At 65.6% G+C, this 56,160-nt stretch carries 55 protein-coding genes, 1 tRNA gene and 1 pseudogene (2 of these 57 only partly in view); 26 read left to right on the forward strand and 31 right to left on the reverse strand.

Going from position 1 to position 56,160, the window contains the following annotated elements:
* Together CFB43_RS20875 and CFB43_RS20880 are read right to left on the reverse strand one after the other, a co-directional pair.
* Positions 1-108, reverse strand: partial view of an amidohydrolase family protein gene (locus CFB43_RS20875; protein ID WP_059239348.1) — the 5' portion only. Its footprint begins 798 nt before the window's first position; only the first 108 of its 906 coding nucleotides appear in the window; the start codon lies at positions 106-108; its stop codon lies off the left edge, out of view.
* 35 nt (positions 109-143) lie between these two features.
* Positions 144-1,046, reverse strand: coding sequence for an amidohydrolase family protein (locus tag CFB43_RS20880; RefSeq protein WP_011354246.1), 903 nt, complete (start codon positions 1,044-1,046; stop codon positions 144-146).
* A 243-nt stretch (positions 1,047-1,289) separates the two neighbouring features.
* On the opposite strand from CFB43_RS20880, the gene CFB43_RS20885 reads away from it, so the two are divergent.
* On the forward strand, positions 1,290-2,180 hold the full coding sequence (locus CFB43_RS20885; protein ID WP_089441835.1) for a LysR substrate-binding domain-containing protein: 891 nt from the start codon (positions 1,290-1,292) through the stop codon (positions 2,178-2,180).
* Positions 2,181-2,189: 9 nt separating this feature from the next.
* On the opposite strand, the gene CFB43_RS20890 is transcribed toward CFB43_RS20885, so the two are convergent.
* Positions 2,190-3,083 carry a LysR substrate-binding domain-containing protein gene (locus CFB43_RS20890; RefSeq protein WP_089441836.1) on the reverse strand — a complete coding sequence of 298 codons (894 nt, stop codon included), beginning with the start codon at positions 3,081-3,083 and terminating at the stop codon, positions 2,190-2,192.
* Between the two features lie 128 nt (positions 3,084-3,211).
* Here CFB43_RS20890 and CFB43_RS20895 point away from each other — a divergent pair, with 128 nt between their 5' ends.
* The 10 genes from CFB43_RS20895 (at position 3,212) to CFB43_RS20935 (ending at position 17,763) form a co-directional block, all read left to right on the forward strand.
* Positions 3,212-3,706: a (2Fe-2S)-binding protein gene (locus CFB43_RS20895; RefSeq protein ID WP_089496396.1), complete on the forward strand. Its 495-nt coding sequence runs from the start codon at positions 3,212-3,214 to the stop codon at positions 3,704-3,706.
* A gap of 1 nt (position 3,707) precedes the next feature.
* Complete coding sequence (locus CFB43_RS20900) at positions 3,708-5,954, forward strand: xanthine dehydrogenase family protein molybdopterin-binding subunit (RefSeq protein ID WP_089496397.1); 2,247 nt, start codon at positions 3,708-3,710, stop codon at positions 5,952-5,954.
* A gap of 280 nt (positions 5,955-6,234) precedes the next feature.
* Positions 6,235-6,942, forward strand: a complete 708-nt coding sequence (locus tag CFB43_RS20905; RefSeq protein WP_089496398.1) for a YfiR family protein — start codon at positions 6,235-6,237, stop codon at positions 6,940-6,942.
* Positions 6,939-8,207 (forward strand): diguanylate cyclase domain-containing protein, encoded by a 1,269-nt coding sequence (locus CFB43_RS20910; protein ID WP_089496399.1) that lies wholly within the window; start codon positions 6,939-6,941, stop codon positions 8,205-8,207. The genes CFB43_RS20905 and CFB43_RS20910 overlap by 4 nt, the downstream gene beginning before the upstream one ends.
* 85 nt (positions 8,208-8,292) lie before the next feature.
* Positions 8,293-8,805: an OmpA family protein gene (locus CFB43_RS20915; protein ID WP_089498090.1), complete on the forward strand. Its 513-nt coding sequence runs from the start codon at positions 8,293-8,295 to the stop codon at positions 8,803-8,805.
* A gap of 405 nt (positions 8,806-9,210) precedes the next feature.
* Entirely contained in the window at positions 9,211-11,331 is a 2,121-nt protein-coding gene (locus tag CFB43_RS20920) for a type VI secretion system Vgr family protein (protein ID WP_089496400.1), read from the forward strand.
* A gap of 21 nt (positions 11,332-11,352) precedes the next feature.
* Entirely contained in the window at positions 11,353-11,775 is a 423-nt protein-coding gene (locus tag CFB43_RS20925; RefSeq protein ID WP_089458709.1) for a DcrB-related protein, read from the forward strand.
* Positions 11,776-11,782: 7 nt separating this feature from the next.
* Entirely contained in the window at positions 11,783-16,270 is a 4,488-nt protein-coding gene (locus CFB43_RS20930; protein WP_144023083.1) for a DUF6531 domain-containing protein, read from the forward strand.
* A gap of 6 nt (positions 16,271-16,276) precedes the next feature.
* A complete protein-coding gene (locus CFB43_RS37860) occupies positions 16,277-17,074 on the forward strand; it encodes a hypothetical protein (protein WP_144023084.1) in 798 nt (265 codons plus the stop codon).
* Positions 17,075-17,322: 248 nt separating this feature from the next.
* Positions 17,323-17,763 carry a hypothetical protein gene (locus CFB43_RS20935; protein WP_256990099.1) on the forward strand — a complete coding sequence of 147 codons (441 nt, stop codon included), beginning with the start codon at positions 17,323-17,325 and terminating at the stop codon, positions 17,761-17,763.
* 469 nt (positions 17,764-18,232) lie between these two features.
* Here CFB43_RS20935 and CFB43_RS20945 read toward each other — a convergent pair whose 3' ends face one another.
* Complete coding sequence (locus tag CFB43_RS20945) at positions 18,233-18,856, reverse strand: hypothetical protein (RefSeq protein ID WP_089496402.1); 624 nt, start codon at positions 18,854-18,856, stop codon at positions 18,233-18,235.
* Positions 18,857-19,670: 814 nt separating this feature from the next.
* On the opposite strand from CFB43_RS20945, the gene CFB43_RS20950 reads away from it, so the two are divergent.
* The 5 genes from CFB43_RS20950 (at position 19,671) to CFB43_RS20970 (ending at position 24,649) form a co-directional block, all read left to right on the forward strand.
* The gene (locus CFB43_RS20950; RefSeq protein WP_089426904.1) at positions 19,671-20,786 is read left to right on the forward strand and encodes a branched-chain amino acid ABC transporter substrate-binding protein; all 1,116 of its coding nucleotides are present in this window, start codon (positions 19,671-19,673) and stop codon (positions 20,784-20,786) included.
* 182 nt (positions 20,787-20,968) lie between these two features.
* Positions 20,969-21,895, forward strand: a complete 927-nt coding sequence (livH, locus tag CFB43_RS20955; protein ID WP_041493199.1) for a high-affinity branched-chain amino acid ABC transporter permease LivH — start codon at positions 20,969-20,971, stop codon at positions 21,893-21,895.
* A gap of 11 nt (positions 21,896-21,906) precedes the next feature.
* Positions 21,907-23,178 (forward strand): high-affinity branched-chain amino acid ABC transporter permease LivM, encoded by a 1,272-nt coding sequence (locus CFB43_RS20960; protein ID WP_089448184.1) that lies wholly within the window; start codon positions 21,907-21,909, stop codon positions 23,176-23,178.
* On the forward strand, positions 23,175-23,948 hold the full coding sequence (gene livG, locus CFB43_RS20965; protein WP_089496403.1) for a high-affinity branched-chain amino acid ABC transporter ATP-binding protein LivG: 774 nt from the start codon (positions 23,175-23,177) through the stop codon (positions 23,946-23,948). The genes CFB43_RS20960 and livG overlap by 4 nt, the downstream gene beginning before the upstream one ends.
* On the forward strand, positions 23,948-24,649 hold the full coding sequence (locus CFB43_RS20970; protein ID WP_039366289.1) for an ABC transporter ATP-binding protein: 702 nt from the start codon (positions 23,948-23,950) through the stop codon (positions 24,647-24,649). The genes livG and CFB43_RS20970 overlap by 1 nt, the downstream gene beginning before the upstream one ends.
* 82 nt (positions 24,650-24,731) lie before the next feature.
* Here CFB43_RS20970 and CFB43_RS20975 read toward each other — a convergent pair.
* The 4 genes and pseudogenes from CFB43_RS20975 to CFB43_RS20990 form a co-directional block, all read right to left on the reverse strand.
* Positions 24,732-24,929: pseudogene (locus CFB43_RS20975) on the reverse strand (LysR family transcriptional regulator); the annotation flags it as partial.
* Positions 24,930-24,935: 6 nt separating this feature from the next.
* On the reverse strand, positions 24,936-25,343 hold the full coding sequence (locus CFB43_RS20980) for a DUF2000 family protein (protein WP_089475386.1): 408 nt from the start codon (positions 25,341-25,343) through the stop codon (positions 24,936-24,938).
* A gap of 44 nt (positions 25,344-25,387) precedes the next feature.
* Positions 25,388-26,245, reverse strand: a complete 858-nt coding sequence (locus CFB43_RS20985) for an AraC family transcriptional regulator (protein ID WP_089496404.1) — start codon at positions 26,243-26,245, stop codon at positions 25,388-25,390.
* A 73-nt stretch (positions 26,246-26,318) separates the two neighbouring features.
* The gene (locus tag CFB43_RS20990) at positions 26,319-27,233 is read right to left on the reverse strand and encodes an AraC family transcriptional regulator (protein WP_089496405.1); all 915 of its coding nucleotides are present in this window, start codon (positions 27,231-27,233) and stop codon (positions 26,319-26,321) included.
* Positions 27,234-27,338: 105 nt separating this feature from the next.
* On the opposite strand from CFB43_RS20990, the gene CFB43_RS20995 reads away from it, so the two are divergent.
* Positions 27,339-28,088, forward strand: coding sequence for an SDR family oxidoreductase (locus tag CFB43_RS20995; RefSeq protein ID WP_089496406.1), 750 nt, complete (start codon positions 27,339-27,341; stop codon positions 28,086-28,088).
* Between the two features lie 33 nt (positions 28,089-28,121).
* Here the strand turns inward: CFB43_RS20995 and CFB43_RS21000 are convergent, their stop codons facing one another.
* On the reverse strand, positions 28,122-29,423 hold the full coding sequence (locus CFB43_RS21000; RefSeq protein ID WP_089496407.1) for an aspartate aminotransferase family protein: 1,302 nt from the start codon (positions 29,421-29,423) through the stop codon (positions 28,122-28,124).
* A 76-nt stretch (positions 29,424-29,499) separates the two neighbouring features.
* Here CFB43_RS21000 and CFB43_RS21005 point away from each other — a divergent pair, with 76 nt between their 5' ends.
* A complete protein-coding gene (locus tag CFB43_RS21005; protein WP_179254877.1) occupies positions 29,500-30,384 on the forward strand; it encodes a LysR family transcriptional regulator in 885 nt (294 codons plus the stop codon).
* On the opposite strand, the gene CFB43_RS38885 is transcribed toward CFB43_RS21005, so the two are convergent.
* Positions 30,365-30,487 carry a hypothetical protein gene (locus CFB43_RS38885; protein WP_256990162.1) on the reverse strand — a complete coding sequence of 41 codons (123 nt, stop codon included), beginning with the start codon at positions 30,485-30,487 and terminating at the stop codon, positions 30,365-30,367. The two genes, CFB43_RS21005 and CFB43_RS38885, sit on opposite strands and share 20 nt — an antisense overlap.
* A gap of 11 nt (positions 30,488-30,498) precedes the next feature.
* Entirely contained in the window at positions 30,499-30,717 is a 219-nt protein-coding gene (locus tag CFB43_RS38455) for a hypothetical protein (protein WP_179254862.1), read from the reverse strand.
* A 205-nt stretch (positions 30,718-30,922) separates the two neighbouring features.
* Between CFB43_RS38455 and CFB43_RS21015 the strand changes: the two genes are divergently transcribed.
* On the forward strand, positions 30,923-31,963 hold the full coding sequence (locus CFB43_RS21015) for a T6SS immunity protein Tli4 family protein (protein ID WP_179254878.1): 1,041 nt from the start codon (positions 30,923-30,925) through the stop codon (positions 31,961-31,963).
* A gap of 150 nt (positions 31,964-32,113) precedes the next feature.
* Here CFB43_RS21015 and CFB43_RS21020 read toward each other — a convergent pair.
* A tRNA-Leu gene (locus tag CFB43_RS21020) sits at positions 32,114-32,198 on the reverse strand.
* A 141-nt stretch (positions 32,199-32,339) separates the two neighbouring features.
* On the opposite strand from CFB43_RS21020, the gene CFB43_RS21025 reads away from it, so the two are divergent.
* Positions 32,340-33,665, forward strand: a complete 1,326-nt coding sequence (locus CFB43_RS21025) for a leucine-rich repeat-containing protein kinase family protein (RefSeq protein ID WP_089496410.1) — start codon at positions 32,340-32,342, stop codon at positions 33,663-33,665.
* A 15-nt stretch (positions 33,666-33,680) separates the two neighbouring features.
* Here the strand turns inward: CFB43_RS21025 and CFB43_RS21030 are convergent, their stop codons facing one another.
* The 8 genes from CFB43_RS21030 to CFB43_RS21065 all read right to left on the reverse strand — a co-directional run bounded on the left by CFB43_RS21030 (position 33,681) and on the right by CFB43_RS21065 (position 39,122).
* Entirely contained in the window at positions 33,681-34,310 is a 630-nt protein-coding gene (locus CFB43_RS21030) for a LysE family translocator (protein WP_089496411.1), read from the reverse strand.
* A gap of 99 nt (positions 34,311-34,409) precedes the next feature.
* Complete coding sequence (locus CFB43_RS38460; RefSeq protein ID WP_166895179.1) at positions 34,410-34,583, reverse strand: hypothetical protein; 174 nt, start codon at positions 34,581-34,583, stop codon at positions 34,410-34,412.
* Between the two features lie 31 nt (positions 34,584-34,614).
* Positions 34,615-35,061 carry a copper chaperone PCu(A)C gene (locus tag CFB43_RS21035; RefSeq protein ID WP_089496412.1) on the reverse strand — a complete coding sequence of 149 codons (447 nt, stop codon included), beginning with the start codon at positions 35,059-35,061 and terminating at the stop codon, positions 34,615-34,617.
* A gap of 80 nt (positions 35,062-35,141) precedes the next feature.
* Positions 35,142-35,507, reverse strand: coding sequence for a copper resistance CopC family protein (locus tag CFB43_RS21040; protein ID WP_089496413.1), 366 nt, complete (start codon positions 35,505-35,507; stop codon positions 35,142-35,144).
* A gap of 302 nt (positions 35,508-35,809) precedes the next feature.
* Positions 35,810-36,187 (reverse strand): DUF2946 domain-containing protein, encoded by a 378-nt coding sequence (locus tag CFB43_RS21050; RefSeq protein ID WP_089496415.1) that lies wholly within the window; start codon positions 36,185-36,187, stop codon positions 35,810-35,812.
* A gap of 92 nt (positions 36,188-36,279) precedes the next feature.
* A complete protein-coding gene (locus CFB43_RS21055; RefSeq protein ID WP_089496416.1) occupies positions 36,280-36,774 on the reverse strand; it encodes an SRPBCC family protein in 495 nt (164 codons plus the stop codon).
* Between the two features lie 56 nt (positions 36,775-36,830).
* On the reverse strand, positions 36,831-37,133 hold the full coding sequence (locus CFB43_RS21060) for a 2Fe-2S iron-sulfur cluster-binding protein (RefSeq protein ID WP_089496417.1): 303 nt from the start codon (positions 37,131-37,133) through the stop codon (positions 36,831-36,833).
* A gap of 87 nt (positions 37,134-37,220) precedes the next feature.
* Positions 37,221-39,122, reverse strand: a complete 1,902-nt coding sequence (locus CFB43_RS21065; RefSeq protein ID WP_089496418.1) for a sigma-54-dependent Fis family transcriptional regulator — start codon at positions 39,120-39,122, stop codon at positions 37,221-37,223.
* A gap of 385 nt (positions 39,123-39,507) precedes the next feature.
* Here CFB43_RS21065 and CFB43_RS38890 point away from each other — a divergent pair, with 385 nt between their 5' ends.
* The gene (locus tag CFB43_RS38890; protein WP_256946735.1) at positions 39,508-39,783 is read left to right on the forward strand and encodes a DUF2964 domain-containing protein; all 276 of its coding nucleotides are present in this window, start codon (positions 39,508-39,510) and stop codon (positions 39,781-39,783) included.
* 239 nt (positions 39,784-40,022) lie between these two features.
* Entirely contained in the window at positions 40,023-40,313 is a 291-nt protein-coding gene (locus CFB43_RS21075; protein WP_039366385.1) for a DUF1488 domain-containing protein, read from the forward strand.
* Positions 40,314-40,558: 245 nt separating this feature from the next.
* On the opposite strand, the gene CFB43_RS21085 is transcribed toward CFB43_RS21075, so the two are convergent.
* The gene (locus CFB43_RS21085; RefSeq protein WP_089462214.1) at positions 40,559-41,860 is read right to left on the reverse strand and encodes an NCS2 family permease; all 1,302 of its coding nucleotides are present in this window, start codon (positions 41,858-41,860) and stop codon (positions 40,559-40,561) included.
* Positions 41,861-42,000: 140 nt separating this feature from the next.
* On the opposite strand from CFB43_RS21085, the gene CFB43_RS38895 reads away from it, so the two are divergent.
* Both CFB43_RS38895 and CFB43_RS21100 read left to right on the forward strand, forming a co-directional pair.
* A complete protein-coding gene (locus tag CFB43_RS38895) occupies positions 42,001-42,141 on the forward strand; it encodes a hypothetical protein (protein WP_226272308.1) in 141 nt (46 codons plus the stop codon).
* 507 nt (positions 42,142-42,648) lie between these two features.
* Positions 42,649-42,927, forward strand: a complete 279-nt coding sequence (locus tag CFB43_RS21100; RefSeq protein ID WP_011354312.1) for a hypothetical protein — start codon at positions 42,649-42,651, stop codon at positions 42,925-42,927.
* 125 nt (positions 42,928-43,052) lie between these two features.
* Here the strand turns inward: CFB43_RS21100 and CFB43_RS21105 are convergent, their stop codons facing one another.
* From CFB43_RS21105 to CFB43_RS21125, 6 genes are all read right to left on the reverse strand, one after another.
* A complete protein-coding gene (locus CFB43_RS21105; protein ID WP_179254879.1) occupies positions 43,053-43,631 on the reverse strand; it encodes a DsbC family protein in 579 nt (192 codons plus the stop codon).
* A gap of 165 nt (positions 43,632-43,796) precedes the next feature.
* Positions 43,797-43,955: a hypothetical protein gene (locus CFB43_RS38465; RefSeq protein WP_179250180.1), complete on the reverse strand. Its 159-nt coding sequence runs from the start codon at positions 43,953-43,955 to the stop codon at positions 43,797-43,799.
* Between the two features lie 453 nt (positions 43,956-44,408).
* Complete coding sequence (locus tag CFB43_RS21110; protein WP_089496420.1) at positions 44,409-44,696, reverse strand: hypothetical protein; 288 nt, start codon at positions 44,694-44,696, stop codon at positions 44,409-44,411.
* Positions 44,697-44,774: 78 nt separating this feature from the next.
* Positions 44,775-45,680: a metal-dependent hydrolase gene (locus CFB43_RS21115; protein WP_089496421.1), complete on the reverse strand. Its 906-nt coding sequence runs from the start codon at positions 45,678-45,680 to the stop codon at positions 44,775-44,777.
* Positions 45,681-45,710: 30 nt separating this feature from the next.
* Positions 45,711-47,498 (reverse strand): SDR family oxidoreductase, encoded by a 1,788-nt coding sequence (locus CFB43_RS21120; RefSeq protein WP_089496422.1) that lies wholly within the window; start codon positions 47,496-47,498, stop codon positions 45,711-45,713.
* A 45-nt stretch (positions 47,499-47,543) separates the two neighbouring features.
* Complete coding sequence (locus CFB43_RS21125; protein WP_089496423.1) at positions 47,544-48,443, reverse strand: M24 family metallopeptidase; 900 nt, start codon at positions 48,441-48,443, stop codon at positions 47,544-47,546.
* Between the two features lie 506 nt (positions 48,444-48,949).
* Between CFB43_RS21125 and CFB43_RS21130 the strand changes: the two genes are divergently transcribed.
* The gene (locus CFB43_RS21130; protein ID WP_089441870.1) at positions 48,950-50,227 is read left to right on the forward strand and encodes a haloacid dehalogenase-like hydrolase; all 1,278 of its coding nucleotides are present in this window, start codon (positions 48,950-48,952) and stop codon (positions 50,225-50,227) included.
* 435 nt (positions 50,228-50,662) lie between these two features.
* On the opposite strand, the gene CFB43_RS21135 is transcribed toward CFB43_RS21130, so the two are convergent.
* The 4 genes from CFB43_RS21135 to CFB43_RS21150 form a co-directional block, all read right to left on the reverse strand.
* On the reverse strand, positions 50,663-51,604 hold the full coding sequence (locus CFB43_RS21135) for an Abi family protein (RefSeq protein ID WP_089496424.1): 942 nt from the start codon (positions 51,602-51,604) through the stop codon (positions 50,663-50,665).
* Positions 51,605-51,761: 157 nt separating this feature from the next.
* Complete coding sequence (locus tag CFB43_RS21140; protein WP_039366413.1) at positions 51,762-52,535, reverse strand: slipin family protein; 774 nt, start codon at positions 52,533-52,535, stop codon at positions 51,762-51,764.
* The gene (locus CFB43_RS21145; protein WP_089496425.1) at positions 52,532-54,109 is read right to left on the reverse strand and encodes an NfeD family protein; all 1,578 of its coding nucleotides are present in this window, start codon (positions 54,107-54,109) and stop codon (positions 52,532-52,534) included. Before CFB43_RS21145 ends, CFB43_RS21140 begins: the two co-directional genes overlap by 4 nt.
* Positions 54,110-54,230: 121 nt before the next feature.
* Positions 54,231-55,265 carry an AraC family transcriptional regulator gene (locus CFB43_RS21150; RefSeq protein WP_089496426.1) on the reverse strand — a complete coding sequence of 345 codons (1,035 nt, stop codon included), beginning with the start codon at positions 55,263-55,265 and terminating at the stop codon, positions 54,231-54,233.
* A gap of 137 nt (positions 55,266-55,402) precedes the next feature.
* Here CFB43_RS21150 and CFB43_RS21155 point away from each other — a divergent pair, with 137 nt between their 5' ends.
* On the forward strand, positions 55,403-56,160 hold the 5' portion of the coding sequence (locus tag CFB43_RS21155) for an acyl-CoA dehydrogenase family protein (RefSeq protein ID WP_089429048.1). Its footprint extends 376 nt past the window's final position; the window shows 758 of its 1,134 coding nt (coding positions 1-758); its start codon is at positions 55,403-55,405; the stop codon falls past the right edge of the window.

The following is a 56,160-nucleotide window of genomic DNA, read 5'->3' on the forward strand; positions in this document are numbered from 1 at the left end:
CGGGCCGTCCATCATCTTCAGCAGGCGTTCGCCGGTGAACGGTTCGCCGGTGTGGCGCCACGCCTCGTCGACGAGGTTGGTCGGGTGCAGGTGCGTATCGATGATCATGTAATGCTCCGGAATCGGGAGAGAGGGGGCGAGCGTCAGGCGGCGAGCAGCGCTTTCGCTTCGTCGACGGTGCGCGGCGCGGGCGTCGGTTCGAGGCCGATCATTCGCGCGGTGTTGTTGCCGAGGTAATCCTCGAGCGTGTCCTCGTCGAGATTCATCCCTTGCGGTGGATCGAAGCACAGCACTTCAAGCAGCCGCAGCCACATGCCCGGTTCGTTCGGCGGCGTGTCGGAGCCGAACAGGATCTTGTGCTTCGGCAGCACCTTCGCGAATTCGACGATCCGCGACTGCAGGCACCAGCCCGATTCGCAATACACGTTCGGCAGGTCCATCGCGAGCTGGAACGGCTCGAAACAGTAGACGCCGCCCGTCTGCACCCCGAAGTGCGCCATGATGAAATTGACCGTCGGGAATTCCTTGATCATCGGCACCCACTCGGTCGGGATGCTGTACGGGCCGTCGCCGGTGTGCAGCTTCACGAGCACGCCGAGTTCCGCGCATTTCTTCAGCGCGGGGCGCAGCCAGTCGAGTGCGCGATCGGGCCGGTACGCATGCATGTTGGCCTGGAACTGCACCATCTTGAAGCCGAGCTTGCGCACGTAATGATCGATCGCGTTCACGCCGTTCTCCACGCCGCAGCGCGGGTTGTAGACGAAGCAGCCGATGAAGCGGTCGGGGTGCTTGCGCACCATCTCGACCGTATACGCCATGTACGCGTCGATCGATTCGGTGCCCGACTTCTCGCCGTCGGTATACGTATAGATGGTGTTGCCTTGCGGCGGCTGGATGAACGCCTTGTCGACGCGGCGCGGCTTGCCGTTGATGAGGAACGGGCCGTTCATCGTCTCGATCAGGCGCTCGCCGGTGAACGGCGGGCCGTCGTGACGCCATGCGAGGTCGACGAGATTCGTCGGGTAACAGCTGGTGTCGATGATCATCTACTCGATCTCCTTGAGAGGAACCGGAAAGGCCGGTTGCCGTATCGCGGGCAGGCACGTCGATGAAGCGACCTGTCGGTCGGATTCATGCGGCCCTTTGCAAGGCGCATTATTTTTTTGCGCCTTCCCCTCGCCGGCATCGAGTGACACACTGCGACGTGCACTGCTGCTTGGGACCGAGTGTCACCAGCCGAATGTGCTCTGTACAATATTTTTTACTGACGCTCTTGATACGTTTGCGATATGGACATGCGTGTGTTGCGTTACTTCGCGGTGCTGGCCGACGAACTGCATTTCGGGCGCGCGGCCGCGCGGCTCCATATCTCGCAGCCGCCGTTGAGCCAGCAGATCCGGCTGCTCGAGGAGCAGCTCGGCACCGCGCTGTTCGTGCGCTCGCAGCATCGCGTCGAATTGACCGAGGCAGGGAAAACACTGAAGGAGCAGGTGCCGCTGATCGTCGCGCAGTTCGATCGCGCGATTGATCTCACGCGTTGCGCGGGGCGCGGTGAAGTTGGGCGGCTTGCGGTCGGCATCATCAGCTCGGCGATGGTCGTGCCGATTCCGCGTGCGTTGCGCGTGTTCGCCGAACGCCATCCGCACGTGCACTGGTCGCTGCACGAGATGACGCCGGCCGCGCAGATCGACGCGCTGAAGGAGAAGCGGCTCGACGTGTGCTTCTTCCGGCTGTTCCAGGACGACCCGTCGATCCGCAGCGAGATCGTGGTGCGCGAAACGGCCGTGGCCGTGCTGCCGTCCGGCCATCCGCTCGCGTCGCGCGACGCGATCGCGCTCGGCGAGCTGGCCGGCGAGCAGTTCGTGTCATTCGGCTTGCGGCATTCGCAACTGGCGCGCTTCCTGCAGCAGAGCTGTGTCGACGCGCGCTTCACGCCGCGGATCGCGCACGAGGTCGTCGAGGTGCACACGCTGCTGTCGCTGGTGCGTGAAGGGCTGGGCGTCGCGCTGCTGCCTGCGTCGTCGCGGCAGATCTCGACGGGTGGCGTCGCGTTCGTGCCGCTGCTGCCGCCGGCGCTCGAGGTGTCGCTGCAGGCGCGCTACCGCGCGGACGATACGTCCGCGGTGCTCGGCGCGTTTCTCGACACCGTGCGCGAGGTTGCGGCGGAGTTCAGCGCGTAGCGGCGCGTATCAGCGCGCGAGCGATTGCGCGACGAGCGCGCCGATCGCGTCGATCAGCGGCTTCACGCGCGCATGGCGTTCGCGCGGCCAGATCGCATGCAGGTTGTAGTGCGTCGGAATCGCGATCGTGCAGAGTTCGACGAGCCGGCCGTCGCGGCGCGCATCGGCGGCGAGCAGCCCGCGCACCAGCCCGGCGCCGAGCCCGGACGCGAGCGTCGCGACGAGCCCCGCCGCGTTGTCGAACACGGCGATCGTGTCCGGTTCGACCGGTTCGAGCCCCGCCGCCTCGAGCCACGGAATCCACGACCGCTTCGTATAGCCGAGCAGCGGCAGTTCCAATACCTGTTCGGGCGTGAGCGGCGCGGTCAGCCCGTAACGTTCGAGCAGCGCGGGCGCGGCCATCGCGGTCAGCCGGTCGGGGCAGACCAGCGCGCTGTCCACGCCTTCCCATTCCCCGTAGCCATAGCGCAGCGCGACATCGACATGGTCGAATGCATCGCGATCATGGCGCGGCGCCGACAGCACCGTCAGCGTCGTGCCGTCGAGCGTGCGCATCAATGCTGGCAGCCGCGCGGGCAGCCAGCCCTGCATCAACTCGGGATCGACGTCGAGCCGGAGTGACGGCCCGGTCGTGCGCCCCTTCACCGACGACAGCGCGCGATCGATCTGCTCGAGCCCGTCCGACAACTGGTTCGCGAACAGCGTGCCGGCATCGGTCAGCATCACGCGGCCGCCGGCGCGGGCGAACAGCGGCTGGCCGATGAATTCCTCGAGCGAGCGAATCTGCTGGCTGATCGCACTGTGCGTGAGCGCCAGCTGGCGTGCCGCGCTGGAAAAGCTGCCGACCCGCGCGGCGTGCAGAAACGCCTGCATCGACTGGATCGAAGGGTATCGCTTGAGCATCTGTTAGTCCGACTGACAGGGATTCGACGAAATGATCGCTGGCGTAGCCGTGCATCGCGTTTCGATAATGCTCCGGAACCGCGCGATGGGCGCGGGCCGACCTAGGAATGCGAATCAGGAGACCGCGCATGATCGACATCGTCGTGAACGATACACGCCATTCGCTCGAGAATGTACCGGGGGATATGCCGTTGCTGTGGGTGCTGCGCGACCGGCTCAAGCTCACCGGCACGAAGTTCGGCTGCGGCAAGGGCCTGTGCGGCGCGTGCACCGTGCATCTCGACGGGCAGGCCGCGCGCGCATGCCTGATTCCGGCCGTCGCCGCGCACGGGCGGCACGTGACGACGATCGAGGGGTTGTCGCCGGACGGGCGGCATCCGCTGCAACTCGCGTGGGTCGCCGAGGACGTGCCGCAATGCGGCTATTGCCAGCCGGGGCAGCTGATGCAGGCGGCCGCGCTGTTGAAGGGCGGCCAGCCGGTGGACGACGACACGATCGTGCAGGCGATGTCGGGCAACCTCTGCCGCTGCGGCACGTATGCGCGCATTCACCGCGCGATCAAGCGTGCGGCGTCCGGCGATCCGTCGCTGACGGCCGCGGCCGAACCCGCGAAGGAGGCGTGACATGCGCGACGATCACGCACCGGATGCACCGCATGGCGACGGCACGCCGCGCCGGCGTTTTCTCAAGCAGGGTTCGGCGCTGCTGGCCGCCGGCATTGCGATCGGCTTCCGGATGCCCGACGCGGCGGCCGCAGGCAAGCACGCGAGCGGCGATCCGCATCCGGCCGCCGGCGAATTCGAACCGAACGCGTGGGTGCGCGTGCTGCCCGACGACACGATCAAGCTCGTCGTGCACAAGCACGATTCGGGCACCGGCACGCGCACCGCGCTCGCGGCGGTGGTGGCCGAGGAGCTCGACGTCGATCCGTTCCGGGTCGACGTGATCACGCCGGAAGATCCGTTCTTCGCCGACTACCTGCATCCGCTGTGGAAAGTGTTCTCGACCGGCGGCAGCACGAGTGTCGCGATGGAGTACGACCGGCTGCGTCGAGCGGGCGCGACCGCGCGTGCGATGCTCGTCGAAGCGGCGGCGCATCAATGGGGCGTGCCCGCTCCTACGTGTACGACGGCAGACGGCGCGGTGCTGCATGCGTCGAGCGGCCGCCGCGCGACGTACGGCTCGCTCGCGCAGGCGGCCGCGCAATTGCCGGGGCCGAAGCAGGTCGCGCTGAAAGAGCCTGCGCAGTTCCGCTATATCGGCAAGCTGCGCAAGAAGCGCGGCGCCGCGCAGAAGGCCGACGGCTCGTTTCCGTACGGCATCGACGTGTCGCTGCCGGGGATGCTGGTCGCGGTCGTCACGCGTGCGCCGGTGATCGACGGCCGCGTGCGCAGCGTCGATGCAAAGGCCGCGCTCGCGATTCCCGGCGTGCGCGACGTGCTGCAGATTCCGCCGCGCCCCGACGTGCTCGGCGGCAACCAGGCCGGCGTCGCGGTGCTCGCGGACGACTACTGGTCCGCGCATCAAGGGCAGGCCGCGCTGACGATCGAATGGGAGGACAGCCTGTTCGAAACCTTCGACAGCAGTACGCTCGCCGCACGCCAGACCGCGTGGCTCGACGATCCGGCCGCGCGCGTCGTGCCGACGATCGCCGACGGCGACCCGGCGAAGGCCCATGCGGCCGGCGCGCGCACGATCGAGGCGTCGTATGCGATGCCGCACAAGGCCGCGAATCCGCTGGAGCCGATCAACCTCACCGTGTGGGCCCGCAATGGCGGCATCGAATACTGGGGCGGGCTGCAGGTGCCGTCGACCGCAATGGAAGCGGCGGAGGTGATCGGCGGCATTCCTTCGCATCGGGTGACGCTGCATGAGCTCGTGTCGGGCGGCAGCTTCGGCGCGCGCGAATCGAAGTACTGGCTGTTCGAGGCGACGTGGCTCGCGGTGAAGACCGGCAAGCCCGTGAAGCTGATGAACAGCCGCGAGGACGAGATGCGTGCGCTGTTCTATCACGCGGCAAGCTACCACCGTGCGCGCGCGGTGCTCGATGCGCAGGGCAATCTCGCGTCGCTGTGGCTGCGCGCCGTGATGCCCGCATCGCCGCAGCAGTGGGAGCCCGGCTATCTCGAGCGCACCGACCGGATGGATTTCAGCACGACCGAGGCGATCACGAAATGGGAGTTCGCGTATGCGGCGCCGCATCGCGACATCGGCTGGATCCGGATGGAGACGGGCGTGCCGACCGGCTGGTTCCGCGCGGTGAGCTACATCCCGAACGTGTTCGCGGTCGAATCGATGATGGACGAGGCCGCGCACGCGGCGAAGCGCGACCCGGTCGAGTTCCGGCTCGCGCATATGCGCGACCGGCCGCGTCATGCGGCCGTGCTGCGTGAAGCGGCGCAACGAGCGGGGTGGGGCCAGCCGCTGCCGGACGGTGTCGCACTCGGCATCGCGACGAACCAGGCGTACGACAGCTATGTCGCGGTGGTCGCGCGGGTCGTGCGCAAGGACGGCGCGGTGCGCGTGGAGAAGCTGACGTGCGTCGCCGATTGCGGGATCGCGGTGTCGCCGGCCGGCGTCGACGAGCAACTGTACGGCGGCCTGATGTGGGGGCTCGGCCATGCGACGTCCGATCGCATCGATTTCCGGCACGGCCGCGTGCAGCAGTCGAACTTCGATACGTATCGCGTGATGCGGATGAGCGACATGCCCGATACCGACATTCACATCGTGCAGGGCGATCCGGCGAAGCCGGGGGGTGTCGGCGAGCTGTCGAGCCCGGCGGTGACGCCGGCGATCGCGAACGCGGTATTCCGGCTGACGGGGAAGCGGTTGCGGGAGACGCCTTTCGATTTGTCGGTGGTGGCGTAGCGTGACCGTACGTATGAAGTTTGCCCTGCATCGGCCGCCAATCCGCTGATCAATTCGCCGACGTCGCACCCGATCGACGTCGGCGAACGCGTTCGCCCGCATCGTCGCGCGCAAGCGCCGATTCCGCATACGTTCCCCCGCTTCTCGCGGGTGTTTCCCACTGGTTGGTGATGCGAATTTTTACCTAAGATGAAGCCATCATGCGCGTAATTCGGTGCCTGCACGCGCATGGAGGGAGGCGGGAGGCAGCGCCGGAGCGACGCCAGCGGATGTTGCCATCATGGATGCGAAAGTGTGCGCGTCGGCTGCCAGTCTCGCGACTGCAGCGACGCCAGCGGACGCGGCGGCAATCGCCGCGCGAACGGTGCCCGGCTGCTCGGGTCGAACCGCTCCGCTGCGCCACGCGCTGGTCGCAATCGTTTGCGTTCTGGGGGCCGCACAGGCCGTGCTTGCCGGGGCTTCCGCCGAGGCGCCCGATCCGGCCGACACGGTGCGCATCGTGGCGGCTGCAAGCCCCACGGATCCCGCCAATCCGGCTGATGCGACACACGACACGGCCGTGCGTCAGGTCGTGCTGGGCATCGTCAGTTTCACCCGCTGGCCGACGACACCCGTGCGCCTGCATCTGTGCGTCACGGGCCGGCCCGACTATGCGCGCGGCCTGACCGACACGCTGCAGGCCGGCTCGACGCTGCTTGACGTGCAGCGTGTGCGTTTCGACGATCCCGCGCTCGGCATGGCCTGCGACATCGTCTATCTCGGCAACCTGGGCGCGGATGAGCGGGCGCGCGTGAGGGCGGCGGTAGCCGGCCATCCGGTGCTGACGATTTCGGAACACGATCCGTCCTGCACGGCGGGCGGCATGTTCTGTCTCAACGTCGACGGCGAACGCGTGTCGTTCGACATCAATCTCGACGCGGTCGCACGCAGCGGCGTGCGCGTGCATCCGAACGTGCTCAATCTCGCACGGCGGCCGGGGGCGCCATGACACGACCCATCCCACCGGTCTCGCTGTCGCGCGTGCCGCGCCCGACGCTGCAAAGCGTGCTGCGTCGCGCGCACCTGCGCCTCGCGTTCGTCGCCGTCACGATGGCGGCCGTGTCGTTGATCGTGGTGGCCGTGATTGCATTGCGTGCGTATGCCGGCAACAACCTGAACCTGCTGGCGCGCTCGCTCGGTTATACGGTGGAGGCCGCGCTCGTGTTCGGCGACCGCGTCGCGGCGGCCGAGGCGATCGGGATGATCGCCGGCGACGAGGATGTCGCGCAGGTGGTGGTCACGGATAGCCAGGGCCAACCGTTCGCAACGTGGCAGTTGCCTGCCGGCAGCGGGATCGCGCGGCTCGAGCGCGTCGTCGCCGACCTCGCGTTGCCGGGGCCCGTGACCGCGCCGGTGGTGCACGACGGCATCGTCGTCGGTCACGTCGTCGTGCGCGGCCGTGGCCATCAGTTCTTCGGATTCCTGCTCGGCGGCGTGGGCGGCATTCTCGGGTGCCTGGCCGTCAGCGTGATCGGTGCGTATATCAGCTCGCAGCGCCTGCTGCGCAGCATCGTTTCGCCGTTGCGCGCGCTGGCGGGCGTCGCCCACGCGGTGCGGCGCGAACGTGCGTTCGCGCAGCGCGTCGAGCCCGCATCGATTGCCGAACTCAACCAGCTCGGCGACGACTTCAATGCGCTGCTCGACGAATTCGAAGACTGGCAGAACACGCTGCGCGACGAGAACGCGTCGCTCGAACACAAGGCGACGCACGATGCGCTCACGGGGCTGCCCAACCGCGTGCAGTTCGAGTCGCGTCTCGCACTCGCCCTCGGCGAAGCCGGGGTGACGGGGCAGCGGGTCGCGATCCTGTATCTCGATTGCGACCGCTTCAAGGAAATCAACGACTGCCTCGGCCACGAAGCCGGCGACGCGGTGCTGATCGGCATCGCGTCACGCCTGCGCACGCAGGTGCGCGAGGCCGATCTGGTCGCGCGCCTGGGCGGCGACGAATTCGCGGTCATGCTGCCGGCCGTGCGCGAAGCGGGTAGCGTATGTCGTATTGCTGACGAAATCCTGTCCGGCATGGCGCCGTCGATCGAGCTGTCCGACGGCCGCGTGGTGGCCACCATGATGAGTGCCGGTGTTGCGCTGTATCCCGATCACGCGTCGGATGCGAGCGGCTTGCTGCGGGCGGCGGATGCTGCGATGTACCGCGCCAAGCGCGCCCGGCCAGGCTCGTGGCAACTGGCGGAAGGAGTCGCGGGGGCGGCTTGAGGTTCATCGTTTCACGCTGCGGGCGAGGCCGCGGCAGTGGGTGGAAAGCGCGCTCGCGACGCGGGTGCAATCGAAGGGGTCAATGATGAACAACACGTTTCCGGTTGGGCTTGGGCGCATGTGCGTCGGCAGCGCGCTGCTCTGGTGCATGCTGCTGGGAGGCTGCAAGACGCCACCGCCGCTTCATCGTGGATTGACGCAGACGCAGGTCACCGCGCTCAAGTCGGCCGGCTTCCAGGAAACCCAGCAGGGTTTCGAGTTCGGCTCGACCGGGCCGATCCTGTTCGATTTCGATCGCTACAACCTCAAGCCCGATGTGCGGCGGATCGTCGAACGGATCGGTCGCACGCTCCGCTCGGCCGGGATCAACGGGGTACGGGTCTATGGATATTCGGACCAGGAAGGCGTGGACGAGTATGACTTCGAGTTGTCCAGGCGGCGGGCCGAGGTCGTCGCGCTTGAACTGATCGACGTGGGGCTCGATGCGAAGCGCATCGCGGTCGTCGGGAAAGGGAAGAGCGATCCGGTCGGGGACAACAAGACGCCGGGAGGAAGGGCGCAGAACCGGCGGGCGGCGATCGTGGTGTCGCCGCGGTGACCGGGGCGGTTTCCGCGCACGGCGAGAAAGGCATTTGAAGGCTACGGAAGGCATGCGATCGGATGCGACGACCGGCAGCGTGTAGCGGCACGGCAGCGCCTGCCAGCGCGCGTTTCCTTCCCGAGCGCTCGCACTATTTCATCGTGACTGGGGCGATGCTTCGCCCCGTACGGATCTGTCACACGTTTCATGCAGATTGTGTCCCGTTCCGCGCGTGCTGGCGCGGTGATTCGGCATGGGCGCCGCGTCCGGGCGGCCCGGCCGCCGGCCTGTTTCCGGGCTATCGGGGGCCCGAACGGAAACGTTTGCAGGTGTCTTTCACGCGTGGGGATTTTGTCCTACATTATCGGGGCTTCGGGCCGGTCAGCCGGCACCAGGAACCTGAGAACACAAGAAGGAACAAGCATGAGTTTCGCTCCGAACGGGGGTATTCCCACTGGAATGGGCGGTAGTGCGCTCGGCTCGTTGAGCGCGCTCGGCGGTCTCGCCGGCCCGGTTGCGTCGAGTGTCGCCGGCAGCCTTGGGCCGCTCGCGGGCCTGGCCGGGCACGTCGACACCGTCCAGCGCGCGATGCAGCTCGCGCAGACCGGCTTCTCGCTGATGGACAAGACGCCCGGCGCGGTCGCCGAGGCGATCAACGGCGCCGCCAACCCCGCGCGCCTGACCCAGCTCAACCGCTACGTGACGCTCGATACGCCGCTCGGCCCGGACGTGCTGCTGGTCAGCGCCGCCGTCGTCGACGAGCACGTGAACCGGTTGCCGGAGATCCACCTCGACCTGCTGTCGCATCGCCACGACCTGCGCCCCGAGGATCTGATCGGCCAGCAGGTCAAGATCCGGTTCGACCAGCAGGCGCGCCTGTCGACGCTCGAACGCGTCGTCGCATCGGGCGCCGCCGACAACGATCGTTACTTCGACGGCTACGTCGCGTCGTTCGACCGCGCCGGCAACCCCGGCAACGTCACGCAATATCACCTGACGGCGGTGCCGTGGTTCTGGTTCCTGACGCGCTCCACCGACTGCCGGATCTTCCAGAACAAGACCGCGCAGGACATCCTCACCGAGATTTTCCAGGAGCACGGCTTCTCCGACTTCGTGTTCGATATCCGGACGAGCCAGAAGCCGCTCGAGTACGTCGTGATGTACCAGGAGAGCTACTACAACTTCTGCGCGCGGCTGATGGAGCAGGAGGGGCTGGTCTGGACGCACCGCTACGAGAAGGACAAGCACATCCTGGTGATCGGCGATTCGAACCTGCTGTTCCGCCCGATCGACGGGCTCGCGACGGTGCCGTTCGCGGCCACCGAGGCGAGCGAGGACAGCGGCATCGACCAACTGCACGAAGGCCGGCGCTTCGGCGTGGGCAAGGTCACGTTCCGCGACTTCAACCACCAGAATCCGTCGTCGCCGCTGATGCTGGTGGAGGCCGGGCCGCAGAACCTCAAGCACGCGCGGCTCGACGCGACCGAGCGGTTCGAGCACCAGTCGCTGTACGACCACGGCGACGACGGCAACCGCTACGCGCGTTTCGCGATGGAGGCCGAGGAGGCGCAGGCTCATCGCTATACCGGCGGCGGCTACGCGTGGCGCATGACCACGGCGGGCGCCGTCACCGTGGCGAATCACCCGGTGCTCGAGAACAACCAGGAATACGTGATCCTGCACGTGCGTCACGAGGCGGTGAACGACTACACGCAGCACAGCGCGAAGCTGCCGTACCGCAACAGCTTCGCGCTGCTGCCGAAGAAGGTGCCGTACCGGGCGCCGCGCGGCACGCCGAAGCCGGTGATTCACGGCACGCAGTCGGCGATCGTCGTCGGTCCGAAGGGCGAGGAAATCTACACCAACGGCAGCGCCGTGAAGGTGCACTTCCCGTGGGACCGGCGCGGCAAGAAGGATGGCTCCGATTCGATGTGGATACGCGTGTCGCAGCCGTGGGCAGGCGACGGTTGGGGCGCGGCCGCGATTCCGCGGATCAAGCAGGAAGTGCTGGTCGCGTTCAACCAGGGGGACCCGGATAACCCGGTGATCGTCGGTCGCGTGTTCAATGGCGAGCAGGGCAACCCGTATCACGGGGCGGCCGGCCAGACGATGGGGATCAAGAGCCAGACGCACAAGGGGCAGGGGTCGAACGAACTCTTGATGAGCGACGTGAACGGTGCGCAGATGCTCTACATGCACGCGCAGAAGGACATGCATACCGTCGTCGAGGACGCGCAGTGGACACAGGTTCTCAAAGGCGACCGGACTGTCGAGGTGGGGAAGGGCAACCATACGACGGCCGTCGCGGTTGGCAACCTGTCAGACGTTGTCGTGCAGGGCAATACGCTGCATAAGACTCCGCAGGGTGTGCATACAATCGAAGCCAAGGAACTCTGGATCAAGATCGGTGGCGAGGGCGGCACGCGGATCCACATGACGGCTGGCTCGATCGACATCTACAAGGGCGATTCGGTGATTCACCTCGATGACAGCAACATCAATATCCAGGCGTCCCGAACCGACATCAATCCGAAGAACGGCTAACAATAATCAGGATCACAAAGCATGTACCAGATGCAGGAAGGCACGTTGGCGCTGCCCGTGGAGTGGCAGGACAAGACGATGAACGTATTCGTGTCGGCGGCGGCCGGCACGGAGGGCGTGAGTTTCGTGATCACGCGCGAGCGGCTGCCATGGGGAATGAAGTTTGCCGAGTATGTGACAAGCGAAATCCGGAAGGTGGCGAAGCAGGTGCCGGATTATTCCGAGGTCGCAAATGAAGACGCTACGGTGTCCGGGCGCGCCGCGCACGTGCACGAGTTTACGTGGACGAACAATCAGGCGCTGATTCACCAGCGGCTGACGATGGTGGAGTACGGACCGGTCGTCCTGATGCTGACCTTCACTGCTCCCGGTACGTTGAGCGACACCCAGCGCGAACAAATCCGGGCAGTGATTCAGAGCCTTCAGCTGCGCGATCCGATCTGAGGCCGCAATGTCGGACACGCCAAATTTCAACGAGCCGAGCGGCAGCGCACAGGAGCGTCTCGACCGGATCGCCAAGCTGGAGGACGGTGACGCCGCCAAAGCGGCCGAGCAACCGTTTTACGAGAACCTCAACTACGGGATGCTCGGTGCCGACGCGGGCCTGACCACGCTTGAGGGGACGGCAGCCGGGTTGAGTGCGGCGGGTACGGCGTTGGCGGGTGGCGCAACCGGCGGAGCGGCTTTAGGTGCGGGGGCGGTCGCGGCCGGTACGGTGATGCTGCCGCTGGCGATTGCTGTCGGTGGAGCGTGGGCGCTCGACAAAGTCGGTGTGACGGGATGGCTCTCGAAGGAATTCACGCAGGTCGGTGACGCACTGGGCCTCACGATCGGCCGTGGCGATCCGCATCCCGCGTGTATCGGCGATCGGATCGCGCACTCGTCAGGATTTATGGGGATCCTCGCCGGCATTGCCGTAGGGGTCGCGATTGGTGTGGCGGTGGCGGCGACCGTGGCGACAGGCGGACTCGCCGGGGCATTGATCGTCGGCGCGTGCATGGCGGGCGGCCTGACGCTGGGCGGTGCGCTTGCGTCGGCCAGCCAAAGCATGGGCAGCAACTGTGGCGAGATCGTTACCGGCTCGGGCAACGTGTATTTTGAAGGTAAAAAGGTGGCGCGCGTCACGGACCTGGTGAGTTGCGAGCATCATTCCGGCGTGCCGCAGCCACTCGTTGACGGCAGCAAAACCGTGTTCGTCAACGGCCTGCCGCTGGTGCGGATCGGCCACGAAACGCACTGTAGCGGCAAAGTCAATTCGGGGCGTAACAGCATCTGGATCGACAAGACGACCGGACACTACGGCCCGAAGAACCCGGAGTTGTCCGCGACTCAGGAATTCCTGGCGGGTTTGCTCGGGGGGATAGTCGGCGGCGGTGTCGGAAAATTCGCCGGCAAGGGGTTGCGCGATAGATTCAGGCCCGAGCCCACCCGATCCGCCGAACAGAGCGGCGTCAAGGACGAGAATCGACCGAAGTGCAAGGATCCGGTTGATCCGGTATCCGGAGAAATGCTGGAGATTCGTACCGATCTTGCCATTCCCGGAATCTTGCCCCTTGAGTTCAAACGACGCTATCGGACTCGATCGGACGACCATGGATTGCTCGGTCACCGCTGGTCGGATAACTGGTCGCAGCAATTGACGTTCGCCGACGGTCGCTTCGTGCGATTTCACGACGGTGCAGGTCTTGTGATCGGCTTTGACGCGCCGGATATGGCGCTCAACGGCATCAATCTGCGCGAGCCACGTTATCGGCTGGTCGGCAGCCGGCTCGAGCCGCGTATCTTCGATCGCGATACGCGGCAACTGCGTATTTTCTCGCCTCTCGTCTACGGCAGTTCTTCTCGCCTCGAGCGGATCGAGGACCTCGACGGTAACGCGATCGTTCTTTCTTACGACTCTACTGGCCGTTTGAGCGGCATGGCTCATAGCGATGGCTATCGGCTCGAGGTGACCTATCACGGGTACGACCGTCGCCTGCAAAGGATCGTTCTTCACGATGCGGACGGGGATTCCCGAACACTCGTGGACTACGACTACCAGAACGGCATGCTCACCCATGTGGCGAGCTTCCAGTTTGGGCAGTTCCATTACGCGTACGACGAACACGGATGGATGACCCAATGGCGAGATACCGATCAGACCGATGTCCGATATCGGTACGACACGGCGGGCCGTGTTGTCGAGACCGGTACACGGCAGGGCTATCACACGGGGCGGTTCATTTACGAAACCGGTCGCACACGCGTGAGTGATGTCGATGGCGAATGGATCTACGACTATAACGATGACGGTCTTGTAACGGCCGAAACCGATCCGCTTGGCCATTGCGTGCGCTCGGAATGGGAACTCGGTCGTTTGATGGCACGGATCGATCAACTGGGGCGCAAGACGGATTATCACTATGACGATTTCGGCCAGCTGATTTCGGTAACCGAAAGTTCTGGACGCACGATTGGCTTCGAATACGATGACGCACAGCTCCTTATTGCGGCGGGTTTGCCAAACGGCGGCCAGATCCAGCTCGAATACGATCATCTGCGGCGGTTGATCGCGCGCACTGAACCAGATGGCATCAAGACGACTTATCGTTATGGCCAAAATGGCGAACTGCTCCGCATAATCGCTGGCGATCGCGAGACCCGCTTCGACTACGACGACCGTTTGCGACTCACCGTTATCGAATTGCCGACCGGTGCGCGTTTCAGGCGCAAGATTGACGTGCTGGGTCGAGTGCTGGAGGAAACGTCGCCCGACGGGCATGTGACCCGTTATGAGTATGCCGACGGCCCTGCCAATCCGCGAGGTATGCTGAGTACGATCACACATCCGGATGGCTCGGAAGTGCGAGTGCGATATAACAGTGAGGGCCTGCCGGTCGAATGGGTCGATCCGATCGGGCGTACGACTCAGCGCACCTACGGCCCATTTGATCTGCTCACGGCATCGATTGACGCGGCTGGTCATACAACGCAATTTGAGTACGACCATGCGACGCGCTTGACGAAGGTCATTAACGCATTGGGTGAGACCTACACGTACCGTTACGATGCGGCCGGACGTCTCGTATCCGAGATCGACTGGGGCGGTCGCACGACAGATTACGAGCGCGATGCAACCGGTCGTCTGCTTGTGAAGACGTTGCCCGATGGTGGGCGGTGGCATTACGCATACGATGCATACGACCGGCTCATCGAGGTCGATGCCGGGGATGTGAAGCTTGCTTACCGGTACGACAAGGGCGGACGGTTGGAATCGGCTGAGGCGGCAGGTGAGCACTCTCGTCTGACGCGCTTCGCCTACGACAAGAACGGACGTCTGATCGGCGAAGATCAGCATGGCGAACTGCTAAGGCACGTCTACGACGCGGATGGGCAGCGGCGTCTTCGGATGACGCCGCGACGGGAAACAGCTTACGCGTACGATGCGTTGGGTGCGTTGACTCAAGTGGGTGGACTTACGATTCAACGCGACGGCCAGGGGCGCGAAATTGGCCGGCAAGCGGGGCAGTTCGTTACGCAACAGCAATACGATTCGCTCAGCCGCATCCGTCGGCAGATCGCAGGCCCTGTCGTAGCGTTCAATTCCTTGCAAACCGACCCCGCACTCGCGCTTGAGCAACTCACGCGGCACGTCTATCACTACGACGCGGCGGGACAACTGGAACGTGTTGATACGGACGCCGATACGCTTACATACCGACGTGATGTTCGCGGCCAGATCGTCTCGGCCGAAAGTCTGCTACATCCGGCCGAGCACTTCCGTTACGACGCGGCGATGAACATCGCCGCGCATGGCCGGCAGGATCCTGTAGATGTCCACCATTATGGCAAGGGCGGTCTGCCCGAACGAATTGGCTATGCCCGCTATCGGTACGACGCGCGTGGCCGTACGATCGAGAAGACGGTTGATCAGCCCGGGTTCCGGCCTCAGACGTGGCAATACACCTGGGATGGCCTCAATCGTCTTATAAAGGTCGTGACGCCCAAATGTGGCGTCTGGGTCTATCGCTACGATGCCTTCAATCGCCGGATCGAGAAGCAGCAGATCGGCGCGCGCGAAACGGTGAAGTTTTTGTGGGACGGTTCGATGCTGGCCGAGCGCTGGATCGAGCAGCGGGATGGTACGACAGGACAAGTGGTGACGTGGCACATTGAGCCAGGAAGCTTCTCGCCGCTAGCACAGGAGACAAATGATGGTCTCTACCCTATCCTGACGGATCAGGTCGGCTGTGCGAAGGCGGTATTCGACGTACGTGGCAAGACGGTCTTTAGAGCCGCTCATTCGCTCTGGGGAAAAATGCTGCCGGTGCGAGGCGCTGCCAACGATGGCGAAGTCGTACCGATCGATGCGACATTGAGGTTTCCGGGACAATGGTGGGACGAGGAATCGGGCCTCCACTACAACCTGCATCGCTATTACGACCCCGACTCAGGACAGTACCTGAGCGTTGATCCGCTGGGACTTGCAGGTGGATTCCGGACTCAGGGTTATGTTCATGAACCGAATGAGTGGGTCGATCCGTTCGGATTGCAGCAATGCCCCGAGCGGGAAGTTAATGGAACGAAGATATACGGTAAAGGGCAAAAGGACGGAACGCCGGGACATGACCAGTTTTCAGAGGTAATTGCTAACAAACTGGCGATGAGTGGGAAATTCAAGGAAATATATCTGAATCGATCGTATAATTTTGCAACAGATAATGCCGTTTCGGCACGGCGTCCCGACATTATGGCGGTAGATGTCAATGGTAAGGTGCACGCTATCGAAATGGCATCCCGTACTGATATGGGGGCAAAGTTGCGTACGCTAACGTCGCGAAATTATGATGCGATGCAGAATCTTCCTCCGAATGCGAGAGGTGATATTCTGGTGTTTGAGCATCCGTATGATGCGCAAGCGATAAAAGCTGACTTGGATAATTTGATATCAGGAATCTGAGAAGAGATGAACACTGGAATCGTAATTTACGGAACCGATCCGACTCAGGCCGCCTCTGCTCTGTCAATGGCTGAAAACCTGTTTCGTCAATTCGGCGAAGAGGCGGCCAAGGCGATGTTTCTGGAATTCGTCGTTCGGAATGGTGAGAGATTTGTTGAGGATCATGAGATATCTCTTGCTGAATTGAAGGTGAAAGTTTTGGCCGGCGAGGCTGCCGCGTTTCAGATAAGTAACGATGGAGGAGCCGGTGGCGGCTTGTCTATTTCATTTGGTCACAATGTCCCTGAATTCGAGGGATTTTCGTTTGTTGATGTTCAAATCAGTGATTCCGTTTATAAAGTAAATAAAGAAGTGGAGGTTTTTCTGGAGGAGGCTGTGGCGCGTGTGAGTTTTAAATATGCCATCGCATACGATGCAGTAAATATGACGGCAGCTTATAAATATTCAAGTGGTGTAAATCTAACAAGAATATTTCCTTTCGAAAATACGTCTCTTTTCACGAAGGATCTCCCTGGCAGGGTGCCGGGATCGGCGAGCTATGAAGGTGTAAAGCTCCGGATGGTTTACCCCCTGAATGTTCTCAACGAGCAGCACCTGGGGATTCGTGTCAACGATATTTCCTTGAGAGAGTGGATTGGAGCTGATCCACGTCGAGGATCGTTGAAAAATATCTCAAACAAAATGTGGCTCTGGTCGGTCAAGGAGTCGGACTTGCTCGAAATCAACAACGCTTGTGGAGAGGCGGGAATATTGCTCGCCTGGCAAAAAACTCAAGCGAATAAGCCGGCTCGAAAGCTGCCTTGAGCTTGTTTACGGACCGGCTGCAATCGTAAGCGATTCGGCTGATTCATATTTGCGCGTTTGAAGGGGCTGTCGAGTCGATGGATAACGCCGCCTTTTGTATGTGAAAAACCATTGCTGGCCAGTGGGTAGCGACCGGACCGGACGGGGTTGAGCTGCAGCCTGAGCCGGTACTACTGACCTTGCCCAGTCGACGATATTAGCCGTAAGTTTGTGGGCTAGCCTCAGGAATACCTCAGAGGGAAAGGTCAGTGGATCAGGATATTCAGGAGATGTTTCGCCGCTATCGCGATCGAGATATCGATTTGCAGCAACTGCGTGTGTGGCTGGGCAACGAAAGTGCTCGTGTTGAGGCGCAAATTCCACGAGATCAATTACTCAAGCTCAGACGAGGAAGTGAAGCCCGGAGCAATGGAGTGATCGCGCAGTTACTTCCAGCGTGCGAGTACTGTCTGGCAGTTGGCTCGCCCAAACAGTTCGAATCACGCCTGGAATATCAACAATATTCGCAACGTCGCGATACTGCTGTTACCAGCGGAGTCCTCGCGGATATTGCTCCGCCTCGTTTTGATTCTGAGGGGCCAGGGTCGGCAGGATCTGCAATGTATTACCGCTGTACTCGATGTCATGCGATTTGGGCATTCGTTGAGCCGGAGAAGGCGGAAAACGGGGCGTGGGATAGGGATTTTTAAAGTTCGAAAGTGAGTGATGCTGCTTGCGAGCGGCGGTGGAGTTCAATCCGGATGGCGTCAATCAAATGTATTTAGGAGGGTTTTGAATTGAGTCGGCTTGAACAGTACTACGCGGGCGACGATAGCTGGAAGGGGTTCTCCGACCTATTCGCGAAATATGAGGGTTTGCCGGAGGTCCAGGATCTTGCGAAGGATCTAAATGGGCAACTTGATCTTGCGTATACGATCTACTGGGTTGCCGGTCCAAAATCTGCACAGAAGTGGATAAATTCGAATGTCCCGGCGCTCGACAACATTCGCCCCATAGATTGCACTGGAAACCCGGAGTTGATCAAGCGTTTGCGCGAATGTCTAATGCGCATGCCGTCGTAACGGCGACGATGACTGTTACGTCCATTTCGCGATGGAGGCGCGGCATAGGTCTGTGGCCATACCGGCGTCCAGGGTAACCACAGACGTCCCCCGCGCCTCACCAATCGATATTACAAGACGACCGCGACGTCCCCGCACCGCCGGTAGCCGTGCACTTCGTCCCCGCGCCGTTGTCATAGAACGTCCGCGTTTCCGGTTGCGGCACCGAAGGATCGAACGGATTCGGTGCGCCATTTGGACCGCGCGGGGCATCATACGGACGCTGCGGCGCATACGAACCGCCACTACCAGCAGGCCGCGATCCGTTAGCGCGCAGGTATTCATTCCAGTTCTCCGCGCGCTGTTCATATCCAGGCACCGCGCGACCAAAACTATCGCTGCCACCCGCGCCGAGCGCGACTCGGTTCGACGGCAATACAAAATCGGGCTCGTGCTCAACCGCAGGCGTCGGCGCTACAAGCGCATCGCCCGTCACCCGCAACGGCCGCGTATCCGGCGTATCGAACGGACTGCGCTCCGCCGGCGCAGCGTATTCCAGGCGATCGTGGCCCATCCGTGCCGCATGCCCGTCATCCCGAGCCGCAGCCCTACGCTCCGACCGAAACACATTGGCACCCACCGACCGATCGGTCAGCGAGTCGCGCCCGGAAGCATCGACAGCAGAAACAGAAAACGCACAAGCAAGCGCGGCGGCGGAAGAGAGGCAGAAAGGGTGATTCATCAGCGTTCCGAAGCAGGTGATATGCGATGAGAAGAAAAACGGCAGATCACTGGCTGGCGGCTGGGCGACGGACGGGCGTCGGAGCGGCCCTGAAGCGGCTGCGAGGCGCGGCGTATGCGACTCACAGGAAAGCTGGCTGGATTGCAGAAGCGAATTCGCATTATTTCATAAAAATAACAACGAGCTTCCAAATGTTTAGTTTTATTTGTAAACAGTAGGATTGACCGCTTCGACCGACCACCCCAAGTTGGTGCCAACCCAATCAATCATCAGTCGATTGATTGTCGATGATCGGACCCTTAGCAGCCCGAAAACGCGCCACACGAAATCCGAGACCGCCAAAAGCCAAGCGCAGCAAGGCACCCATCCAATCAGCCCCACCTAATAGCAACCCAATTGCACCCCAGGCAAACGTTCCCACCCCTCAACCGGTTGCGCCCCCATCGCCACCACCACCCCCAAAACCCTCCGTGTTTTCCCTCGGTCGACCGGCATTTTTGACAGACGATTTAAAAACGCCCATATAATTTCGACTGCCTTGCCAATGGCTGTCGGACCATCCCTCCGAACAAGCGATTTGGCAAGCGGGGCAGGCGAAACGCTTGCGCAATGCAAGACGCATCACGATGTCTTTCCGAACCAGACGTCCCCTTTCGGGGACTGCAAGAGCCGGGCCCCGCTACGCAACATTCCGCTGGAGTTCCGTCTTCTATGTGTCTCGGGCGTGTCCCATGTCCTCGCCCCGGGTGCTGTTCGATTGCGCAAGTCATGCCGCCTTTGCCCGTATGACTAAACAACATCGAGGAGCTCCCAGATGACGCTGTCCCGTCTTACGTCCATTTCCGCCGCCGTGCTGTTCGCCGCCGGCGCCGCCGCCGCGCAAGCGGAAACCGTGAAGATCGCCATCGCTGGTCCGATGAGCGGTTCGGTCGCCCAATACGGCGACATGGTGAAGGCCGGCGCGCTGACCGCGATCGAGCAGGTCAACGCTGCAGGCGGTGCGGGCGGCAACAAGCTCGAAGTCGTGATGATGGACGACGCATGCGAACCGAAGCAGGCCGTCGCCGTCGCCAACAAGATCGTCAGCCAGAAGATCAAGTACGTGATCGGCCACGTGTGCTCGGGTTCAACGATCCCGGCCTCCGACATCTACGAGAACGAAGGCATCGTGATGGTCACGCCGTCGGCCACCGCGCCGCAGCTGACCGAAGGCAAGAAGCGCCACTTCATCTTCCGCACGATCGGCCGTGACGACCAGCAAGGCCCGGCCGCCGCGCACTACATCATCAACAACGTGAAGCCGAAGAAGGTCGCGGTCCTGCACGACAAGCAGTCGTACGGCCAGGGCATCGCATCGTCGGTGAAGAAGGACCTCGAAGCCGCGAAGATCCCGGTCGTCCTGTTCGAAGGCATCAACGCCGGCGATTCGGACTACTCGGCGATCATCACGAAGCTGAAGTCGCAAGGCGTCGACTTCGTCTACTTCGGCGGCTACCACCCGGAAATGGGCCTGCTGATGCGCCAGGCGCGCGAGCAGGGCGTGAAGGCCACGTTCATGGGGCCTGAAGGCGTGGGCAACAAGGACGTGACGGCGATCGCCGGCCCAGCCTCGGAAGGCATGCTCGTCACGCTGCCGGCCGACTTCTCGGCCGATCCGGCCAACGCGGCGCTCGTGAAGGCGTTCGCGGACAAGAAGCGCGACCCGAACGGCCCGTTCCAGATGCCGTCGTACGCCGCGGTGAAGATCATCGCCGACTCGATCGCCGGAGCGAAGACGACCGATCCGACCAAGGTCGCCGCGTACATGCACAAGACGACGTTCGACACGCCGATCGGCAAGGTCGCGTATGACGCACAGGGCGACCTGAAGGCGTTCAAGTTCGTCGTGTACACGTGGCACAAGGACGCGACGAAGACCGCCGCCAAGTAAGACGGAGTACCCGCCCGCGCACGCCGCCCTGTCCGAGACCCGGACGGGGCGGGTGCGTATTGGCCGCGCATCTGCCCATTGCGCGGCCATGGGGCGGCCCGAGACGACACCGTGCGTTGCGCGCGGCCACGCCGTGATCCGGCGACGGCAGGCGACACGACGCCAACGGGAGCTTCCCGCACATGACTGACTTCTTTCCTCAATTCGCCCAGCAGCTGGTCAACGGCCTGACGCTGGGTGCGATCTATGCGTTGATCGCCATCGGCTATTCGATGGTCTACGGCATCATCGGCATGATCAACTTCGCCCACGGCGAGATCTACATGATCGGCGCGTACGTGGGCCTCGTGACCCTCACGGCCATCGGTATCTCCGCCGGCTATCCGCTGCCGCTCGTGCTCGGCGCCGCACTGATCGTGTCGGTGATTGTCACGGGGCTGTACGGCTTCGCGGTCGAACGCGTCGCGTATCGCCCGCTGCGCGGCGGCCCGCGCCTCGTCCCGCTGATCTCCGCGATCGGCATGTCGATCTTCCTGCAGAACTACGTGCAGATCGGCCAGGGCGCGCGCGACGTGTCCGTGCCGGTGCTGATCTCCGGCGCGTTCGACATCCATCTCGGCGGCGATTTCGACGTGACCATCCCGTATTCGCGCCTGATGATCGTCTGCGTGACGCTCGTGCTGATGATCGCGCTCACGCTGTTCATCTCGCATTCGCGGATGGGCCGTGCGTGCCGCGCATGCGCCGAGGACATGAAGATGGCGAACCTGCTCGGCATCGACACGAACCGCGTGATCTCGTTCACGTTCGTGCTCGGCGCGATGCTGGCCGCCGTCGGCGGCGTGCTGATCGGGCTGACGATCGGCAAGCTGAATCCGTATATCGGCTTCGTCGCGGGCATCAAGGCGTTCACTGCCGCGGTGCTTGGCGGGATCGGCAGCATCCCGGGCGCGATGCTCGGCGGCGTGCTGCTCGGCCTCGCTGAAACCTTCGCCGCAGGCTACATGCCGGCCGAGTACAAGGACGTCGTCGCGTTCGGCCTGCTCGTGCTGATCCTGCTCTTCCGCCCGACCGGCCTGCTCGGCAAGTCGGACATCGAAAAGGTTTGAGGGAGACGCAGATGAGTCAAGTCATTTCCGTTCGCCGCCCGGCCGCCGACGCTTCGATCGGCCAGGCGCTGAAAAATGCCGTGGCCGCCGCGTTCCTGACGGCGATCCTCACGATTCCGGTGCTCGGGCTGCAGCTGAAGCTCGAAGGCTACCAGGTGGTGCTCACGCCGCACTGGCGGCCGGTGTGGATCGCGGTCGCGGGCGTGTTCCTGTTCCAGCTGTTCAAGCCGTGGCTCGTGCGCGCGAAATCGTCGGTGAAGCTGCCGGCCATGCCCGCGATGGGTGCGCAGCAGCAGCGCGTGATCGTCTGGGTGCTGCTCGCGGTCGGGCTCGTGTGGCCGTTCTTCGGTTCGCGCGGCGCGGTGGACGTCGCGACGCTCGCACTGATCTACGTGATCCTCGGCCTCGGGCTGAACATCGTGGTCGGTTTCGCGGGGCTGCTGGATCTCGGCTATGTCGGGTTCTACGCGGTCGGCGGCTATACGTACGCGATGCTGAACCAGTACTTCGGGCTGTCGTTCTGGGAATGCCTGCCGCTCGCCGCGATCGCGGCCGCGACGTTCGGCTTCCTGCTCGGCTTCCCGGTGCTGCGGCTGCGCGGCGACTATCTCGCGATCGTCACGCTCGGCTTCGGCGAAATCATCCGCCTGCTCGCGAACAACCTGACGAGCCTGACGGGCGGCCCGGACGGCATCTCGGGCATCCCGAAGCCGACCGTGTTCGGCTACGAGATGGCGCGCAGCGCGAGCGTTGAAGGCGCGAAGACCTTCCATGAACTGATCGGGCTGGAATACAGCGGCGACCATGTGGTGATCTTCCTGTACCTGCTCGCGCTCGTGCTGGTGGGCTTCACGCTGTTCGTGACCAGCCGCCTGATCCGCATGCCGATGGGCCGCGCGTGGGAAGCGCTGCGCGACGACGAGATCGCGTGCCGTTCGCTGGGACTGAACCCGACGCGCATCAAGCTGTCGGCGTTCACGCTCGGTGCGGCGTTCGCCGGTATCGGCGGCGCGTTCTTCGCGGCGCGCCAGGGCCTCGTGAATCCTGAATCGTTCACCTTCATCGAATCGGCGCTGATCCTCGCGATCGTCGTGCTCGGCGGAATGGGCTCGCAGCTCGGCGTGATTCTCGCGGCGATCCTGCTGACCGTGCTGCCGGAAGTCGCGCGCGGCTTCGCCGAGTACCGGATGCTGATCTTCGGTCTCGTGATGGTGTTGATGATGATGTGGCGTCCGCAGGGCCTGCTGCCCGCGAGCCGTCCCCACGTGGAGCTGCCGCAATGAGCGCGAATACGGAACTGTTGAAGGTCGCCGGGCTGCAGATGCGCTTCGGCGGGTTGCTCGCGGTGGACGGGATCGATTTCGACGTGCGTCGCGACGAGGTGTTCGCGATCATCGGGCCGAACGGCGCGGGCAAGACCACGGTGTTCAACTGCGTCGGCGGCTTCTACAAGCCGACCGGCGGCGACGTCGTGCTCGACGGCCACGCGATTGGCGGGCTGCCGAGCCACAAGATCGCGTTGAAGGGCCTCGTGCGGACGTTCCAGAACATCCGCCTGTTCAAGTCGCTGACCGTCGTCGAGAACCTGCTCGTCGCGCAGCACCGCAAGGTGAAGGCGGGGCTGCTGCCCGGCCTGTTCTCGACGCCCGCGTATCGCCGTGCCGAGCAGGAAGCGCTCGAACGCGCGGCCGTGTGGCTCGACCGGATGGGGCTGACATCGGTCGCCAACCGGCCGGCGGGCACGCTGTCGTACGGGCACCAGCGGCGTCTGGAGATCGCGCGCTGCATGATCACCGAGCCGCGCCTGCTGATGCTCGACGAGCCGGCGGCCGGCCTCAACCCGCAAGAGAAGATTGAGCTGCAGCACCTGATCGACAAGCTGCGCCGCGAGTTCGGCGTATCGGTGCTGCTGATCGAACACGACATGAGCCTCGTGATGGGCGTGTCCGACCGCATCCTCGTGATGGAGCACGGCCGGCCGATCGTGATCGGCACGCCGGAAGCGGTCCGCAACGACCCGCGCGTGATCAAGGCGTATCTGGGGGAAGAGTGATGCTGAAGCTGGAACAGGTCCATACGCACTACGGCGCGGTCGAGGCGCTCGCGGGCGTGTCGATCGAGGTGAACAAGGGCGAGATCGTCACGCTGATCGGCAGCAACGGTGCCGGCAAGACGACGCTGATGATGACCGTGTGCGGCACGCCGCGCGCGTCGTCGGGCCGCGTGCTGTTCGAGGGCAAGGACATCACCGCGATGTCGACGCACCAGATCATGCGGCAGGGGATGGCGATCTCGCCGGAAGGGCGGCGCGTGTTCCCGAGCCTCACGGTGCTCGAGAACCTGAAGATGGGCGGCTTCTTCGCGAGCCGCCACGAGATCGACGACGGCATCGAGCACGTGTTCAAGCTGTTTCCGCGCCTGAAGGAACGGGCGACGCAGCGGGCCGGCACGATGTCGGGCGGCGAACAGCAGATGCTGGCGATTGGCCGCGCGCTGATGAGCAAGCCGCGTCTGCTGCTGCTCGATGAGCCGACGCTCGGCCTCGCGCCGCTCGTGATCGCGCAGATCTTCGACATCATCCGCACGATCCGCGACGAAGGCGTCACGGTGTTCCTCGTCGAGCAGAACGCGAACAAGGCGCTGGGTGTGGCCGATCGCGGCTACGTGCTCGAAACGGGGCGCGTGGTGCTCGCCGATACGGGCGCGAACCTGCTCGCGAACGACCGCATCAAGCAGGCCTACCTCGGCGGTTGATGCCGAACGCCGCCGGCCTGCAACGGGCCGGCGGCGCTTCCTGTTTTGCTTTCTCATGCAAGGCCGGTTCCCGGCCTTGTCTTCATCCGATCCGGAACGTGCTTTTCAGAACGTCGCGCAGACGCAGCGCGGCGCGATTGCTGTCGTCCGTCAGGATGGTGATCAGGTGCGGCGGGAGATCGGGCAGCACGATCCCGGCGACGTGGCTCGTCAGGTTGCCGGACACGCGATCGTGTTCGATGAGGCCGACCGCGAGGCCATTCGCGATACGCGCCTCGACGGTGCATCACGCATGCAACGCCAACCCCTTCACCGCCTTGTCGACCGCCTTCTTCGGCCCGCGCAGCGCCAGCCCGACGAAGTCGAGATTCTCCGCATCGCCGGCCCGAAACACGTCGCGGTTGGCCGCGTCGTGCCCGGTCGAAAACATCGCGTGCACGTAGGGCACGATCGTGAGTTCGCGCGACAGCGCCTGCCGGTGCGCGGCCTGCAGGCCATTCAGGTCGGCCGAGAACACCAGCATCGGCTGGCCCAGCATGCGGCCGTAGCGGCGTCCTGCCGCATCCTCGTAAGGCTCGCCGAGCGCTTCGGGTGCTTCGGCCGCGACGCCCGTCGCGAGAAACGCGACGACATTGAGTTTTTGCCACGCCGCGAGATCGTCGCGCACGATCAGCGCTACCTTGGTATCGAACATGAGTGCTCCTTGTAGAGGCGCTCATGATCGGCTGCCGCGCGCGATCAGTCTGGAACGTTTGTGCAGAGTTGCCGGTAAGCGGCCGGCGTGATCCGGTACGCGCGGCGGAACCAGCGGCCCAGGTGGCTCTGGTCGGCGAAGCCGACGTCCGCGGCCGCCTGCGCGGGCGTGCGGCCGGCCGCCAGCAGCCGGCGCGCGACACGCAGCCGCAAGCGCACCAGGTACGCGTGCGGCGACGTGCCGAACGCACGCTGGAACAGCCGCGTCAGCCGGAACCGGTCGATCCCGGCGACATGCGCGAGTTCGTCGAGCCCGATGTTGCCGTCCATGTGTTCATGCAGCAGATCGCGCACGCGTGCGATCGCGGGCGGCACGACGGCGCTTTCCAGCACGAGCGGGCCGCGCAGTTCACCGCCGAGCCGGATCAGCAGGCGGTCGAGCGTCTGGTCGCGCGCGAGCTTGCCTTCGTTGCCGTGGATCGCGAGAAACGCCTGGCGGATCGCGTCGACGAGGCCGCGATCGTCGACGAGCGTATGGCCGAACGACGCCTCGACGCCGCCGAGGCCCGGCAGGTCCAGCCGGCGCGCGGCGCGCTCGACCCACGCTTGCGGCAGGTACAGCATCCCGTAGGTGAAGCCGCCGGCTTCGGGCGCGTGGCCGTCGTGCAGCGCGCCCGGTTCGATCAGGATCGCGCGGCCCGGCACGCTCGTATGCACCGACCGGTGGCACTGGAATTGCTGGACGCCCTGTTCGGTGAAACCGACCAGCATGTCGTCGTGATCGTGCGCATCGTAGGCATGGCCGTTGAAATGCGCATGCAGGCTTTCGATGCCGGTTTCCGCATCGCGCCGCGCGACGAGCCAGTGGTCGAGTGCGCCGGCGTCCTTTGCCGTTGTCGTCATCGAGTGCCTCGTGCGTTGCCGTCGCGTGACGGAGCGTGACCGCAGGTCGCGGGAGGGCGATGGCGGACGCGGGTCATTCGTCGCTCGCTGCGCGTTCGTCGCGCGCATATTGCGCGGGCGGCCGGCCGACGTGGCGCGTGAACGCGACGCTGAAGGTGCTCGCGGAACTGTAGCCGACGCGCCCGGCGATCTCCGCGATGCGGCCCTCGTCGCGACGGAGCAGGTTTTTCGCGAGCGCCATGCGCCACGTGAGCAGGTATTCCATCGGCGCGACGCCGACCGCGCGGCTGAAGCGTTCGAAGAAGGTCGAGCGCGACAGCGCCGCTTCCTTCGCCAGCTCGACGATCGTCCACGGATGCGCGGGGCGTTCGTGCATCCGACGGAGCGCGGCGGCCAGTCGGCTGTCGGCGAGCCCGCGCACGAGGCCGGGCGACGCATCCGTGCCGGCCGAGAATCGCAATGCCTCGATCAGCAGCACTTCCACGAGACGCGACAGCACGAGTTCGCGCGCGGGCCGCTGCGCACGCGATTCGTCCCGCACCAGTTGCACGAGCGTGGTCAGGCGCGGTTCGCCGCGCACGTGCACGTATTGCGGCAGCAGCGACACCAGCAGCGCAGCGTCGGGCGAACTGAAGCTGCAATGGCCGGCCATCATGCGCGTGTCGACCGGGCGGTCCGCGTCGCCGATCCGGTATTCGCCGTTGTCGAGCACGACCGGGGTGGCCGTTTCGACACCCGGCGGCGGCAGTTCGAAGCTGGATATCGAGACGCCGTAGGCAGCCGGAATCAACACGAAATCGCCGGGCAGCAGCGCGATCGGCGGATGTCCGTCGATCGCGACCCGGCACCCGCCATCCAGGACCACGCAATAGAACGGCTCGCCGGCGACCGTCCGGCTGATGCGCCAGGGGCTCGCGCCGTGAACCAGCTTGGAATACCGGGTGCTCGGCTGCAGCAGCGTCACGACCTCGGCCAACGGATCGATCATCGCCGGACTCTCGCAAATGAAAATCGGATTTTAGATTGTAGCGAATACGGATCCGGCCATCTATCGTACGAACACATGCTCAACACGTCACAGGAGTGAGTTCGCATGAAGACCGTACTGATCACCGGCTGTTCCTCCGGCTTCGGCCTCGAGATTGCCCGCTACTTCCTGGCCCGCGACTGGCAGGTCGTCGCGACGATGCGTACGCCGCGCGAGGACGTGCTGCCGCCGTCGCCGAACCTGCGCGTGCTGGCGCTCGATGTCACGAACCCCGACAGCATCCGCGCGGCGATCGACGCCGCCGGCCCGATCGACGTGCTCGTCAACAATGCAGGTTTCGGCGCGGCCGCACCGGCCGAACTGATGCCGATCAACACCGTGCGCGCGCTGTTCGAGACCAACACGATCGGCACGATCGCGGTGACGGAAGCCGTGCTGCCGCAGTTGCGCCGGCGTGGGGCCGGCGTCGTCGTGAACGTCACGTCGAGCGTCACGCTGAAGGTGCTGCCGCTGCTCGCCGCCTATCGCGCCAGCAAGGCGGCGGTCAATGCGTACACCGAATCGATGGCGCTCGAACTCGCGCCGTTCGGCGTGCGTGCGCATCTCGTGCTGCCGGGGCGTGCGCCCGACACGCGTTTCGCCGACAACGCGCGCGCGCACATGCACGGCTTCGAGCACGAGGCTTATGCGGAATTTGCCGCGGCGGTCTTTGCGCGCATCGTCGACGAATCCGCGCCGGTCACCCATGCGCAGGACGTCGCCGAAGCGGTATGGCGCGCGGCGACCGATCCGTCGAGCCCGATGCGCATTCCGGCCGGCGCCGATGCCATCGCGTGGGCGGCGGAAGCGGGCTGATCGATCGCGCTTGCGCGACGGGGGGAAGGGCGGTTACGACGCGCGTTCGATCGCCTGTTCCAGCAGCGACAGGCCGAGGTCGATCTCTTCCTCGCTGACGGTCAGCGGCGGCGCGATCCGAAACACGCCGCCCATGCCCGGCAACTGCACGATGTTCATGCTGAGCCCGAGCTTCATGCATTCGCGCGTGATCTTCGCGCCGAGCCCGTCCGCCGGTTCCTTCGTCCGGCGATCCTTGACGATCTCGACGCCGAGCAGCAGCCCGCGCCCGCGCACGTCGCCGATGCAGTCGAAGCGTTCCATCAGGTCGAGCAGGCCGAGCCGGAGCCGGTCGCCCATTACGTTTGCCCGCTCGACGAGCCCGTCGCGCTGCACGACGTCCAGCACGCGCAGGCCGACGGCCGCCGGCAGCGGGTCCGACACGTGCGTCGTGTAGAACAGGTAACCGAGTTCGTGCGCGCGTTCCTCGATTGCCGCGGACGTCACCATCGCCGCGAGCGGCAGCCCGGCGCCGAGCGTCTTCGACAGCGTCAGGATGTCGGGCGTCACGCCGTCGCGCTGGCACGCGAACATCGTGCCGGTGCGGCCGACGCCCGTTTGCGCCTCGTCGAGGATGAGCAGCATCCCGCGTTCCTCGCACTTGCGCCTGAGCGCCGCCATGTAGCCTTCCGGCAGTTCGATGATCCCGCCCGAGCTGAGGATCGGCTCCGCAATGAACGCCGCGAGGTTGCCGCTCGACTGACGATCGATCAGGTCGAACGCGTAGTCGAGTTCGGCCAGATAGTCGTAGCCACCATTGCGCTCGAAGCGCGGCCGGTACGTGAACGGTGCCGGAATCGCGAACGAGCCGACGGCGGCCGGGCCGACGCCCTTGCGGCCGGCGCTGTAGGTGGCCGACGCGGCCGCGCCGGTCATCCCGTGCCACGATTGCGCGAAGCCGACGATCTCGTACTTGCCGGTGACGAGCTTCGCCATCCTGATCGCCGCTTCGTTCGATTCCGCGCCGGTGCTGAGCAACAGCGCGCGATCGAGCCCGGCGGGCGTGACGTCGGCGAGGCGCGTCGCGAGGTCGACGACCGGCCGCGACAGCATCCCGCTGAACAGGTGGTCGAGCTTGCCCGCGTATTCGCCGATCACGGACACGATCTCCGGATGGCTGTGGCCGAGCACCGCGCTCATCTGGCCCGACGTGAAATCGAGGATCGCGCGGCCGTCCGCGTCGTACACGAAGCTGCCTGTCGCGCGCTCGATGATCATCGGCTCGAACGTGCCGCCGTAGCGGACCAGGTGCTGCCTGGCGTTGCGCCAGAAGGTCGGGTCGTCGTTGAGGGACATCGGGCGTCTCCAGGAAGGGGCGGGGGGCGCTTGCAGTCTAGGCGCGCGTCTGGTTTGATGGAAACGAATAGTTCTAATGCAAGGTAGAAAAGGAGCTAATACCTTGGGACTTTCGCTCGAAATCGACCTGCTGCGCTCGTTCGTCGTGATCGCCGAGATGCGCGCGCTGAGCCGCGCGGCCGCGCGCGTCGGCCGGACCCAGTCCGCGCTCAGCCAGCAGATGAAGCGGCTCGAGGAGGCCGTCGACCAGCCGCTGTTCCAGCGTACCGGGCGCGGCGTGGTGCTGACCCATCCGGGCGAGCGGCTGCTGGTGCACGCGCAGCGCATCCTGCGGCTGCACGACGAGGCGATGGCCGACCTGTGCGGCACGGGGTTGTCGGGGACGATCCGCTTCGGCTGCCCGGACGATTACGCGGAGGTCTGGCTGCCGCCGTTGCTGCGGCAGTTTTCGAGCCAGCATCCGCAGGCGATCGTCGAGGTCGTGTGCGGGCCGACGCCGCGGCTCATCGAGCAGCTGGACAAACGCGCAGTCGATCTGGCGATGATTTCATTGCCGGACGACGGCGCGAACGACGACATCATTCGCCGCGAGCAGCTGGTCTGGATCGGCTATCCGGGGCTGGAGCCTGCACATTTCGATCCGTTGCCGCTGGCGCTGTCCGATCGCGACACGCTCGACCACGTCGCGGCCTGCGAGGTGCTGGATCGTGCGGGCCGCGATTACCGCGTCGCGTATGCGAGCAGCAGTCTCGCGGGGCTGATCGCGCTCGTGCGTTCGGGGCAGGCGTTCGCGGTGATGACGCAGACGGCGGTGCCGGCGGATCTGGCGATCGTCACCGGCGATCCGCGCCTGCCGCCGTTGCCGGCCGTGGGCATTGCGCTGAAGTTCGATCGCAAGCGGCCATCGCATCTGACGGCGGCGTTCGCCGAGCACATCCGGCTCACGCTGCCGTTGTTGTGATGCGCGCGGCCGCCGCGATGATGCATTGATCGACGGTTGTCGACGCCCGTGTCTGGATGTGCGGCTCCATCACGGTATCGCGCACGCGGATCACGGCCTGCATGCCCGACCACTTCAGTTCGGTTTCCTGATATTCGCGACGGGATCGGAACCGGCGACGATGCCGCGGCCCGCGCCGGCACCGACGTGACGGCCGTGCAGAGCACGCGAGACCTCGGCGAGCTGATTGCGTCGTCGACGATTTTGTTGCTTACCGCGAAGGTGCGTTATACAGGCGATCCTGCCGTTTGCACGGTTTATCGAGGCCGTGATGAAGCCGAAGCCGGGTTGCATGACGATCGACGACCACGATCAGGCCCGTGTGCTTACCGGAGCAACTGCTTGCCTCCGATGGTCATTTTCCTGAAAGCTGCCTATTTGATCATTCAGCCGTCGAATTGACGCGGCACGGAAAACGAGCCGCGTATTTCGAATCAGATATTCTTCGTTCGTTGCTCTACAGTATTGAGCAAATCGCAATGGACGCATCGGAGCCGAAATGCTGACACGAGTGGGACGATTTCTGTTTTTGGCGGCGAGCGTCTATGCCTGCTCAATCGCGTTCGCCGAGGAGTTGACGGTCACCAATCCTGTGTTGTCCAACCTGCGTCCGTGGTGCGTCGGCCGCTTCGTATTCGACCGGCCAGCGGCAAGCATGATCACGAATGAGCGGTACGAGTTTCAGGGGGAGAAACTGGAGACACAATACAACGTAGCGCCTGCGACGTATCAGTCCAAGGTTTATGAGCTGGAGAAGAAACTCAAGATAAAGAAGCGCACCGACCCAGGCAGCCGAAATGAACCTTTGTCTCACGTATGGCTGGAACAAGCGTTCTCGCCGACGGGGGAATCCAGGGTATTCATTTACCAGACTGCGTACACGGAAGGCGTTGCCCTGCCATTCGATACTGAAGGGTATATCTACGAAAATAAAACGCTATTTCATACAACCGGCAGTATCGGGTCGGCGGCAATTGATCGGGCGCAAGAGATCTACAACGGCATCTATCGCCGGATCAAGGCACGTGATAACTGGTCGGTCCCGACCGAATCCGGATTCTGCTTTGACGGCGGGATTGCCACGGGCTCGTCGACTTCTACAGAGGAAGTGTCTCAGTCGTTTGCGCTGATGCCGGGTCGTCCGGCGCTGCTGGTGATCCAGATGCGTGACGCGGTGGACGTCGATCAGAAATCACCGCTGACGAAGACACTGCCCGAACTGCGGTCACAACTTAACCGGCTGTCAAACGGCAGCTACCGCATCGTGCGGAAAGGCAAGCGCACCGTCGCGGGAATGGACGCCGAAGAAGTGCTGTTCGAACTGAACGAAGGCGACATCACTTCGTATCGCTTCTACCTGCTCGCACCAGGCGATCCGGCTACGCTGGCGAAACCCCATACCGCCATTCAGTTGATACTCGGCGCAAGGACGCCCGATTTGTCGCGGGATGAAGCAACGTCGCCCGTGGATGAAGCTGGCGCGCTGCAAGTGTGGGAGGCGTTCCTGAACAGTCTTCGACTGAGGCCAGGCGCCGTCTGATCGACAGGGATGGATGCGACGGCCCGACATTGTCCAGGCACTTTTGCCGGCGACGACCTGCCGCGGCCGAACATCAAGAAACAAAAAACCCGCGAAGCGTCGTGCTGTCGCGGGTTTCCGGAATGGCGGTGCATGCGGAGAAACCGCATTTGGTGCCGACGGCGAGACTCGAACTCGCACAGCTTTCGCCACTACCCCCTCAAGATAGCGTGTCTACCAATTTCACCACGTCGGCACTGCAAGGGGCGCAATTCTAGCGCGACGTTGCGCGTTTGTGAAGGGGGTGTGACAAGATAGGTGAATGCACGCAGGCGATCCCGGTAGAATTCGGGCGATCGACCCGACGATCATCGCAACCGCCACCCGTTTTCCCCGCGTGACACACCCCCTCGAACAACTGCAGGCCGGCCAGCTCGCCGGCGCACGGCAACTCAAGCTCGCATGCGGGTTGACGGAATTCCCGCGCGCGATCTTCGATCTCGCCGACACGCTCGAAGTGCTCGACCTGACCGGCAATGCGCTGTCCGCACTGCCGGACGACCTGCCGCGGCTGCACCGCCTGCGCATCCTGTTCGCGTCCGGCAACCGCTTTACCGCGTTCCCCGACGTGCTCGGCGCGTGCGGGCAGCTCGACATGATCGGCTTCAAGGCGAACCGGATTCAAACGGTGCCGAGCGGGTCGCTGCCGCGCGCGCTGCGCTGGCTGATCCTCACCGACAACGCCATCGACGCATTGCCGGCCGACATCGGCGATTGCTCGCGGCTGCAGAAGCTGATGCTCGCGGGCAACCGGCTGCGCACGCTGCCGGCGGAAATGGCCGGATGCCGCGCGCTCGAACTGGTTCGCCTGTCCGCGAACCGGCTGGACGCACTGCCCGACTGGCTGCTGCGCCTGCCGCGCCTCGCATGGCTCGCCACCGCAGGCAACCCGTTCGGCGCCGCGCCGGAAGCCGCGGCGTCGGCCGGGCCCGAGGTCGCGAACGTCGACTGGGCATCGCTGGCCTGCGAGCAGAAGCTCGGGGAGGGGGCGTCGGGCGTCATTTACCGTGCGCAATGGCGCGCGGACGGGCATCCGCCACGGGCGGTCGCGGTCAAGCTGTTCAAGGGCGCGGTGACGAGCGACGGCCTGCCCGATTGCGAAATGGCCGCGTGCCTGCACGCCGGCCGCCATCCGGGCATGATCCCGGTGATCGGCGAGGTGAGCGGGCATCCGGACGGCACGCACGGCCTGGTGATGGAACTGGTCGATCCCGCGCTGACGAACCTCGCCGGGCCGCCGAGCTTCGCGACCTGCACGCGCGACGTGTATGCGGCCGATGCGAAATTCATGCCGGTGGAGGCGGTGCGGATCGCGCATGGCATCGCGTCGGTGGCGGGCCATCTGCACGAGCGCGGCATCATGCATGGCGACCTGTACGCGCACAACATCCTGCACGATGGCGAAGGCGGCGCGCTGCTCGGCGATTTCGGCGCGGCGTCGCTCTATGACGTGAACGATTGCACACGCGCTATGGCGTTCGAACGGATCGAGGTAAGGGCGTTCGGCCATCTGCTCGGCGAGTTGCTCGAACGATGCGAGCCGCACACATGGGCCGGCCGAAACGCGCTCGATGCGCTCGCGGCGGCGTGCGTGAATGAAGACGTCGATGCGCGGCCGTCGTTTGGCGAGATCGCGACCGAGTTGGCCGCACACACGCGCTGACGGGCGCGCGTCGGCTTAAGCCTGCCGCGCAGTCAGCAGCCTGATCCCGAGCCCGACGAACAGCAGCCCGCTGGCGCGCTTGAGCGCGCGCACCGCGCGGCTCATGCCGACACCGCGATGGAATCGGCGCACGCCGGCTGAATAGACGCTGTGAACGATCACCACCGTGCATGCGATCGTCGCGTACATCACGACGAACTGCAGCGCGAGCGGGCGGTCGTGCACGATGAACTGCGGCATGAATGCCGACAGGAAGATCATCGTCTTCGGATTGCTGCCCGATACGAACAGTGCTTCGCGGAACAGTTTCCCGCGGTCGGGCGCGGCGATCTCTTCTGCCCCGGTCGTAGCGGCGGCCTTGCGGTCGCCGCGCAGTTGCCGGACACCCAGGAACATCAGGTACGCGGCGCCGACCACCTTCATCGCGACGAACAGCGGCGGCATCGCGGCCAGCACCGCGCCGACGCCGAGCGCGACGAGCACCACGACCACCCCTTGCGCGACGAGGTTGCCCGCGATCGTCGCGGCCGTGCCGTGCGTGCCGTAGCGCACCGTGTTGCGGATGACGAGCAGCACGTTCGGCCCCGGCGACAGCGTCGTCGCGAGATAGGCTGCGGCAAACAGCATCCAGGTCTGAATGGACATGCGGCGCTCCGAGAGGCGGTTCCGGCGGTCGGGATGGAGCGATGATGCCACGCCAATATTTGACGCAGGCTTGCGCCGGAACCGCGCCGTCGCGGTGCGTCAGCTCGCGTCGCGCATGCAGTACGCCGGGATCGACGGCGGTGTGTCGATCGCGGCGGGCCGTGTCATCCACGCGATCCACCCGGCCCATATCCCGCAGACGATCATCACGGCGACGTTCAGCGGTGTCCGGTAGCGGACGATCAGGTCGGCCAGCGGCAGGCGATGTTTCATGTGCATCTCCTTCGATCGGGGGCGGTGGACGTTACTGGCCGGCGTAGGTCGGCGCCTTGGCGTCGCAGGTCACGGACACCGTCGAGCCGTCCGCGAAATGCAGCCGGAACGGCACCTTCGCGCCGGGCGCGACGGCCTGGCGCGGTTGCTCGAGCATCACGTGATAGCTCTTCGGCTTGAAGGTCAGCGTGCCGTGCGCGGGCACTTCGACGGCGCCGACGTGGACCATCTTCGCGGTGCTGCCGCTCGTTTGTGTTTCATGCAGCATCGCCATCCCGTACGCCGGCGAGTCGAGGCCGGTCAGCGTGATGGGCGCGTCGCCGTCGTTCTTCAGCGTGAAGTAGCCGGACGACGGCACGGTTGCCGGCATCGCGCGGATCCAGCAGTGTTCTGCCTGCACGGCCGGCGCGGCGAACGTGGCGGGGGTTTGCAGCGCCAGCAGTGCGAACAGCAGGCCGGTCGGAATCGAGCGCTTCATGATTGGTTCTCCTGATGGGTAGATGCAGTGGAAAATGGGGCGACGCGGCTGGCACGGAACGCCGATGCGCATCGCGGGCATCATTTCAGCGCGAACGCGTAGTGGCCGTGCGTGCGATGGCCGTCGCTGGCCACCGCGATCCACGCGACCGTGTACGTGCCGGCCGTCAGATGGGTCAGCGCGACCTGCATGCGCTTTCGGTTGCCTGCATCGACGGACGATTTCCCGTCGACGACCGATTGCCCATGGCTGTCGGTGACGACGATCGAGCTGAATGCGGGTTCGAGCGCTTCGCTGAAGCCGATCGTGACCGCGTGCGGCGCGGTCGAAAGCGTGGCGTCGGCGGCCGGTTCCTGAGTCTTCGGAAGCGCATGGGCGTGGGCGGCCTGGAGGACGACGAAGCCGAGTGCGGCGAGCGCGCCGCGAACGAAAGAGGGGGTATTCATGGTCGAATGTGCGAGTGGCGAATCGGATGGCGTAACACGGATTCGACGGACGGATGCACGCGTACCCTCGCAGCAGCACCGAGGGCGGCTGGCGTCAGCGCGAACGTGCGCGGCCGGACGTTCGCCCGCGAGCGAATGTCGGCGCGACAGTACGAACCGGAAGTCGCCAGCCGCACGCACGGCACGACGCCGAGCGCAATACGGTGACACATGATCGTCCTTCGAAACGTGACAGGTCGCACACGCCGGCGGCGTGCGCGGGCCACGCGATGCTTGACGGCATCACGGGCATTGACGACGAATCAGGACGCGAACGGAGGGGCGCGCGGTTGCGCGGCCGTGAGCGGCAGCGCGCGGCGCAGGCTGTCGAAGCGGGTCGCTTCGCGATGCTGAATGACGTGCACGTTGGCCGCGAACGTCAGTTCGGGCGCGGGCAGTGCGGGTGTGTGAGCAAGCAGGCTGCAATAGCCGCATGCCTGGAGGTGGGCCGTCAGGCTCTTCTGCGCCGCATCGGCGGCGCGCTCGCCGGTGGCCGGCGCGGCCGTGCAGTAGCCGGCCAGCAGCGTATCGACGCGCTGCTGCGTCGTTAGTGCCTGCGAGATCGTCGGCGCGAGCGCCGTCATCAGGATGGCGAGCATCCCGATCAGACTGCCGATCTTCCGGAGGCGACGACTCAGCATGCGATGCGCGGTGACGTACAGGCGACGATGGAGCGGATTATGCCACGCACGTCGATGCGCATGTCGGCACGGACCTGCGGCGTGGCGGCGCGCTACGCGTGCTTCGCCAGGTATTTCGTGATCAGTGTCATCTGCGCGGCCCAGCCCTGGTCGTTCATCTCGCGCGCCTTCGCGCGGCGCGCTTCGATCAACTGGTCGAAGCCCGTTTCGGTGACCGTGAGCAGCGTGCCGCCGGCCTGTGCGGCGAGCGTGAACGTGACGAGCGTCATCGGCTCGGTCGAGTAATCGAAGGTCGGGTCGATCGCGAACGGATGCCAGCGAAACGAGAACAGTTGTTTCGGCTCGACGCGGTCGACGACGATTTCGAACACAGTGCCCGCGTAGGGCTCTTGCGCCTTGGCGACGTCGTCGTCGACGCGGGTCGGCGTGATGCGGCCGAACAGCGGCTGGCCGGCCGCGAACGGGCCGTCGAACGTGACGCCGAACCACTGGCCGAATTCGCCGGAATTGCTGACGGCTTCCCACACGCGGTCGGGCGATGCGTCGAGCTGGGCCTGTTTTTCGATGCGATCGGTTTGCTGGGTCATGACGTTCTCCACTCAGGATCAACCTTTGCAGGACGGCCCGCGCGAGCGCGCCGCGGCTAGTCGAGCATGACCGCGTCGGGCACGTCGAGCACGAGGTCCGACGTCGCGACGGCCACGCACGGCAGCGTATAGCCTTCGGCCTTTTCCTCGCGGCTCAGCCCTGGCCATTCGATCGTGTAGCGTACGCTGCCGCTGACGATCCGGCAAAGGCAGCTTCGGCACGTGCCGTTGCGGCACGAACGCGGCAGCGATACGTGCGCGAACGCGGCGGCTTCGAGCAGCGTCAGCGAATCGGGCGCATCGAAGGTCGCGCCGAGCGGCTCGATGCGCACGAGGGGCAGGTGTTCCGGGTCGGTCATGGCGGAGGCGGGGCTGGCGGCGGTTCGGCGGCAACGCGCCAAGCATACCCGAACGTGCTGGCGGCCGGCGCCGGCCGGCCGCCGGCGTCAATGCCGGCGCAGGTGCCGGTACACGGTATTGCGGGCGAGACCGAGCTCGCGCGCGGCCGCCGATACGTTGCCGCCATGTCGCGCGAGCACGGCGTCGATCACCGCGGCCTGGTGGCTTTGCAGCGTGGTTCCTTCGTGCGTGCCGGCCGATGCGGCCGGCGCTGCGGTGGCAGGCGCCGGTGCGTCGTCGCAATCGAGCCAGAAATCGTCGGGCAAATGGGCGAGCGTGATTTCCGCTTCGTCTTCGGCGAGCATGCCGGCCGTACGCAGCACGTTGGTCATCTGGCGCAGGTTGCCGGGCCAGCGGTGGCGCGTGAACGCGTCGAGCACGTCGGCCGCGATGCGGCGCGGCATCGGTTCGCTGCGCGCGAGCCGCGCGAGAATCCGCTCGACGAGCGCGGGCAGATCGGTGCGTGCGGCGAGCGCCGGCAGCGTGACCGCGAGCCCGTTGATCCGGTAGAACAGGTCTTCGCGGAACGTGCCTTCCGCGATCATCGCGCGCAGGTCGCGATGGGTCGCGCAGACCACCCGCACGTCGACCGGCACCGCGCGCGCACCGCCGAGCGGCATCACCGCGCGTTCCTGCAGCACGCGCATCAGCCTGACTTGCTGCGCGAGCGGCATGTCGCCGATTTCGTCGAGAAACAGCGTGCCGCCGTCGGCCTGCACGATCTTGCCGGGGCTGCCGCGCTTGCGTGCGCCGGTGAATGCGCCGTCCTCGTAACCGAACAGCTCGGCCTCGATCAGCGAATCGGGCAGCGCCGCGCAGTTGACCGCGACGAACGGGCCGTCCGCGCGCGGCGATGCGTGGTGCAGCGCACGGGCGAGCCATTCCTTGCCGGTACCGGTCTGGCCGAGGATCAGCAGCGGCAGGTCGCGCCCGCGGATCTTCGCGACGCGTTCGAGCACGGCGGCCATGCGTGCGTCGCCGGTGTCGAGCGTCGCGAACGTGATCGTGTCGGGGTCCGGCGTGCGCACCCGTACGGCGGGCGCGGGCGGCGTGACGGCGACGGTGGTCTTGTGCGCTTCCGCGAATTCGCAGCGCGCCAGCACGCGGACGCCGGTCGACAGCGTGAGGCGGAACATCGCACCGGGTGTGCGTGCCGCCTGCTGCGCGAGCTGGCCGAAGCGCATGCCGAACAGCGCGTCGCTGGCCTGATGCTGCAGTGCGTCGAACGACGCGCCGAGCTGGAATTGCGCGCTGCGGTTCGCGGCGATCAGCCCGCCGTCGGGGCCGAAGGCGACGAGCCCGGCGAACAGCGAATCGACGCATTCCTCGTGCGCATGAAAGCGCAGCCGCAACGCTTCCGCGCACTGGTTCGCGAACAGGTGGTTCTCGATCAGTTGCGCGGACATCCTTACGAGTGCCAGCGTATGCGGGCTCGAGCCGCGCGGGTCGCCGCTGACGTCGAGCGTGCCGAGCGTGCGGCCGAACGGATCGAAGATCGGCGCGCACGAGCAGGTGAGGATGTGGTTGGCGCGCAGGAAGTGCTCGGAGCCATGCACTGCGACGGCCTGGCCCGATGCGAGCGCGGTGCCGATCGCGTTGGTGCCGCGTGCGCCTTCCGCCCACGACACGCCGGTACACAGCGCGACGCGGTTGGCTTTCTCGATGAAGTCGGCGTCGCCGATGCTGTGCAGGATCACGCCGTCGGCGTCGGTCAGCAGCACGAGGCTTTGCGTGTCGGCGATCTGCGCGTGGAGGTTCTCCATCACCGGGCGGGCGTGGGAGAACAGTGCGTGATTCGTGTCGAGCAGTTCGCGCAGTGCGAGGCGCGACAGCGGCGAGAAATCCGGGCGTTCGTGCGCGCGCAGGCCGACCGCGGTCGAACGCGCATGCGCCTGCGCGAGCAGGTCGGTGCGACCCGCGGTGGCGGGCAGCACGAAGGGTTGCGGCATGACTTGTCTCCTGTCGACAGCAGTTAGCGCTTTAGCGCTTACTGCTGTCCCATGCTTCGCGGTCGACCTGAGTTAGCGCTTTAGCGTTTACTCTGGTCCCATGCTTCGCGGTCGACCCGAGTTGGCGCTTTAGCGCCTGCTCTGGTCCCATGCTCCGCGGTCGAGCCCGGTGAGCATTTCAACACTCACTCAGGCCCCATGCTCCTCGAAATCGGCCGATCCGGCGCACGCGTGCGCACCGAAATCCTCTACGGATTCCCGCCTTCGCGTGCGGCGCACCATCAGCGTGCGAACGGCAACCATCCGGGTACGCATCATCATACAAGCGCCGCGTACGAAGCGCGACCGCGAACAAAATCCCCTTGCTTTTAAGCGGCCGCCTGCAATGATGGAAATGGAACACGCACGCGCCGTGTTCCGCATTGCAACATGCATGCGACGCGACATGCATCCGTTCGGGAGACGCATCATGGTTCGGACGGAACTGAGAGTCGTGCTGGCGGCCATCGCCACATTCATCATGCTGGGCGGCATCGCCGTGGCGATCCACGGGCTGCTGTTCGATCTGGCCGATGCGGTGCGATACGGGGCGGCCGCGATTGCGGTGGGTGCCACGACGGCTGCCATCGCGCTCAACGTCTGGCCGAACGACCCTCACTGACGCCGGTTTCCGAAACGGTGCCGGATGCCGCGCTGATCTGATGAAATGCGCGTCGGAACGACGCACGCGGAATATTTGTCTCCTGCGCGAAACCGTCTAAAGTGGAAATCAACCGGCATGCAGTGTCCGCGCCTATCCCCGCGGGCGGTGCCTCCGCCGGCGAGCCCGCGTACACTTCGTCCGGCCGGTAGCGGACGACGGACGCGGTCATTCGTTTTCTACCGGTCGAGGCGGCTCCCATGCAGATCCATTTCACGAACGAGAAGCCCGAGTATTCGGGGCGCGACCTGATGCTGGCGTTCACGGCGTTGGTCAATGGCGAGCGGGTCCAATGTCAGATCACCGCCGAGGCGCTGGAAGATCACTTCGGCGCGGCGTCGCCGCGCTTCGAGGACATGGTCGGCGCATTCGACCAGCACCGCGACCGTATCGAGGCGGCTGCACGGCGCCTGCTGTCGGAGACGCGCGCGCAGTGCGTGACGCTGCGCAGCGGCTACGTCCGCTTCTATGAGGCCAACTGGCGCGGATGACACGACGTTCGTCTGGCGGCGCGCGTCGCTGAGCGCTGCGCACGCGAAGACGTTGCCTTTCACGTAATGCCGTTCGGTGGGGCCGGGCGGCATTTTCGTATGCGGGCCGCACCGGATTGCCCGACCGTCGGCATGGCTGCGCGTGTCGATTCGTCAGGATCGCAGAAGAATCCTGTGAAAACGAAAACGCCACCCGAAGGTGGCGTTTTTCATCATGCATCATGCCGCGCGCCGAAGCGCCGGCGTCATTCGCTGCCGAGATAGAAGAAGCGGAACAGGAACACGGCTGCGATGAGCCACACGATCGGCTTGACCGAGCGGGCCTGGCCCGTCAGCAGCTTGAGACCGCCGTACGCGATGAAGCCGAATGCCACGCCGTTCGCGATCGAGTACGTGAACGGCATCAGCAGTGCGGTCAGCGCGGCGGGCACGGCTTCCGTGGCATCGTCCCACGGCACCTCGACCATCTCGCGCAGCATCAGGCACGACACGTACAGCAGGGCCGGTGCCGTCGCGTACGCCGGCACGACGCCGGCGAGCGGTGCGATGAACAGGCACGCGAGGAACAGCACCGCGACGGTGATGGCCGTCACGCCCGTGCGGCCGCCGGCCTGCACGCCCGACGCGCTTTCGATATACGCAGTGGTCGACGACGTGCCGAGCACCGAGCCCGCGACGATCGCCGTGCTGTCGGCGAGCAGCGCCTTGTTCAGGCGGTTCATCTTGCCTTCGACGAGCAGGCCCGCGCGGTTCGCGACGCCCATCAGCGTGCCCGTCGCGTCGAACAGCTCGACGAGGAAGAACACGAGGATCACGTTGATGATGCCGGTCGACAGCGCGGCCCCGATGTCGAGCTTGAACAGCGTCGCGTCGATCGACGGCGGCGCGGAGAACACGCCGTGGAACTGGTTGTCACCGAAGAAGAACGACAGGACCGTGACGCCGATGATGCCGATCAGGATCGCGCCGCGCACGCGCAGGTGGTCGAGCGTGACGATCGTGAAGAAGCCGACGATCGCGAGGATCGTGTCGTGCTTGTGCAGGTCGCCCAGCGTGACGAGCGTGGCCGGGTTGCCGACGATCACGCCCGACGTCTTCAGCGAGATGATGCCGAGGAACAGGCCGATACCCGCGGTGATCGAGATCCGCAGCGATTTCGGAATGCCGTTGACGATCGCCTCTCGTACGCGGAACAGCGTGACGAGCAGGAACAGGCAGCCGGAGATGAACACCGCGCCGAGCGCGGCCTGCCACGTGAAGCCCATCCCCTTGACCACCGTGTACGCGAAATATGCGTTCAGGCCCATGCCGGGCGCGCATGCGATCGGGTAGTTCGCGTACAGCCCCATGATGAGCGACGCCAGCGCCGCGACGAGGCAGGTCGCGACGAACACGGATTCCTTCGGCATGCCGGCGTCGCCGAGGATCGCGGGATTGACGAAGATGATGTAGGCCATCGTCAGGAACGTGGTGACGCCCGCGAGTATTTCGGTGCGGAAGTCGGTGCCGGCTTCAGCGAAGCCGAAATACCGCTTGATGGATTCCATGAAGGCGTTTCTCCGGTCGGTTGTCGTGTTGCTTGTTGTGCCGAATTGTTGTAAAGGCAGCGCGGCCGGCCTACTGTAACCAGCCACTATTGCCCGGCTATCGGCGGATTGTAATAGCGCGGATAGCTCGGACGATATAGTTGGAGGGCACGATCGAAAGATCGATCGGCTGCCTGCGCGCGAGCGGTCTGGCAGCCCGGTCGCGCGACGAAGGCGCGCATTTTACCGGTTCGGGCGGAACGGGCTGGCAGAAATGGCTGAAACGGGAGCGGGATGCGTGAACGACGCCGGCCGATGCGTGCGCAACGGCGTGCAAGGCGGCACGCGCGGTCGATCACGCGGCGTGGTGCGGGACGATGACATCCGACTGAAACGGCGCGCCCGCATGCTGCACGAACGCGGGGCAGGCGGCGCGTGCGCGCGAACGCACGTGCGAGGCCGGTCCGGATGCCCGGCAGCGGCGTGCAGCGGCCATTCGTCAGTCCAGACGGGTGCAGATATCGGGCTATCGTGCGCCGAAGCCGTCACGCCCGCAACTGTCATTTCGTGATGCGGGGGTGACTGTGGTTTCTGTGTAAAAGATTGCAAGACCCCATCGCGTAAACCGGCAAGTCTTTCTAGGATAGATACACCGCGCATGCACACGCCGGCCAGTAATTGCCGACGCGGGGGAGTCGCAGTCCGTGCAGGCCAGGCGGTGAAGTGCGGTCAAGGCCGTTGCGTGTTCGGGCAGGCACGGCCGCTTGCGATTGCCCGATGCGGGTTCGTCCGTAATCACGGAGGTCAGCATGTTGAACTGGATCAGCCGTTGGGCGATGCGACACGCCCCCACGCCGGAAAAAACCGCTGCGTCGATGCTCGTGACGGCGCGCATGGAACTGTTCGCAGCCGAACAGCGCGTCATCGACGCGAAATTACAAGCGGATTACTGGCGTACACGTGTGTCATTCCTGGAAGAGGTGCAGAAGCAGGGCATCGATCCGTGGGTGACCTCGCAGGCAGCGCAACGTCCCGACCTCGAGTCCACTCCACGAAGCACGGGCCCGCGTCTCGCCGCCAGCACCTGATGCACCTGTTGCATCCCGTCGCTGCGCACGGCGCGCGATCGGTCGCGGCACGCACCGGCGTGCCGCGTCATTGAAAGCGCACCCGCGATGCGATAGCGCGTCGCGGGTGCGTGCATTTCCTCGATTCAGTCGTTCAGCAACGTTTCTATGGCGGGTGCGGAAACCGCACCGGACGTCATGCGGCCGTTCGCGTTGAACAGCGTCGGCGTGCCGCGCAGGCCCAACGCAAGGCCGAGCGCGCGGATCTGCGCGAGCGGTGCGGCGCACGTGCCGGCGGCAGGTTGCACGTTGTCGATCATCCACGCTTTCCACGCCGCATTCCGGTCATTCGCGCACCAGACGCCGCGCGCATGCGCGGCGGCCTGCGGATGGAGTCCCTCGAGCGGATAGAGGAAGGTGTGAATGGTCACGTTGTCGATCCGTTCAAGCGTGCGCTCCAGTCTTTTGCAATAGGAACAATCCGGATCGGAGAAGACGTAGAGCGTCCGCGTGCCGTTGCCGCGGACCGTCTGGATCGCGTGGGCGCGCGCCATCGACGCCAGAACCGCGCCGGTGTCGCGCGCCGCAATGCGGGTGCCGGGGGCCAGCGTGATCGCGCCGGAAGACGCCGCTGGCGCGCCGTGACTTGCCGGTGCGGGCGCCGCGTTCACGATGGAGGGGAGGCTCGCGAGCAGGCTCGAAAGCACGGTCAACCGGAGCAGCATTCGTTGTGTCATGTTGATTCGGTATGCGAATAATTTGGGAGATCCGCACACCGCGTACGTACGTGAGAAACGAGTGCGAGTCCGGTTCAGTGCATGCCGTGAACGCGTCGGCGATGCCCGGCCGAGCGGGCATCACGCCGGCTTGCCCGGGCACGCGCACGGCGCTCAGTGGCCGGCTGCTTCCGCGCTTGCCTGGTCGCTCGCCTGGTCGCTGGTCTGTTGCTGGGCAGCGGGTGCGTCGTGGTCAGGATCGTCGCAGGCGACGGCGTTGCCGCTGACGGCGAATGCTGCGGCGAGAGCAAGTATCACTCGGGATGCGTTCATCAGATAATCTCCGGTTTCGATGGTGGGAACGCCTTCTCGGGTGACACAAGGCGTTCGGGATACGTAGTGTGTCCACGCCGCATCGATGCGACCAACTTCCTGAAGAGAATCTCAATACGCGGGTGCTTTCGGTCCCTTGTTCCCGCTGGCGCGAGCGTCGCGTGCGGCTGACGGGCAACGTGCTTGCGCGGCGCGTCGTGTTCTTCGTTCGATTCACTGGACCGGACGGACGGCGCGCAACCTCGAAAAAAGGCCTCGGCCGTTTCCGGCGAGGCCTGGTGTGAGGGGCGGCGGTACCCATCGGCGCGCTGACGCGCCGGCGCCATCGATGACGCACCGTTTCGTGCCTGTGCCCGGCGATGGATCGCGATGGCAATGAGCGCGAACACAGGCACGCGAGCGCGTGCGTCGCCGCGCGGCGGCGTCAATGACAATATTCGACGCGGGCGCGGGTCACGCGTCGCGTTGCGCGAGCCCGTTCACGAGCAGCTCGGACAGCAGGCCCGTCATCCCTTCCGGGTGCGTGGCCGCGCGGGCCTTGAGCTGTTCGACGAGGTCGGCATTGAGCTTGCAGGCGAACGGCACGAGGCCCTGTTCCTGGTCGAGCTTGCGCTGCGCGCGGCGGTCGAGCTTGGCCGCTTCTTCGGCGCCCTTGCCGAAACGCGCGGAGCTGGATTGCTTCAGCGCGTGCGTCAGCTTGAGCGCCTTGTTCTTTTCGAGATCGGTTTTCTTCATGGCCATCGCGGCACCTCCGGGAAATGAAGCCGCGATTGTACGCATTTCGGCGGGCGCCGCCCGCCGAGCCGGCAGGAAACCCGTTCAGGCACCCTTCGTCGTGCCCCAGTTGCCGCCGTGCGCGGCCGCCTGCGCGGCCGGCGAGCGGGCGAGATAGGCGAGCGCCTGTTCGGTCGAGCCTTCGTGGTGCGGCGTATAGCCCGGCTTGAAATAGCGCAGCGCCGCGCCGATCACCTTCCAGAACGACGGCAGGTGCCCGCGCCGCGAGCCTTGCCACCACGCGAGCACGAAACCCGGGTAGCGGCCGGCGGCCGGGTCGCGCCGGTACATGAACTTCGCGCCCGTCGTGATGTAGTAGAGCAGCAGCAGGATCACGAACGCCATGTGCACGCAGCGCTCCGGATAGGTGCCGCCCAGGTGCCGGTAGATGTCGAACGCGACCGTGCGGTGCTCGACTTCCTCGGCGCCGTGCCAGCGCAGCAGGTCGACCATCGTCGGGTCGGCACGGCCTTCGTCGAGCCCGTGCGCGTTGAGCACCCAGTTGCCGAGATAGCCGAAGAAATGCTCGAGCGACGCGATCACCGCGAGCTGCTGGCGCAGCCAGAAACGCGTGTGGCCGATCTTCAGCCCGAGCGGCTGTTCGCCGAGCACGCGCGTGAAGAGGCGATTGAGCTTCTGCGTGAACGGCTTCGTGTCGATCCCGTGCCGGTCGTAGTAGTGCTTGAGCACGCCGCCGTGCGAACGCGAATGGACGGCTTCCTGCCGCAGGAAACCTTCGGCCTCGTCGCGCAGGCGCGCATCGGTGATCAGCGGCAACGCCTTGTTGTACACGCGGCAGAACCACAGTTCGCCTTCCGGGAACAGCAGGTTCAGCGTGTTGATGATGTGCGTGCTGCCCGGGTCGTTCGGCACCCAGGTAATCGGCGTGTCGCTGAAGTCGAACTTCACGTGCCGGGCCTTGATCTTGTGATAGTCGGCGGTATCGGTCATCTGTGTCTCCCTGTGCGGCGCGATGCGCCGTCAATGCGATGCCATGCTGACGCGGGCGATCATCCGGCCGAGCCACGGCATGAAGCGGCCGACGAAGCGCATCGCGTGCGCCTCGCCGCCGACCGCGACGACGGGGCGGTTGCGCAGCACGCCGTCGACCATCGCCTGCGCGACGGTTTCGGGTTTCAGGCCGCGCATCTGGTACAGCTTCGTCGCGCGCTTGCGCAGCCGCGCTTCGTCCTGTGCATTGGCGCCCGCGTATTGCGTCGACGCCATGATTCCCGTTTCCGCGAAACCGGGGCACACGGCCGTCACGCCGATGCCTTGTTCCGCGAGTTCCGCGCGCATGCATTCGCTGAGCATCAGCACGGCGGCCTTCGTCGTCGCATACGCGGGCAGGTCGCGCGATGGCCCGAACGCGGCGGCCGACGCGGTGTTGACGATGTGGCCGCCGGTGCCGCGCGCGGCCATCTGCTGGGCGAACAGCCGCGAGCCGTGGATCACGCCCCACAGGTTCACGTGCAGGATGCGTTCCCAGTGCCGCGTGCTCGTGTCGAGGATGCCGCCGGCCATGCCGATGCCCGCGTTGTTGATCACGACGTCCGCGCCGCCGAGTTCGCTGCCGACCCACGTCGCCAGCGCTTCCATTTCATCGGCGGACCCGACGTCGACCCGCTTCGCGTGCGCTTGCGCACCGGTCAGCCCGATCAGCAGCGCGGTGCGTTCGGCGCTCGCGGGGTCGATGTCGCACGCGACGACCGTCGCGCCTTCGCGGGCGAACGCGAGCGCCGCACAGCGGCCGATGCCGCTGCCCGCGCCGGTCACCACCGCGACCTTGCCGCTGAAGCGGCCGCTCGTGGCGCGGCGGCGCGCGTTCGCGAGCGCGGGCGGTTCATTGCCCGATTCGACCGCGTCGATCAGTTGCCCGGCGAGCGCCGCGAAGCGCGCCGGATCGGCGAGCGGCAGCCAGTGGCCGGCCGCGACTTCACGGCGGTAGTACTGCGGTACCCAGCGCGACAGGTTCTCGGACAGCGCCGGGCTTACGTATTTGTCGCCGAGCGGCACGATCGTCTGCACCGGCGCATGCGCGTGGCGTTCGCGCGGCGCGAACAGGCAGCGGATGAAGTTCGCGCGATACAGGCGCACGCCGCGCGCGCCGTCGTCGGCTTGCGTCGGGCGCGGCATGGCGGGCGTCTTCTCGAGCCGGCGCAGCAGGCGCGGCCATGCGCGGCCGAGCCACAGCCGCCAGCCGAGTTCGGGGATGAACGGCAGGTGGAACAGGTACACGTACCACGACCGCGCGAGCTGGCCGCCGAGCTTGCCGAGCGACGCGGGCGTCGGGCGCAGTACGCGTTCGCGCAGCCAGAAGCCGACGTGGTCGAGGCACGGCCCCGAGCACGACGTGTACGACGCGATCCGGCCGGCGAGGCGCGGATCGGTGACGAATTCCCAGCCCTGGATCGAGCCCCAGTCGTGCGCGATCAGGTGCACGGCGCGGCCGGGGCAGAGCGCGTCGATCACCGCGACGAAGTCGTCGGTCAGCTTCGCGAGGTGGTAGTCGGCCGTGCGCTTCGGCACGCCGGACAGGCCCGCGCCGCGCACGTCGTACGCGATCACGTAATGCTTGCGCGCGAGCAGCGGCGCGACGTGCTGCCAGACGCTGCTGTCGTCGGGATAGCCGTGCACGAGCACGACCGGCGAGCGGGCCGGGTCGCCCCAGGTCTTGACCGCGAGCGTCAGGTCGCCGGAGGCGACCGCCGTTTCGCTGTGAACCGATTCGAACAGGGCCAGCGGTGCTTCGTCGGAAAGAGGCTGCATCGTGAGTCCGTCGTTCAGGGAGTCGGGAGGAAGGGCGCGTTCGGGTCAGGCAGCGGCCGGCACGGTCGCGACGGCCTGCAGCCGCTCGGCCTGGCGGCGCTGCCAGCGGCGCACGTGCGGCAGGTCTTCGTCGAGCCAGTACGCGTCGTCTTCGGTGATGACGAGCAGCTCTTCGAATTTCGCGCCGACGCCGGCGAAGCCGAGATGCGGCTCGACGGCCCACAGGCCCGGCACCGGCGCATGCTCGGAGCGGCGGTCGATCGACCACAGCGGCGACCAGCCCTGCTGTTTCGCCGCGCGGCCCTGGTCGAGCAGCAGGTTGCGCGTCGCGTTCAGCCCGAAGCGCGCGACGAAGCGCGGCTTCGACAGCTTGTGAATCTTCGCGACGCGGTGCGCGAGCACCTTGAACGGATAGGCCTTGTGGCGCGGCTCGACACCCTGGCGGCGGCACAGCGCGTCGACTTCCTGCGCGACCTCGGCCATCGGCCGGCGCGCCTTCACGAGCCGCACGATCATGTCGCGGTGATCGATCAAATCGTCCTGCAGCTGTTCGAGGATCGGGTTGTGGCCGAGGCAGTGCGCGTAGCCGACGTCGGCCACGATGCCGTCGAGCACCGGCGCGACGTCGAGGATCACCGGCATGTCGGTTTCGAGCTGCCGGTTGCTCGGGAAGAACGCGAGATTGAAGCCGCCCAGGTGCTTGAGGCCCGAGAAGCCCTCGAACGCGGTGCGGTCGCCGAACCACGCGAACGGCTTGTGCAGCCAGTCGTGCACGCCGTTGTCCTGCAGCCATTCGGTCAGCAGGCGCGCGGCTTCCTTTTCGGTGATGCCGGGGTAGAGCATCGCGCCGACGGTTTCGACGCAGCGGTACGCCAGCTGCTGGACCGCGCGGAATTGCGGCAGCTCGTCGAGGTGGACTTCCGGCAGCGGGGGATGGTCGGCCATGATGCGTCTCCGTTGGGGGTGCTGATCCGGAATGCGCCCGCCGGCATCACCGGCGCGGGTTATTCAGTCAGCATTTAATGTGTCATTGAGAAATGTAAAGATCATAGGCGGTTCCGGGACGCGCGCCAGCCCCCGAGGGTGAGGATTTGTCCTAATGGAAGGGCCGAAGTGGAGTGGAAACTCTAGATTTCCGGAAGTTGGGCCGGACGGCCCCCTGCGCAGCCGTCCGGGTCGGGACACTGACCGGGATCGTCACGCGCCGTCTTCCGGCGCCGGCCCGGATGGCCGCGTGCGCGGCCGCCTTGCGACGGCGCGACATGTCGCGCCGGATCAACTCCCCGTCGTGTCGCGACGTGACGCTGTCAAATTGCCGAAATAATTTCGTCACATCATTCGCCCCCGGTTCGGAGCCGTCCCGGCTTCGCCGCGCCGATCAGCGGCCGGTGCGCGGTGAGCCGCGCGGGATAGCGACTGAAACCGATTCGACATTTCCAGGGAGAGAGACCATGCAACGCCGCCAGTTCATGAATACCCTTGCCGCGGCGACCGCCGCGACATCGCTGATGCTCAAGGCCGGCACGGCCGGCGCGAAGAGCGCAGCCGTGCCGGATGCGCTGGACCCGGGCCGCTGGTCGCCGTTCAACGCCGCGCGCCTGCAGGCGGTGCTCGACCAGCATGGCGTCGCGAGCGCGCACTACGACGACAAGCGCCGCCCGTACGCGGTGTTCGACTGGGACAACACGTGCATCATGAACGACTGCGAAGAGGCGCTGCTGATGTACCAGATCAACCATCTGCAGTACAAACTGACGCCAGCCGAATTCGTCGACGTGATGTGGAAGGACGTGCCGAAGGGCGCCTTCATGAAGGACTACGCGACGGTGGACGGCAAGCCGGTGACGATGGAAGACCTCGCGGCCGACGTCGAATCCGACTATCGCTGGCTTTACGCGAACTACCAGGGATTCGGCGGCGACAAGAGCCTCGACGAGATTCGCGAGACCGATCAGTTCAAGGATTTCCGCGCGAAGCTGTACTTCATGTACGACGCGATCTGCGACACGCATCCGCTCGAGATCGGCTACAAGTGGATCATCTATTTCTACAAGAACATGACGACCGCCGAGCTGCAGGCGATGGCGGAAGCGTCGAACAACTACGGCATCGGCGATGCGTTGCGCAAGGTCCGTTACGAAAGCCCGAAGACGCTGCCGGGCAAGGCCGGCGTGGTGGCCGACACGCATTTCCACGGCATTCGCATTCACGAGGAAATCCGCGCGGTGATGCATACGCTGCGCGCCAACGGCATCGACGTGTACGTCAGCACGGCATCGCTCGACGATGTCGTGCGTGTGTTCGCCGGCAATCCGAACTATGGCTACGGCGTGCCGCCCGGGAACGTGATCGGCTTGCGTCTCGACATGCGGGACGGCAAGTACACGAGCACGTATCCCGCCGGCTGGCATTTCAACTGGGGGCCCGGCAAGACGGTGGGCATCCGCAACGTCCTTGCGTCGAAGAAGGGTTATGGCCCGCTGCTGGTGTTCGGCGACAGCGACGGCGACGCGTGGATGCTGCGCGACTTCAAGGACACCGCGGCCGGCGTGATCGTCAACCGGATGAAGAAGGGCGAGATCGGCGCGGACAGCAAACTCGCGGCCGAACAGATCGGCAAGTCGGACGCGCGCTTCCTGCTGCAGGGCCGCGACGAGCACACGGGCCTGATGATCCCGGACGAGAAGTCGATCAAGTACGGCAAGACCGAGCGCAAGCTGCTGGCTTGACGCGCGCCGGGCGCCGGGCGCTGGACGCTGGGCGGTTGCGGCCCAGCGTCCAGCGGAATCGACTGCCGCGCCGCGCGGGCCGGAAACGAGCGTCTCAGCGCTCGCGTGGCGCGCCCAACCGCTCCAGCAACGCCCCCAGCAGATCGACCGGGAGCGGAAACAGCAGTTCGCCTTCCGTACGAGAGGCGGGGATCGGCGCGGCGCGCGTGCACGGTCGACCGCGAGTGGGCGCGTCGTGGAATCCGGAAATGGGTCGGAACAGGAAGTAGGCCTGGAAATAAAAAAGGACGCTTGCGCGTCCTTTTGCCGTCTGAAGTGTTGCGCATCGTCGAGAGGCGTCCCCAGCGTTTTCATCGACGATGCTAGCGAAGTATCGACGGGATGTCAAAAGGCCTCACGCCGAAAACGGCGCAATCCGTTGCATCCGCCCTGAACTCACTGCCACGCCGGCGTCGCATGCCAATCGGTCGTGAAGCCGAGATGTGTCGCCGGGTCCACGTGTTCACACCCCGTCAACGTTGCTCGCAAGGCTTCGCGCCATTCGCCGCCATGACCGAGCGGGTCGAGCAGGGCCTTCATCATCGTCGCGCGGGCGTAGAACGTCTCGGGGCGGGGCATTTCCGGGGCATATCGGACAAGACTTCGCCCGGCTGGCTTGGCGGGGGGCGATACCGTCAGCTTCATTCCCCAAAGCCGAGCGTGGTGAGCGCACGCATTGCGCAAGTCGGTGAGCGATTGCAGCCAGCTGGTGAGCACCGTATCCGGGATGTCCGGCCACACGTGGCGCCCGGCGACCTTCCGGTCGTGAGTCGAGAGCGCGCTGAAGATCCGGGACAACGCGCCCAGGCTCAACCGCTCACAGACCAGCCAGATCGGCGGCAGGTCGGGGCTGGCGTAGGTTCGATAGTAGTGAGTCAGTGCCGAGCCTTTCCGCGTTTCGCATTCCCGGGCGATCTGATCCAGAATGCGCGCGTAGTGGCGCAGGTCGGCGAAACGGTCCCGCTCGACATACCAGTGGCTGCCGTAGTCGATTGCGAGGGGATTGCTCAGTGCAGCGCGCAACGCAACCTCGATGCGCTCGATCGCGTCCATCGTGACCGAGCGCAGACGTCGATCGAAGGCGTAGAGTTCAACGACGTCGGAGAAACGGGTTCGAGGCCAGAACCGCTTGGTGGCGGGGTTCTGAAACCGGCGCATGTAGACCAGCAGCCGGAAATGGCCGATCGACCGAAGCATTCGCAAATTCGCGGGACGATCGTCGATGCGCAGGCCGCGCTGCCACAGTCGATGCAGTGTTTCCTCGGCACTGAGGGCCACCTTGGCATAGGCCCTGGTTGGCGTCGCCGATACTGTCTTCCTTGTCCGAGTCTTGCCCATCGTTGATCCGTACTGCCATGCATGCGGATCTCGTTGTATACGCCAACGGAGCGTGGGCTGCCATCTTCCATACCATTTGGCCGATGAGGTTGCGCCGGTCGCTGTCGACGCCTGTAGTCCCTCGCCCGGCGGAACATGGCATATCCAAATGTCCGCCTCACCCCTCCCGCTTCCCCCCCAACCGCTCCAGCAACGCCCCCAGCAGATCGACCGGCAGCGGAAACACGATCGTCGAGTTCTTGTCCGCCGCGATCGTCGTCAGCGTCTGCAGGTAGCGCAGCTGCATCGCCTGCGGCTGCAGCGCGAGCCGTTGCGCGGCCTGCAGCAGTTTCTCCGACGCCTGCAGTTCGCCTTCCGCATGAATCACCTTCGCGCGCCGCTCGCGCTCGGCCTCGGCCTGCCGCGCGATCGCGCGGATCATCGTCTCGTTCAGGTCGACGTGCTTGATCTCGACCGTCGACACCTTGATCCCCCACGCGTCGGTCTGCGCGTCGAGCGTCTTCTGGATGTCGGCGTTCAATTGCTCGCGCTCGGCGAGCAGCGCGTCGAGTTCGTGCTTGCCGAGCACCGCGCGCAGCGTCGTCTGCGCGAGCTGGCTCGTCGCCTCGAAGAAGCGCGCCACCTGGATCACGGCCTTCTCCGGATCGACCACGCGGAAATACACGACCGCATTGACCTTCACCGACACGTTGTCGCGCGTGATCACGTCCTGTGCGGGCACGTCGAACACGACGGTGCGCAGGTCGATCCGCACGACCTGCTGGACGATCGGGATGATCAGCACGAGCCCCGGCCCCTTCACCTTCCAGAAGCGGCCGAGCATGAACACCACGCCGCGCTCGTACTCGCGGAAGATGCGGATCGACGACGCGACGAGCACCACGACGAAGACGATCAGGATGCTGCTGAAGCCGAACGTGAAACCGATCATGAAGGTTCTCCCTGGTGTTGTTCTCGATGGGGTTCCTGCCCCGGCACGTCGTAGAGCGGGGCGACGGTGAGCAGCAGCCCGTGGCGGCCGGTGACGCGCACGCGGCAGCCCGCGGCAAGCGGCGCACTGCTGGCCACGCGCCAGCGCTCGCCGCGCACGCGCGCCCAGCCGGCGGCGGACGGCGCGGCGCCGGCCGCAGCGTGCGGCTGGTCGGCCAGCAGGCCGTCGTCGAGCACCTCGCCGATGCTGCCCACCATCGCCTCGGCGCCCGTCACGACCGGGCGGCGGCGCGCGCGCAGCGCGACGCTCGATACGCCCGCGACGAGCAGCCCGCCGCCGAGCGCGAGACTCGCGATCACGGGCCACGGAATCCCGTAGCCGGGCACGTCGGTGTCGATCAGCATCAGCGCGCCGATCGTGAACGACACGATCCCGCCGAACCCGAGCACGCCGAAGGTCGGCAGGAACGCCTCGGCGACCAGGCAGCCGAGACCGAGCAGCACGAGGCCGAGGCCCGCATAGCTGATCGGCAGCAACTGCATCGCGAACAGCCCGACCAGCAGACAGATCGTGCCGGCGACGCCCGGCAGCACGAAGCCGGGGTTCGCGAACTCGAAGAACAGGCCGTAGATGCCGATCGTCAGCAGGATCAGCGCGACGTTCGGGTCGGCAATGATCGCCAGGAAGCGGCTGCGCCAGTCGGGCTCGACCACGACGAGCGGCGCATGCGCGGTCGCGAGCCGCACCGTGCCGGCGGTGGTCGTCGCGCTATGGCCGTCGAGCTGGCGGGCGAGATCGGCCGGATCCTGCGCGATCAGGTCGACCACATGCTGCGCGCGCGCCTCGCTCGCCGACAGGCTCACGGCCTCGCGCACCGCGCGCTCGGCCCATTCGGCATTGCGCCCGCGCAGTTGCGCGAGGCCGCGGATATACGCGGAGGCGTCCTGCATTGCCTTGCGGATCTCGGTCGATTGCGTATCGGTCGGCAGCGCGGCTTGCGAAGCGGCCGCATCGGACGCCCCCGACGCCCCCGAGGTGCCGCCCGGCATCCGCGGTGCCGCAGGATTCCCGCCCGGCGGCGCGGCGCCGCCGATGCCGAACTGCACGGGCGACGCCGCGCCGAGATTGGTGCCGGGCGCCATTGCCGCGAAGTGGCTGGCATAGACGATGTAGGTGCCCGCGCTCGCGGCCCGCGCGCCGCCCGGCGCGACGAACGCGGCGACCGGCACCGGCGAGCCGAGGATGGCCTTGATGATCTGCCGCATCGACGTGTCGAGGCCGCCGGGCGTGTCGAGCTGCAGGATCGCGAGCGGCGCGTGCTGGCGGGCCGCGCGGTCGAGCGAGCGCACGATGAAATCGGCGCTGGCCGGGCCGATCGCGCCGTTGATCGGGATCACGACCACCGGGCGGGCGGCGGCGGGGGCTTCGGCAGGTGGCGGCGCGGCGACAGCGGCGCACACGACGAGCAGCGCCGCGAACAGCGCGGCGCGCGCGACCCGCGCGGACAGCGGGTGACGAGGGTGGCCGCCGGGCGTGGCAGGCGCCGGCGACGGCCCGTGACGATAAAAGTGCATCGCGGCGTCCGGGCGGCGCGCGGCCGCGTGCCGTCCGGCTGGCGGAAAGGGCCTGGGCCCGATGCTTAAAGATTAGGCGGTTTCGGCACAAAGCGCGAAGCGACAGCCGTGCCGGCCGGCTTCAGCTCGCGCCGCCGCCCCGCGCGAGCACTTCGTCGCGGTAGTCGGCGGGGCTGCGCCCGCTCCATTTGCGGAACGCGCGGTAGAACGCGCTCGGTTCCGCGAAACCGGTCGCGGCGGCGACATCGGCGATCGTGCGCGCGGGGTCCGCCAGCGCCTCGAACGCGAGATCGCGCCGCAGCATGTCCTTGATCGACTGGTACGCGTGGCCTTCCTGGTGCAGCTTGCGGCGCAGCGTGGCCTCGGCCACATGCAGTCGCGCGGCCATCCCGCTGGCGCCCGGCCACGCCGCGGGCGGCATCCCGCGCAGCACCGCGCGCACGCGCTGCGCGAGCGCGTTCGGGTTGCGGTACTTGACGATGAAGCTGGCCGGCGCGTTGCGCAGGAACGTCTTGAGCGTCTTCGCGTTTTGCACGACCGGCAGCGTCGCGAATTCGGGATCGAAATCGACATACGAATCGGGCTCGTTGAAGCGCATGTCGTCACAGAACATCGACGGGTATTCGTGGTCGGCGGGTGGCGTGTCGCAGCGGAAGCTCGCATGCAGCAGCGGGATGCGCCGCCCGATCAGCCAGCAGGTGAGCCCGTACACGATGATGAAATAGGTCGCGTACGTGAACATCGCCGGCGTCGCGCCGTTGTTGCGGTGCACGAAGCGCAGCCGCACGCGCTGCGGAGTCGCGTCGAGCTCCGCATGCAGATCGTCGAGCACGCAGTGCATGAAATTCACCGCGCGCGCCATCGCGTGCAGGCCGTCGCGCGCGGACAGCGCCGCCTGGCTCATCGCGATGAAGCTGCCGCTGCGCATCGGGTGGCGATCCTGCCCGAAAAACTCGTCGTCGAGCGTGCGCGCGATCGCGTTCCACAGCGCGCCGTATTGTTGCGCGGACACCCGTGCGCGCGGCTGCCCGAGCAGCGCGGGCGCGATGCCGGCCTGCGCGAGCAGCGGCTCGGCCGCGACGCCGCGCCGGGTCGCGAGCGCGACGCTGTAAGCGACGAGGCTGATCGCGACGGTTCCCTTGTCTTCCTGCTTCATCCGTGCCGCCGGTGTGGCAAAAACGCTCAGTGTAAATGAGCGACGCGAGCATCGAACAGTCGCGCGGGCTTGCCTACACTTGTTGCATCGAAACGCAAGGACGGTCGCGCCCGGCGGCCGCGGGAGACAGCAGCACCATGGACGAGCTTTACACCGAAGACCAGCGGATGATCCGCGACGCCGCGCGCGCGTTTGCCACCGAGATGCTGGCGCCGAACGCGGCGCAGTGGGACCACGACGCGCACCTGCCCGACGCGATCGTCGCGCAGCTCGGCGAGCTCGGCCTGCTCGGGATGATCGTGCCGCAGGAGCTGGGCGGCTCGTATACGGACTACGTGGCCTACGCGCTGGCGATGGAAGAGGTCGCCGCCGGCGACGCCGCGTGCGCGACGATGATGAGCGTGCACAACTCGGTCGGCTGCGGGCCGATCCTCGGCTTCGGCACGCCGGCGCAGAAGGATCGCTGGCTGGCCGACATGGCGTCCGGCCGCGTGATCGGCGCGTTCTGCCTGACCGAGCCGCACGCCGGCTCCGAGGCGAACAACCTGCGCACGCGTGCGGAGTTGCGCGACGGCAAATGGGTGCTGAACGGCGCGAAGCAGTTCGTGACCAACGGCCAGCGTGCCGGCGTGGCGATCGTTTTTGCCATGACCGACCCGGAAGCCGGCAAGCGCGGCATTTCCGCGTTCCTGGTGCCGACCGACACGCCGGGCTTCATCGTCGGCAAGCCCGAGAAGAAGATGGGCATCCGCGCGTCGGATACGTGCCCGATCACGTTCGAGAACTGCGCGATTCCCGAAGAGAACCTGCTCGGCAATCGCGGCGAAGGGCTGAAGATCGCGCTGTCGAACCTCGAGGGCGGACGCATCGGCATCGCCGCGCAGGCGCTCGGCAT

It is taken from the genome of Burkholderia sp. AU15512 (assembly GCF_002223325.1).
Lineage (GTDB): Bacteria > Pseudomonadota > Gammaproteobacteria > Burkholderiales > Burkholderiaceae > Burkholderia.

Bases quoted from the DNA above. Each gene is read 5' to 3' on its own strand.
- CFB43_RS20950 (WP_089426904.1), top strand. From the start codon at position 19,671: ATGACGCTGTCCCGTCTTACGTCCATTTCCGCCGCCGTGCTGTTCGCC.
- CFB43_RS20890 (WP_089441836.1), bottom strand. From the start codon at position 3,083: ATGCTCAAGCGATACCCTTCGATCCAGTCGATGCAGGCGTTTCTGCAC.
- CFB43_RS20970 (WP_039366289.1), top strand. From the start codon at position 23,948: ATGCTGAAGCTGGAACAGGTCCATACGCACTACGGCGCGGTCGAGGCG.
- livG (WP_089496403.1), top strand. From the start codon at position 23,175: ATGAGCGCGAATACGGAACTGTTGAAGGTCGCCGGGCTGCAGATGCGC.
- CFB43_RS21060 (WP_089496417.1), bottom strand. From the start codon at position 37,133: ATGACCGACCCGGAACACCTGCCCCTCGTGCGCATCGAGCCGCTCGGC.
- livH (WP_041493199.1), top strand. From the start codon at position 20,969: ATGACTGACTTCTTTCCTCAATTCGCCCAGCAGCTGGTCAACGGCCTG.
- CFB43_RS20895 (WP_089496396.1), top strand. From the start codon at position 3,212: ATGATCGACATCGTCGTGAACGATACACGCCATTCGCTCGAGAATGTA.
- CFB43_RS20990 (WP_089496405.1), bottom strand. From the start codon at position 27,233: ATGATCGATCCGTTGGCCGAGGTCGTGACGCTGCTGCAGCCGAGCACC.
- CFB43_RS21120 (WP_089496422.1), bottom strand. From the start codon at position 47,498: ATGCAGCCTCTTTCCGACGAAGCACCGCTGGCCCTGTTCGAATCGGTT.
- CFB43_RS38890 (WP_256946735.1), top strand. From the start codon at position 39,508: ATGATGGAAATGGAACACGCACGCGCCGTGTTCCGCATTGCAACATGC.
- CFB43_RS21150 (WP_089496426.1), bottom strand. From the start codon at position 55,265: ATGAAGCAGGAAGACAAGGGAACCGTCGCGATCAGCCTCGTCGCTTAC.
- CFB43_RS20910 (WP_089496399.1), top strand. From the start codon at position 6,939: ATGACACGACCCATCCCACCGGTCTCGCTGTCGCGCGTGCCGCGCCCG.
- CFB43_RS37860 (WP_144023084.1), top strand. From the start codon at position 16,277: ATGAACACTGGAATCGTAATTTACGGAACCGATCCGACTCAGGCCGCC.
- CFB43_RS20960 (WP_089448184.1), top strand. From the start codon at position 21,907: ATGAGTCAAGTCATTTCCGTTCGCCGCCCGGCCGCCGACGCTTCGATC.
- CFB43_RS21065 (WP_089496418.1), bottom strand. From the start codon at position 39,122: ATGCCGCAACCCTTCGTGCTGCCCGCCACCGCGGGTCGCACCGACCTG.
- CFB43_RS20985 (WP_089496404.1), bottom strand. From the start codon at position 26,245: ATGACGACAACGGCAAAGGACGCCGGCGCACTCGACCACTGGCTCGTC.
- CFB43_RS21115 (WP_089496421.1), bottom strand. From the start codon at position 45,680: ATGACCGATACCGCCGACTATCACAAGATCAAGGCCCGGCACGTGAAG.
- CFB43_RS21110 (WP_089496420.1), bottom strand. From the start codon at position 44,696: ATGGCCATGAAGAAAACCGATCTCGAAAAGAACAAGGCGCTCAAGCTG.
- CFB43_RS21140 (WP_039366413.1), bottom strand. From the start codon at position 52,535: ATGATCGGTTTCACGTTCGGCTTCAGCAGCATCCTGATCGTCTTCGTC.
- CFB43_RS21050 (WP_089496415.1), bottom strand. From the start codon at position 36,187: ATGCTGAGTCGTCGCCTCCGGAAGATCGGCAGTCTGATCGGGATGCTC.
- CFB43_RS21015 (WP_179254878.1), top strand. From the start codon at position 30,923: ATGCTGACACGAGTGGGACGATTTCTGTTTTTGGCGGCGAGCGTCTAT.
- CFB43_RS21000 (WP_089496407.1), bottom strand. From the start codon at position 29,423: ATGTCCCTCAACGACGACCCGACCTTCTGGCGCAACGCCAGGCAGCAC.
- CFB43_RS21130 (WP_089441870.1), top strand. From the start codon at position 48,950: ATGCAACGCCGCCAGTTCATGAATACCCTTGCCGCGGCGACCGCCGCG.
- CFB43_RS21075 (WP_039366385.1), top strand. From the start codon at position 40,023: ATGCAGATCCATTTCACGAACGAGAAGCCCGAGTATTCGGGGCGCGAC.
- CFB43_RS21005 (WP_179254877.1), top strand. From the start codon at position 29,500: ATGCAAGGTAGAAAAGGAGCTAATACCTTGGGACTTTCGCTCGAAATC.
- CFB43_RS21105 (WP_179254879.1), bottom strand. From the start codon at position 43,631: ATGCTGCTCCGGTTGACCGTGCTTTCGAGCCTGCTCGCGAGCCTCCCC.
- CFB43_RS20915 (WP_089498090.1), top strand. From the start codon at position 8,293: ATGAACAACACGTTTCCGGTTGGGCTTGGGCGCATGTGCGTCGGCAGC.
- CFB43_RS20920 (WP_089496400.1), top strand. From the start codon at position 9,211: ATGAGTTTCGCTCCGAACGGGGGTATTCCCACTGGAATGGGCGGTAGT.
- CFB43_RS20980 (WP_089475386.1), bottom strand. From the start codon at position 25,343: ATGTTCGATACCAAGGTAGCGCTGATCGTGCGCGACGATCTCGCGGCG.
- CFB43_RS38460 (WP_166895179.1), bottom strand. From the start codon at position 34,583: ATGAAACATCGCCTGCCGCTGGCCGACCTGATCGTCCGCTACCGGACA.
- CFB43_RS21040 (WP_089496413.1), bottom strand. From the start codon at position 35,507: ATGAATACCCCCTCTTTCGTTCGCGGCGCGCTCGCCGCACTCGGCTTC.
- CFB43_RS38455 (WP_179254862.1), bottom strand. From the start codon at position 30,717: ATGCAACCCGGCTTCGGCTTCATCACGGCCTCGATAAACCGTGCAAAC.
- CFB43_RS21085 (WP_089462214.1), bottom strand. From the start codon at position 41,860: ATGGAATCCATCAAGCGGTATTTCGGCTTCGCTGAAGCCGGCACCGAC.
- CFB43_RS38885 (WP_256990162.1), bottom strand. From the start codon at position 30,487: ATGCAGGCCGTGATCCGCGTGCGCGATACCGTGATGGAGCCGCACATC.
- CFB43_RS20905 (WP_089496398.1), top strand. From the start codon at position 6,235: ATGGATGCGAAAGTGTGCGCGTCGGCTGCCAGTCTCGCGACTGCAGCG.
- CFB43_RS20945 (WP_089496402.1), bottom strand. From the start codon at position 18,856: ATGAATCACCCTTTCTGCCTCTCTTCCGCCGCCGCGCTTGCTTGTGCG.
- CFB43_RS21100 (WP_011354312.1), top strand. From the start codon at position 42,649: ATGTTGAACTGGATCAGCCGTTGGGCGATGCGACACGCCCCCACGCCG.
- CFB43_RS38465 (WP_179250180.1), bottom strand. From the start codon at position 43,955: ATGAACGCATCCCGAGTGATACTTGCTCTCGCCGCAGCATTCGCCGTC.
- CFB43_RS21055 (WP_089496416.1), bottom strand. From the start codon at position 36,774: ATGACCCAGCAAACCGATCGCATCGAAAAACAGGCCCAGCTCGACGCA.
- CFB43_RS20925 (WP_089458709.1), top strand. From the start codon at position 11,353: ATGTACCAGATGCAGGAAGGCACGTTGGCGCTGCCCGTGGAGTGGCAG.
- CFB43_RS21030 (WP_089496411.1), bottom strand. From the start codon at position 34,310: ATGTCCATTCAGACCTGGATGCTGTTTGCCGCAGCCTATCTCGCGACG.
- CFB43_RS21145 (WP_089496425.1), bottom strand. From the start codon at position 54,109: ATGCACTTTTATCGTCACGGGCCGTCGCCGGCGCCTGCCACGCCCGGC.
- CFB43_RS21135 (WP_089496424.1), bottom strand. From the start codon at position 51,604: ATGGGCAAGACTCGGACAAGGAAGACAGTATCGGCGACGCCAACCAGG.
- CFB43_RS21125 (WP_089496423.1), bottom strand. From the start codon at position 48,443: ATGGCCGACCATCCCCCGCTGCCGGAAGTCCACCTCGACGAGCTGCCG.
- CFB43_RS20880 (WP_011354246.1), bottom strand. From the start codon at position 1,046: ATGATCATCGACACCAGCTGTTACCCGACGAATCTCGTCGACCTCGCA.
- CFB43_RS20930 (WP_144023083.1), top strand. From the start codon at position 11,783: ATGTCGGACACGCCAAATTTCAACGAGCCGAGCGGCAGCGCACAGGAG.
- CFB43_RS21035 (WP_089496412.1), bottom strand. From the start codon at position 35,061: ATGAAGCGCTCGATTCCGACCGGCCTGCTGTTCGCACTGCTGGCGCTG.
- CFB43_RS20900 (WP_089496397.1), top strand. From the start codon at position 3,708: ATGCGCGACGATCACGCACCGGATGCACCGCATGGCGACGGCACGCCG.
- CFB43_RS20995 (WP_089496406.1), top strand. From the start codon at position 27,339: ATGAAGACCGTACTGATCACCGGCTGTTCCTCCGGCTTCGGCCTCGAG.
- CFB43_RS20885 (WP_089441835.1), top strand. From the start codon at position 1,290: ATGGACATGCGTGTGTTGCGTTACTTCGCGGTGCTGGCCGACGAACTG.